The sequence below is a fragment of the Novosphingobium sp. fls2-241-R2A-195 genome (assembly GCF_030209485.1).
Classification (GTDB): domain Bacteria; phylum Pseudomonadota; class Alphaproteobacteria; order Sphingomonadales; family Sphingomonadaceae; genus Novosphingobium; species Novosphingobium resinovorum.
In genome coordinates this window covers 1-55,360 of sequence record NZ_JARVRY010000001.1, presented here as the reverse complement: position 1 = coordinate 55,360, position 55,360 = coordinate 1, and the positions used below count along the sequence as shown (strand labels likewise).

The 55,360-nt window shown below is 65.9% G+C and carries 57 protein-coding genes and 1 pseudogene (1 of these 58 cut by a window edge); 34 read left to right on the top strand and 24 right to left on the bottom strand.

What is annotated here, in order from left to right:
- From QRN25_RS00290 to QRN25_RS00280, 3 genes are all read right to left on the bottom strand, one after another.
- A protein-coding gene (locus QRN25_RS00290) for an NADPH-dependent FMN reductase (protein WP_285016682.1) crosses the window boundary here: on the bottom strand, positions 1-453 show its 5' portion. Its footprint begins 93 nt before the window's first position; the window shows 453 of its 546 coding nt (coding positions 1-453); it begins with the start codon at positions 451-453; the stop codon falls past the left edge of the window.
- Between the two features lie 77 nt (positions 454-530).
- Positions 531-836 carry an usg protein gene (locus QRN25_RS00285; protein WP_271180815.1) on the bottom strand — a complete coding sequence of 102 codons (306 nt, stop codon included), beginning with the start codon at positions 834-836 and terminating at the stop codon, positions 531-533.
- Between the two features lie 127 nt (positions 837-963).
- Complete coding sequence (locus QRN25_RS00280) at positions 964-1,599, bottom strand: YqaA family protein (RefSeq protein WP_285016677.1); 636 nt, start codon at positions 1,597-1,599, stop codon at positions 964-966.
- A gap of 343 nt (positions 1,600-1,942) precedes the next feature.
- Here QRN25_RS00280 and QRN25_RS00275 point away from each other — a divergent pair, with 343 nt between their 5' ends.
- The 9 genes and pseudogenes from QRN25_RS00275 to QRN25_RS00235 all read left to right on the top strand — a co-directional run bounded on the left by QRN25_RS00275 (position 1,943) and on the right by QRN25_RS00235 (position 8,745).
- The gene (locus QRN25_RS00275) at positions 1,943-2,452 is read left to right on the top strand and encodes a hypothetical protein (RefSeq protein ID WP_271180813.1); all 510 of its coding nucleotides are present in this window, start codon (positions 1,943-1,945) and stop codon (positions 2,450-2,452) included.
- Positions 2,445-3,755, top strand: coding sequence for a DNA-packaging protein (locus QRN25_RS00270; RefSeq protein WP_285016673.1), 1,311 nt, complete (start codon positions 2,445-2,447; stop codon positions 3,753-3,755). Before QRN25_RS00275 ends, QRN25_RS00270 begins: the two co-directional genes overlap by 8 nt.
- 217 nt (positions 3,756-3,972) lie before the next feature.
- On the top strand, positions 3,973-5,121 hold the full coding sequence (locus QRN25_RS00265) for a phage portal protein (RefSeq protein WP_285016670.1): 1,149 nt from the start codon (positions 3,973-3,975) through the stop codon (positions 5,119-5,121).
- Positions 5,118-5,426, top strand: a complete 309-nt coding sequence (locus QRN25_RS00260; RefSeq protein ID WP_285016668.1) for a DUF6127 family protein — start codon at positions 5,118-5,120, stop codon at positions 5,424-5,426. The genes QRN25_RS00265 and QRN25_RS00260 overlap by 4 nt, the downstream gene beginning before the upstream one ends.
- Positions 5,426-5,815, top strand: coding sequence for an HK97 family phage prohead protease (locus tag QRN25_RS00255; RefSeq protein ID WP_285016839.1), 390 nt, complete (start codon positions 5,426-5,428; stop codon positions 5,813-5,815). Before QRN25_RS00260 ends, QRN25_RS00255 begins: the two co-directional genes overlap by 1 nt.
- A gap of 34 nt (positions 5,816-5,849) precedes the next feature.
- Positions 5,850-6,290 (top strand): annotated as a pseudogene (locus QRN25_RS00250) (phage major capsid protein); the annotation flags it as partial.
- A 22-nt stretch (positions 6,291-6,312) separates the two neighbouring features.
- Positions 6,313-7,047 carry a GTA baseplate fiber-binding domain-containing protein gene (locus QRN25_RS00245; protein WP_285016665.1) on the top strand — a complete coding sequence of 245 codons (735 nt, stop codon included), beginning with the start codon at positions 6,313-6,315 and terminating at the stop codon, positions 7,045-7,047.
- A 36-nt stretch (positions 7,048-7,083) separates the two neighbouring features.
- Positions 7,084-7,542 carry a DUF2793 domain-containing protein gene (locus tag QRN25_RS00240; protein ID WP_285016662.1) on the top strand — a complete coding sequence of 153 codons (459 nt, stop codon included), beginning with the start codon at positions 7,084-7,086 and terminating at the stop codon, positions 7,540-7,542.
- Between the two features lie 189 nt (positions 7,543-7,731).
- A complete protein-coding gene (locus tag QRN25_RS00235) occupies positions 7,732-8,745 on the top strand; it encodes an OmpA family protein (RefSeq protein ID WP_271180803.1) in 1,014 nt (337 codons plus the stop codon).
- 142 nt (positions 8,746-8,887) lie between these two features.
- Here the strand turns inward: QRN25_RS00235 and queC are convergent, their stop codons facing one another.
- The 6 genes from queC to QRN25_RS00205 all read right to left on the bottom strand — a co-directional run bounded on the left by queC (position 8,888) and on the right by QRN25_RS00205 (position 14,167).
- Positions 8,888-9,595 carry a 7-cyano-7-deazaguanine synthase QueC gene (queC, locus tag QRN25_RS00230; RefSeq protein ID WP_285016658.1) on the bottom strand — a complete coding sequence of 236 codons (708 nt, stop codon included), beginning with the start codon at positions 9,593-9,595 and terminating at the stop codon, positions 8,888-8,890.
- A gap of 65 nt (positions 9,596-9,660) precedes the next feature.
- Positions 9,661-9,972, bottom strand: a complete 312-nt coding sequence (locus QRN25_RS00225; RefSeq protein ID WP_008829064.1) for a DUF3617 domain-containing protein — start codon at positions 9,970-9,972, stop codon at positions 9,661-9,663.
- Between the two features lie 196 nt (positions 9,973-10,168).
- Entirely contained in the window at positions 10,169-11,074 is a 906-nt protein-coding gene (gene hslO / locus QRN25_RS00220) for an Hsp33 family molecular chaperone HslO (protein ID WP_285016653.1), read from the bottom strand.
- A complete protein-coding gene (gene argF, locus QRN25_RS00215; protein ID WP_502910391.1) occupies positions 11,071-11,994 on the bottom strand; it encodes an ornithine carbamoyltransferase in 924 nt (307 codons plus the stop codon). The genes hslO and argF overlap by 4 nt, the downstream gene beginning before the upstream one ends.
- Positions 11,994-13,184 (bottom strand): aspartate aminotransferase family protein, encoded by a 1,191-nt coding sequence (locus tag QRN25_RS00210; RefSeq protein ID WP_036529922.1) that lies wholly within the window; start codon positions 13,182-13,184, stop codon positions 11,994-11,996. The genes argF and QRN25_RS00210 overlap by 1 nt, the downstream gene beginning before the upstream one ends.
- Positions 13,185-13,372: 188 nt before the next feature.
- Positions 13,373-14,167: a cold-shock protein gene (locus QRN25_RS00205; RefSeq protein ID WP_285016645.1), complete on the bottom strand. Its 795-nt coding sequence runs from the start codon at positions 14,165-14,167 to the stop codon at positions 13,373-13,375.
- 285 nt (positions 14,168-14,452) lie between these two features.
- Between QRN25_RS00205 and QRN25_RS00200 the strand changes: the two genes are divergently transcribed.
- On the top strand, positions 14,453-14,878 hold the full coding sequence (locus QRN25_RS00200; RefSeq protein ID WP_271180797.1) for a protein tyrosine phosphatase family protein: 426 nt from the start codon (positions 14,453-14,455) through the stop codon (positions 14,876-14,878).
- A gap of 48 nt (positions 14,879-14,926) precedes the next feature.
- Here QRN25_RS00200 and QRN25_RS00195 read toward each other — a convergent pair whose 3' ends face one another.
- The 5 genes from QRN25_RS00195 to QRN25_RS00175 all read right to left on the bottom strand — a co-directional run bounded on the left by QRN25_RS00195 (position 14,927) and on the right by QRN25_RS00175 (position 19,606).
- A complete protein-coding gene (locus QRN25_RS00195; protein ID WP_271180796.1) occupies positions 14,927-15,265 on the bottom strand; it encodes a P-II family nitrogen regulator in 339 nt (112 codons plus the stop codon).
- 178 nt (positions 15,266-15,443) lie between these two features.
- On the bottom strand, positions 15,444-16,742 hold the full coding sequence (locus QRN25_RS00190; RefSeq protein WP_271180795.1) for an ammonium transporter: 1,299 nt from the start codon (positions 16,740-16,742) through the stop codon (positions 15,444-15,446).
- Between the two features lie 14 nt (positions 16,743-16,756).
- Positions 16,757-17,095 (bottom strand): P-II family nitrogen regulator, encoded by a 339-nt coding sequence (locus QRN25_RS00185; RefSeq protein ID WP_008832047.1) that lies wholly within the window; start codon positions 17,093-17,095, stop codon positions 16,757-16,759.
- Between the two features lie 161 nt (positions 17,096-17,256).
- Positions 17,257-17,961, bottom strand: a complete 705-nt coding sequence (locus tag QRN25_RS00180; RefSeq protein ID WP_285016634.1) for an endonuclease/exonuclease/phosphatase family protein — start codon at positions 17,959-17,961, stop codon at positions 17,257-17,259.
- A 109-nt stretch (positions 17,962-18,070) separates the two neighbouring features.
- The gene (locus QRN25_RS00175) at positions 18,071-19,606 is read right to left on the bottom strand and encodes a peptide chain release factor 3 (protein ID WP_271180793.1); all 1,536 of its coding nucleotides are present in this window, start codon (positions 19,604-19,606) and stop codon (positions 18,071-18,073) included.
- Positions 19,607-19,758: 152 nt separating this feature from the next.
- Here QRN25_RS00175 and pgmG point away from each other — a divergent pair, with 152 nt between their 5' ends.
- Complete coding sequence (pgmG, locus tag QRN25_RS00170) at positions 19,759-21,177, top strand: phosphoglucomutase/phosphomannomutase PgmG (RefSeq protein ID WP_285016630.1); 1,419 nt, start codon at positions 19,759-19,761, stop codon at positions 21,175-21,177.
- A 57-nt stretch (positions 21,178-21,234) separates the two neighbouring features.
- Positions 21,235-23,712: a ligase-associated DNA damage response DEXH box helicase gene (locus tag QRN25_RS00165; RefSeq protein WP_285016628.1), complete on the top strand. Its 2,478-nt coding sequence runs from the start codon at positions 21,235-21,237 to the stop codon at positions 23,710-23,712.
- 73 nt (positions 23,713-23,785) lie between these two features.
- On the opposite strand, the gene QRN25_RS00160 is transcribed toward QRN25_RS00165, so the two are convergent.
- The 4 genes from QRN25_RS00160 to QRN25_RS00145 all read right to left on the bottom strand — a co-directional run bounded on the left by QRN25_RS00160 (position 23,786) and on the right by QRN25_RS00145 (position 26,416).
- Positions 23,786-24,220 (bottom strand): ExbD/TolR family protein, encoded by a 435-nt coding sequence (locus QRN25_RS00160; RefSeq protein WP_271180790.1) that lies wholly within the window; start codon positions 24,218-24,220, stop codon positions 23,786-23,788.
- A gap of 25 nt (positions 24,221-24,245) precedes the next feature.
- Positions 24,246-24,776 carry an ExbD/TolR family protein gene (locus QRN25_RS00155; RefSeq protein ID WP_008829624.1) on the bottom strand — a complete coding sequence of 177 codons (531 nt, stop codon included), beginning with the start codon at positions 24,774-24,776 and terminating at the stop codon, positions 24,246-24,248.
- A gap of 132 nt (positions 24,777-24,908) precedes the next feature.
- Positions 24,909-25,673: a MotA/TolQ/ExbB proton channel family protein gene (locus QRN25_RS00150; protein WP_271180789.1), complete on the bottom strand. Its 765-nt coding sequence runs from the start codon at positions 25,671-25,673 to the stop codon at positions 24,909-24,911.
- 80 nt (positions 25,674-25,753) lie between these two features.
- Entirely contained in the window at positions 25,754-26,416 is a 663-nt protein-coding gene (locus QRN25_RS00145; protein ID WP_008829622.1) for a TonB family protein, read from the bottom strand.
- A gap of 367 nt (positions 26,417-26,783) precedes the next feature.
- On the opposite strand from QRN25_RS00145, the gene QRN25_RS00140 reads away from it, so the two are divergent.
- Entirely contained in the window at positions 26,784-27,629 is an 846-nt protein-coding gene (locus tag QRN25_RS00140; protein ID WP_285016618.1) for a hypothetical protein, read from the top strand.
- 73 nt (positions 27,630-27,702) lie between these two features.
- The gene (locus tag QRN25_RS00135; protein WP_008829620.1) at positions 27,703-29,010 is read left to right on the top strand and encodes a homoserine dehydrogenase; all 1,308 of its coding nucleotides are present in this window, start codon (positions 27,703-27,705) and stop codon (positions 29,008-29,010) included.
- 91 nt (positions 29,011-29,101) lie between these two features.
- On the opposite strand, the gene QRN25_RS00130 is transcribed toward QRN25_RS00135, so the two are convergent.
- Positions 29,102-29,389, bottom strand: a complete 288-nt coding sequence (locus QRN25_RS00130; RefSeq protein ID WP_271180787.1) for a hypothetical protein — start codon at positions 29,387-29,389, stop codon at positions 29,102-29,104.
- Between the two features lie 231 nt (positions 29,390-29,620).
- On the opposite strand from QRN25_RS00130, the gene glpX reads away from it, so the two are divergent.
- Both glpX and QRN25_RS00120 read left to right on the top strand, forming a co-directional pair.
- Positions 29,621-30,601 carry a class II fructose-bisphosphatase gene (gene glpX / locus QRN25_RS00125; protein ID WP_285016612.1) on the top strand — a complete coding sequence of 327 codons (981 nt, stop codon included), beginning with the start codon at positions 29,621-29,623 and terminating at the stop codon, positions 30,599-30,601.
- Between the two features lie 569 nt (positions 30,602-31,170).
- Positions 31,171-32,106: a ribose-phosphate pyrophosphokinase gene (locus tag QRN25_RS00120; protein ID WP_008829617.1), complete on the top strand. Its 936-nt coding sequence runs from the start codon at positions 31,171-31,173 to the stop codon at positions 32,104-32,106.
- Positions 32,107-32,192: 86 nt separating this feature from the next.
- Here the strand turns inward: QRN25_RS00120 and QRN25_RS00115 are convergent, their stop codons facing one another.
- On the bottom strand, positions 32,193-33,137 hold the full coding sequence (locus QRN25_RS00115; RefSeq protein ID WP_271180785.1) for a helix-turn-helix domain-containing protein: 945 nt from the start codon (positions 33,135-33,137) through the stop codon (positions 32,193-32,195).
- A gap of 179 nt (positions 33,138-33,316) precedes the next feature.
- On the opposite strand from QRN25_RS00115, the gene QRN25_RS00110 reads away from it, so the two are divergent.
- From QRN25_RS00110 to QRN25_RS00070, 9 genes are all read left to right on the top strand, one after another.
- Complete coding sequence (locus QRN25_RS00110; protein ID WP_285016607.1) at positions 33,317-34,117, top strand: inositol monophosphatase family protein; 801 nt, start codon at positions 33,317-33,319, stop codon at positions 34,115-34,117.
- Between the two features lie 3 nt (positions 34,118-34,120).
- Positions 34,121-34,513: a gamma-glutamylcyclotransferase family protein gene (locus QRN25_RS00105; protein ID WP_271180783.1), complete on the top strand. Its 393-nt coding sequence runs from the start codon at positions 34,121-34,123 to the stop codon at positions 34,511-34,513.
- 149 nt (positions 34,514-34,662) lie between these two features.
- Positions 34,663-34,866 carry a 50S ribosomal protein L35 gene (gene rpmI / locus QRN25_RS00100; RefSeq protein ID WP_008829613.1) on the top strand — a complete coding sequence of 68 codons (204 nt, stop codon included), beginning with the start codon at positions 34,663-34,665 and terminating at the stop codon, positions 34,864-34,866.
- 13 nt (positions 34,867-34,879) lie between these two features.
- On the top strand, positions 34,880-35,245 hold the full coding sequence (rplT, locus tag QRN25_RS00095; RefSeq protein ID WP_008829612.1) for a 50S ribosomal protein L20: 366 nt from the start codon (positions 34,880-34,882) through the stop codon (positions 35,243-35,245).
- Positions 35,246-35,467: 222 nt separating this feature from the next.
- Complete coding sequence (locus tag QRN25_RS00090; RefSeq protein ID WP_036529909.1) at positions 35,468-35,800, top strand: GIY-YIG nuclease family protein; 333 nt, start codon at positions 35,468-35,470, stop codon at positions 35,798-35,800.
- 56 nt (positions 35,801-35,856) lie between these two features.
- Complete coding sequence (gene pheS, locus QRN25_RS00085) at positions 35,857-36,945, top strand: phenylalanine--tRNA ligase subunit alpha (protein ID WP_037518961.1); 1,089 nt, start codon at positions 35,857-35,859, stop codon at positions 36,943-36,945.
- Between the two features lie 19 nt (positions 36,946-36,964).
- Positions 36,965-39,355 (top strand): phenylalanine--tRNA ligase subunit beta, encoded by a 2,391-nt coding sequence (gene pheT / locus QRN25_RS00080; protein ID WP_285016595.1) that lies wholly within the window; start codon positions 36,965-36,967, stop codon positions 39,353-39,355.
- 133 nt (positions 39,356-39,488) lie between these two features.
- Positions 39,489-40,370 carry an aldose 1-epimerase family protein gene (locus QRN25_RS00075; protein ID WP_285016592.1) on the top strand — a complete coding sequence of 294 codons (882 nt, stop codon included), beginning with the start codon at positions 39,489-39,491 and terminating at the stop codon, positions 40,368-40,370.
- Between the two features lie 11 nt (positions 40,371-40,381).
- A complete protein-coding gene (locus QRN25_RS00070) occupies positions 40,382-41,131 on the top strand; it encodes an SDR family NAD(P)-dependent oxidoreductase (RefSeq protein WP_271180779.1) in 750 nt (249 codons plus the stop codon).
- Positions 41,132-41,275: 144 nt separating this feature from the next.
- Here the strand turns inward: QRN25_RS00070 and QRN25_RS00065 are convergent, their stop codons facing one another.
- Together QRN25_RS00065 and QRN25_RS00060 are read right to left on the bottom strand one after the other, a co-directional pair.
- Positions 41,276-41,560, bottom strand: a complete 285-nt coding sequence (locus tag QRN25_RS00065) for a J domain-containing protein (protein ID WP_036529901.1) — start codon at positions 41,558-41,560, stop codon at positions 41,276-41,278.
- Between the two features lie 11 nt (positions 41,561-41,571).
- Positions 41,572-42,384 (bottom strand): division plane positioning ATPase MipZ, encoded by an 813-nt coding sequence (locus QRN25_RS00060; RefSeq protein WP_008829605.1) that lies wholly within the window; start codon positions 42,382-42,384, stop codon positions 41,572-41,574.
- A gap of 131 nt (positions 42,385-42,515) precedes the next feature.
- Here QRN25_RS00060 and panC point away from each other — a divergent pair, with 131 nt between their 5' ends.
- The 5 genes from panC (at position 42,516) to QRN25_RS00035 (ending at position 46,804) form a co-directional block, all read left to right on the top strand.
- Entirely contained in the window at positions 42,516-43,373 is an 858-nt protein-coding gene (gene panC, locus QRN25_RS00055) for a pantoate--beta-alanine ligase (RefSeq protein ID WP_285016577.1), read from the top strand.
- A gap of 128 nt (positions 43,374-43,501) precedes the next feature.
- Positions 43,502-44,266 (top strand): CsgG/HfaB family protein, encoded by a 765-nt coding sequence (locus QRN25_RS00050; RefSeq protein WP_271180775.1) that lies wholly within the window; start codon positions 43,502-43,504, stop codon positions 44,264-44,266.
- A 112-nt stretch (positions 44,267-44,378) separates the two neighbouring features.
- Positions 44,379-44,516, top strand: coding sequence for a hypothetical protein (locus QRN25_RS00045; protein WP_271180774.1), 138 nt, complete (start codon positions 44,379-44,381; stop codon positions 44,514-44,516).
- Positions 44,517-44,706: 190 nt separating this feature from the next.
- Positions 44,707-45,393 carry a response regulator transcription factor gene (locus QRN25_RS00040; RefSeq protein WP_271180772.1) on the top strand — a complete coding sequence of 229 codons (687 nt, stop codon included), beginning with the start codon at positions 44,707-44,709 and terminating at the stop codon, positions 45,391-45,393.
- Positions 45,394-45,448: 55 nt separating this feature from the next.
- On the top strand, positions 45,449-46,804 hold the full coding sequence (locus tag QRN25_RS00035) for a sensor histidine kinase (protein ID WP_271180771.1): 1,356 nt from the start codon (positions 45,449-45,451) through the stop codon (positions 46,802-46,804).
- A 113-nt stretch (positions 46,805-46,917) separates the two neighbouring features.
- Here the strand turns inward: QRN25_RS00035 and QRN25_RS00030 are convergent, their stop codons facing one another.
- Entirely contained in the window at positions 46,918-48,438 is a 1,521-nt protein-coding gene (locus QRN25_RS00030) for a UxaA family hydrolase (RefSeq protein WP_285016573.1), read from the bottom strand.
- Between the two features lie 62 nt (positions 48,439-48,500).
- On the opposite strand from QRN25_RS00030, the gene uxaC reads away from it, so the two are divergent.
- Positions 48,501-49,943 carry a glucuronate isomerase gene (uxaC, locus tag QRN25_RS00025; protein ID WP_285016571.1) on the top strand — a complete coding sequence of 481 codons (1,443 nt, stop codon included), beginning with the start codon at positions 48,501-48,503 and terminating at the stop codon, positions 49,941-49,943.
- Positions 49,940-51,370, top strand: coding sequence for a mannitol dehydrogenase family protein (locus QRN25_RS00020; protein WP_285016570.1), 1,431 nt, complete (start codon positions 49,940-49,942; stop codon positions 51,368-51,370). The genes uxaC and QRN25_RS00020 overlap by 4 nt, the downstream gene beginning before the upstream one ends.
- Positions 51,371-51,508: 138 nt before the next feature.
- Here the strand turns inward: QRN25_RS00020 and QRN25_RS00015 are convergent, their stop codons facing one another.
- The gene (locus tag QRN25_RS00015) at positions 51,509-52,543 is read right to left on the bottom strand and encodes a LacI family DNA-binding transcriptional regulator (protein ID WP_285016569.1); all 1,035 of its coding nucleotides are present in this window, start codon (positions 52,541-52,543) and stop codon (positions 51,509-51,511) included.
- A gap of 113 nt (positions 52,544-52,656) precedes the next feature.
- Here QRN25_RS00015 and QRN25_RS00010 point away from each other — a divergent pair, with 113 nt between their 5' ends.
- Complete coding sequence (locus QRN25_RS00010) at positions 52,657-54,306, top strand: family 43 glycosylhydrolase (protein WP_285016568.1); 1,650 nt, start codon at positions 52,657-52,659, stop codon at positions 54,304-54,306.
- A gap of 156 nt (positions 54,307-54,462) precedes the next feature.
- Positions 54,463-55,360: fumarylacetoacetate hydrolase family protein (locus tag QRN25_RS00005; RefSeq protein WP_285016566.1), on the top strand; the 898-nt coding region annotated here is incomplete at its 3' end.

Sequence of the window (55,360 nt, the reverse complement as noted above, 5' to 3'; positions counted from 1 at the left end):
CAGCCCGTCCTTCCACTGCAGGAACGCCTCGGGCGCGCCGAGCGTCGGCATGTCGAGATAGGCCAGCACGTTGCGCAAGTGCTGCTGCGCCAGCGCCGTCCCGATCGCGCCCACCGACACGCCGATCACACCCGCAGGCTTGCCCGCCCAGGCGCTCTGCCCATAAGGCCGCGAGGCATTGTCGATCGCGTTCTTGAGTACGCCCGGCATCGAGCGGTTGTATTCGGGCGTCACGAACATCACCCCGTCCGAACCCGAAATCAGCGCCTTCAACGCCTTGACGCTTTCGGCCTGGTCATCGTCGTCGTCCTGATCGTAGAGCGGCAGCGCGCCAATGTCGGCGAAGGTGAAATCATGCCCCTCGGCGGCGGGCAGGCGGATCAGCGCCTCGGCCAGCTTGCGGTTGAACGATTCGGCGCGCAGGCTGCCGACGACGACGGCGATCTTGGACATGGCTGTCTCCTCTTGCGGATGCGCCGGGTATCCACCCGCAGCATGTCAGGAGCAAGACCCCGTCAGTGGCCTGTCGGTCAGTGGATCGAGATGATCCCGTCCACCGCGCGCCATTCCTGCGGCCCGATCAGATGATTGTGGGCGATCCGTACCGAATGAAGCGGCCCCTCGATCTCGCGCGTCCAATAGTCGAGGAAATCGCGCAGCACCGGAAAGCGCGGCGCCACGTCGTATTGCTGGAAAGCGAAGAGCTGCAGGAACCGGGGATGGTCGGGCAGGAAATAGTGGATCTCGACAGTCGTGAGGCCATAGCCCTCAAGCTGCCTGAGGAAATCCGCGGAAGCGCGGAAATCCGACGATGCTCCAACCGGTAGACCAGCCATAGCCCTCCTTCCGGCACCGCTACCTTGTGGTGCAGCACGGAGAGGATGACACAATGGTTACAGCCGTCAAGTCACTGCGAAGGGCGGAAAATTCCGGAGATGATGGGCCGCCGGCGACGTGTGCCTCTCAGACCGTCTGCGCCACCGCCGAAGCGCACTTCTCCGTCGTTTCCTTCGATCCGCCGCCGAGCAGCGAGACGGCGAGGAACCCGGCGATGATCAGCACCACGAAGCCCACCGTCACCTTGCCCAGATGCTTGTCGATCACCGCCTTGATCGGCGCACCGAACAGGCGGAACAGCACGCCCACGATCATGAAACTGATCGAGCGCGAGACGATCGAGGCACCCACGAACACCAGCAGGTTCATGCCGATGAAGCCCGCCGTGATCGTCAGCAGCTTGAACGGGATCGGCGTCGCGCCCTTCACGATGATGATCTCGGCGCCGTAATCGCGTAGATAGCAGGCGGCCTTGGGGAAGCTCTCCGACAAGTGCAGCGCGTGCAGCAGCGCTTCGCCGAAAGCGGCATAGGCGAAGTGGCCGATCGCATAGCCCAGCAATCCGCCCGCCACCGATGCCACCGTGGCGATCGCGGCATAGCGAATCGCCTTCTTCGGCTCGGCCAGGCACATCAGGCCCAGCAGCGGGTGCGGCGGGACAGGGAAAAAGCTCGCCTCCATGAAGGCGAAAGCGGCCAGCCACCAGCCGGCATGGCGGTGCGAGGCCTTGGCCATGGTCCATTCGTAGAGGCCGCGCAGCATTCGAGAATTCCCCCCGGGAGACAGTCGGCACCCTGATCAGGGCGCGATGATAGGATCCAACCACCCCTCGTCATTGCGAGCGAAGCGAAGCAATCAAGGGCAGTGCAGAACGCCCTTGATTGCTTCGCTTCGCTCGCAATGACGAGTTCGCGGTAAAGTTATCGTGATCTAGAAGCCGCGCTGCATCGCGGCAAGCATCAACACGAAAACCAATTTGGTTATTTTTGTTGACATTGTTCCACCATTTGGGTACATAACAGGAACAACGCAGACACCCCCGAGTCGTCCCGCCGCTCTCTCCGGTTCGCGGACGTGCCCGCCTCTCCAGTACAGGATCCCCCCCATGGTCGAGCCGAAGCAGGCTTCGCCCGGCGCGAAGACGCGCCGTCCGCGAACCAAGATCAGCGCCGCATTAATGGAAGAGGAAGAGGGCGACCTCAACAAGCACTGGCGCAAGTATTTCCTTGCCGCGCTGGCCGAAACCTCGAACGTCACCGCCGCGGCCGCCATCGCCGGTGCTCACCCCAGCCGTGCCTACAAGGTGCGCCGGCTGGACCCGGAGTTCGCCCGCAAGTGGCAGACCGCGCTGCTCGAAGGCTACCAGAACCTCGAACTCGAAGTGCTCTACCGCCTGCGCTTCGGCGAGGCCAAGGATGGCGCGGTCAAGTTCGACAACGCCAATGCCCTGCGCCTGCTCGGCCTCCACCGCGAGAACGTGGCGCGCGAAAGGGCAATGCGTGAAAACGAAGACGTCGCGGTCGTGCGCGCCGCCATCGACGCCAAGCTGGAACAGCTGCGCCGCCAGGTCGTCGCCCGCCGCAGCGCGGAGACGAAGGACGCCGCGAATGGCTGATTACGACTGGCTGCGCGAGGCGACCGAAGCCGAGATCGAGGCGCATATCGCCGCGCTCGATCCGGAGCATCGCCGCGAATGGACGTGGCACTGGAATGTCTGGGCGCGCCCTGAACAACGACCGCCCGCAAGCGACTGGCGCTTATGGCTGGTCATGGCCGGGCGCGGCTTCGGCAAGACCCGATGCGGCGCCGAATGGACCTCCTCGATCGCCGAGGCCGAGCCCACCGCGCGCATCGCCCTCGTCGCCGCAAACCTCACCGAAGCCCGCGCCGTCATGGTCGAGGGCGAGAGCGGGCTGCTCAATGTCGGTGCGCCGTGGCGGCGGCCGGTGTTCGAGCCCTCGCTGCGCCGCCTCACATGGCCGAACGGCGCGCAGGCCACGCTCTATTCCGCCGCCGAGCCCGAATCGCTGCGCGGCCCCCAGCACAGCCATGCGTGGTGCGACGAGATCGCCAAGTGGGACAACGCCTCCGCCCGCGCCACGAGCGCATGGGACAACCTGATGATGGGCCTGCGCCTCGGCACCGACTGCCGCGTGGTCGCCACCACCACGCCGCGCAGCGTACCGCTGGTGACACGGCTGATCGCGGCCGAGCGCGTCACGGTGACGCAGGGCAGCACGTTCGACAACGCCGCCAACCTGCCCGCGCAATTCCTCGACGCGATGCGCGGGACGTACGGCGGCACCCTGCTCGGAAGGCAGGAACTGGACGGCGAACTCATCGCCGACGTCGAAGGCGCGCTGTGGTCGCGCGCCTTGCTGGAAACCTGCCGCGTCGACGCCGCGCCCGAACTGATGCGTGTGGTCGTGGCCGTCGATCCCCCCGCTTCGGCCGGGGGAGACGCCTGCGGCATCGTCGTCGCCGGGCTTGCGGCGGACGGCACCGCGCACGTCCTCGCCGATGCCTCGGTCGAGAAAGCCGGGCCGGAACGCTGGGCCCGCACCGTGGCCGCCACCGCCGAAGCCTGGAACGCCGACCGCGTCGTCGCCGAAGCGAACCAGGGCGGCGCGATGGTCGCCTCGGTGCTGCGTGCGGCGCAAGTGTCGCTGCCGCTCAAGCTGGTGCACGCCAGCCGGGGCAAGGCGGCACGGGCCGAACCGGTCGCGGCCTTGTACGAAGCAGGCCGGGTCCGCCACACCGGGACTTTCGCGGCACTGGAAGACCAGATGTGCGGGCTGCTGGCAGGCGGCGGCTATCAGGGACCGGGGCGCTCTCCCGACCGGGCCGACGCTCTGGTCTGGGCCTTGAGCGAACTGATGCTCGGGAAGGTTTCAGATCCGAAAGTGCGAATTGCCTGAAGAAAAACGCAGGGGAGCATAGCCCCCCTGCACCCCCATTACCGTCGAGGTTCCGCGCGCCGCCTCGTCCCGCGCCCACCGTGAGCCGGGAGACATAGCCTGCGGCGCCATCTGGGCTGAGGCCGCTACGCGCACGACGACGACAGTTCCGGGGTCTGGGGCAATGGCCCCAGGACTTCCCTTCCCTGATTTCCCTCTTCGAAAGGAACCCTCTCCCGTGTCCTTCCTCGAATCGCTCGTCGCCGCTTTCAAAGGCGCAAGTGACCGACCTGTGCTCGCGCGCGGATCGGCATCGCCGTGGTTCTTCAACCAGTGTGGCGGCGAGCGTACTCCGTTCGACTACAATCACGCGGTACGCCGTGCCTATCTCGAAAACCCGGTCGCCCAGCGTGCTGTGCGGTTGGTGGCCGAGGGAATCGGCGGTGCTCCTTTGCTGAAGACCGATGCGGTGCTGGCCGCGCTCGTCACCGACACCAGCGCCGGGCAGTCGCTGCTGGAGACGCTCGCCTCGCAGCTGCTGCTTCATGGCAATGCCTATGTGCAGGTCATGAAGGACGCGCGCGGTCGCCCGGTCGAACTGTTCGCGCTGCGGCCCGAGCGGGTCAGCGTGGTCGCGGGCGAGGACGGCTGGCCTGCCGCCTATGCCTATGAAGTCGCGGGGCGGCGCCTGTCGATCCCGCTGCTGGACGAGGATGCCTCGCCCAACATGATCCACATCCGCCACTTTCATCCGGGCGACGATCACTACGGCGCCGGGTGCCTGTGCGCGGCGGACGAGGCGGTGGCCACGCACAACGCGGCCTCGGCGTGGAACCGGCAGTTGCTGGAGAACGCGGCGCGGCCCTCAGGCGCGCTGGTCTACGAAGGCCCGGACGGCGCCGCGTTGACGGCTGAGCAGTTCGACCGCCTCAAGGCCGAGCTCACCGCTGCCTATGCCGGGATGGCGAACGCCGGGCGGCCGATGCTGCTGGAGGGCGGACTCAGTTGGCAGGCGATGGCGATGACCCCCGCCGACATGGACTTCGCCACCCTCAAGGCCGCTGCTGCCCGGGATATCGCGCTCGCCTTCGGGGTGCCGCCGATGCTGCTCGGCCTGCCGGGCGATGCGACCTACAACAATTACCGCGAGGCCAACCGCGCCTTGTGGCGGCTTACCCTGCTGCCGCTGGCGTCAAAGATCTTCGCCGCGCTGGGCGAGGGCCTTGCCCCGTGGTTCCCCGGTGCTGCGCTCGCGATCGACCTCGACCGCGTCCCCGCGCTGGCCGAGGACCGCGAGCGGCTATGGTCGCAGGTGAGCGCCGCCGATTTCCTCGGCCCGTCCGAGAAGCGCCGCCTTCTGGGCCTTGAAGAAGGGAACAAATCATGAACTCCAACGATATGCTGGCCGGACTGCTTGCGCAGGCAGCCTCCGAGGGGAGCGACCTCGTCACCCTGCGCGCGGTGGTGGAGGAGGCGAGCGAACTGGGCGCGAAACGCATGCTCGCGCGCATCGGCCTGGGCGACGCCACCGCCCCGCAGGACGTCAGCGAACTGCGCGAACTGCTGCAGGCCTGGCGCGACGCCAAGTCGAGCGCGCGCCGCACGGTGCTCAGCTGGGTCATGCGCGGCGCCCTCGCCCTGCTGCTGCTGGGCCTGACCGTGCGGCTGGGTGCGACGGAGCTGCTGCGATGATGCGTTTCGCCGGTTACGCCGCCCTGTTCGGCCAGCCCGACGCCGGGCGCGACACCATCCGCGCGGGCGCCTTCGCCCGCTCGCTGGCCGAGCGCCGCGATCCGATCCCGCTCTACTGGCAGCACCGCCCGGATCTGCGCATCGGCTGGGTCGAAACCGCCGCCGAGGACGCGCGCGGCCTGCGCGTGGTCGCCGCTATCGACAACCCGGACGGCGCGGCGGGCCTTGCCCTCAAGCGCGGCTCGGTCACCGGCCTCTCGTTCGGCTACCGCGCCCGCGCCAGCCGCCGCTCCGATGCGGGCCGCGAACTGCTCGACGTGGAGCTGTTCGAGGTGAGCCTCGTCACCCACCCGATGCAGCACGGCGCGCGGGTGCATCTCATCGCCTGAATCAAGTTCCCCACTACAGAAAGGTGCCTACCCCATGGAATCCACTGCTCCCGTCGAGGCGATCGACGCCTCGTTCGACCTGGTCGCGCGCCAGGATGCCACCGACGCCGCCGTCACCGCGCTTCGCACCGACGTCGACGACGTGAAGGCTCGCCTCGACCGCGTCTCGCGCGCTGCCTCGCGGCCGCTGATCGAGGGCATGGGCGCCGCGCCCTCGCTGGAAGTGAAGAGCTTCGTGCAGGGCTACCTGCGCTCGGGCCGCGAGACGGAACTCAAGTCGCTCTCCGGCGCGGCCCTGGCCGACGGCGGCTATGCCGTCCCGCGTGAGATCGACGCGCTGATCTCGGCCCGCCTCAAGAACATCAGCCCGATCCGCGCGATCGCGCAGGTCGTGCAGACCAGCACGGCGGGCTACCGCAAGCTCATCACCACTGGCCCCGCCGCCTCGGGCTGGGTGAGCGAGACCGCGACGCGCCAGTGGCCGAACGCGAGCAGTCATGGGCGCGGCATTGTCGACCCTGCCCCCCTGCGATCCACTGCTCCTCGATCGCGGCAGCCAGCTTGAAGTCCAGCTCATCGATCCAGCTATGCAACTGGCGAGCATCGATACGTCCCTTCTCGGCGAGGGTGCGAACCTGGCGCTCGTCGGCGAGGAAATCGTCCAGTTCCTGTTCGCGACGCCGCTCGGCCAAGGGCGCTGGCGGCTCGAAGGCCTGCTGCGCGGCCGTGGCGGCACCGAACACGCCATCGCGTCCCATGCTGAAGGAGAGGCATTCGTAATGATGGTTTCCGGACTGGCTGCTGTCGATACAGGAATGCTCGGCTCCTCTCCAAACCGGCAGGTCTTTGCCCTCGGGCGCGAGGATGCCGAACCGGTGGCTTCCCCAGTCCATCTCGCAGGCATCACCCTGCGCCCGCTTTCACCCGCCCATGGCCGGCGTATCATCTCGACCGACGGTTCATGGACGTTCACGTGGGCGCGCCGGGCACGCGGCGGCTGGTCATGGCGGGATGGCGTGGACGTGCCACTCGTCGAAGAGGCCGAACGCTACCTCGTGACCCTCGGGCCGCTCGATGCTCCCATAGCTTTTTGGACGACCGAAACACCGGAAATCCGCATCGAGGCGGCAGTCCTCGCCCGTTATTCCTCCAAAGCCGGCGCGATGTTCCAAGTTCGTCAACAGGGTACGCATGCGCTCTCGCTTCCCCTTTCGCTCGCCCCCCTGGCCTGAACCGCTGCTCCCCGATCGACCTCACGGAGAACCTCCATGCCCGAACAGCTGAATTTCGCCGATGCCAGCCCGCGTTTCGCCCTCCCCCTGCTTCATGCCGGTCAGGCGCAGAAAGAGATCTTCGTCAACGAAGCTCTCATGCTGAGTGATGCATTGATGCACTGCCTGGTGCTCGGCGAAGCAGACGCTCCACCGGAAAACCCCGTAGAAAACGACGCCTGGATAGTTGCTCAGGACGCAATCGGCGCGTGGGCGGGCCAAGAAGACTCCGTTGCGTTGCGTCGCGGCGCAGGCTGGGCGTTCGTCACACCTCGCGACGGCTTACGCGTTTTCGATGCATCACGCGGCGCCGAGATGCTGTTTTTCGGTTTCTGGAGAAAAGCTTCGCTCCCCGTGGAACCACTTGGAGGGACGAGTGTTGATGGGGAGGCTCGGACCGCGATCAGCGATCTGGTCTCGGCTCTCCAAGCCTTGGGTATTCTACCTTCGGATTGACGGGTGCAAGGAAACAGGGGTTTCAGGGGTGTTGCAGATTCTGGATAGTGAGGGCGCAACCACCTCCCAAGCCCCCGCAAACGCGACAAATTTGCAACAGTCGCGTTTAATGTGCGCTTGCACACGTAAAGCCAAGGGGTTAGACACTCTCGCACTCGGTGGCTCCAAATCTCTTTGTAGGGGAAACGTATGAGGAAACTCGTCCTTGGACTGGCGCTGGCTTCGACCGCCTTCGCCACTCCCGCGCTGGCGCGCGACAAGTCGTGGTATCTTGAACTCGATTTCGGCGGCATGATCGTCGAAGACGCTGACACTGTCGTCGACGGTACCAGCACCACGATCGACTTCAAGAAGGGCTTCGACGGCGGCGGCGTGCTCGGTTACGACTTCGGTCCGTTCCGTCTCGAAACCGAAGCCAGCTATCGCCAGGCTGCGATCAAGAACTCCGGCGGTGCTGACGTCAGCAACCTGTCGTTCATGGTCAACGGCCTTCTGGACTTCGGTCCGGACGACGGCCTTCAGGGCTTCGTCGGCGGCGGTGCCGGTGTCGCTCGCGTCCACGCTGACGTGATCGACGATTCGGACAGCGGCTTCGCATGGCAGGCAATCGCGGGCATCCGTGCTCCGATCAGCTCGCACTGGGATGTGGGTCTGAAGTATCGCTTCATGAACGTGTCGAACGTCGACCTGGTCGGCCCGGCCGGCGAGAACATCAGCACCCGCTGGCGTTCGCACTCGCTGCTCGGCACCCTGGCGTACAACTTCGGCGAACCGGCTGCTCCGCCGCCGCCCCCGCCGCCCCCGCCGCCGCCCCCGCCGCCGCCGCCTCCGCCCCCGCCGCCGGCTCCGGTCTGCAACAAGGGTCCGTACATCGTGTTCTTCGACTGGGATAAGTCGGACATCACGCCGGAAGCTTCGACCATTCTCGACAGCGCCGTCAGCGCCTACGCGAACTGCGACAGCGTGCCGATCATGCTGGCCGGCTACACCGACCGTTCGGGTACGCCGAAGTACAACATGGGCCTGTCGGAGCGTCGTAACGCTTCGGTCCGTTCGTACCTGACCAGCCACGGCATCCCCGACGGCTCGATCTCGAGCCAGGCGTTCGGTGAAGCCAACCCGCGCGTTCCGACTGCGGACGGCGTGCGCGAGCTTCAGAACCGTCGCGTCGAAATCACTTACGGTCCGGGTTCGGGCATGTAAGCGACCGGCAACGGCACAAGATCGGGGGGTCGGAGCAATCCGGCCCCCTTTTCTTTTGCCCGCGTTACGCGAGCCGCCTTCCAGACACGAAAAAGCCCGGCAAGATCGCTCGCCGGGCTTTCTTTTGTACGGGGCTTGAAGATCAGGCCGCGTAAGGCGTCGGATCGGTGAGCCCGGCTTCCTCGAAGCCACCCTTGCGCAGGCGGCAACTGTCGCACAGACCACAAGCACGCCCGTCAGGCTGGGGGTCGTAGCACGACCAGCTCATGCCGGGATTGAGCCCCAGACGGTCCGTCTCCCGGGCGATGTCAGCCTTGCTCATGAACTGGAGCGGCGCATGGATGCGCAGCGTCTGCCCCTCATCCCCGGCCTTGGTCGCCAGCGTGGCGATGTTCTCGAATGCCGAGATGAATTCGGGGCGGCAATCGGGGTAGCCCGAGTAGTCCAGCGCGTTGACGCCGATGAAGATGTCGTTGGCGCCGATCGCCTCCGCCCAGGCCAGCGTCAGCGACAGGAACACGAGGTTGCGCGCGGGCACGTAAGTGACCGGAATGTCCTCGCCGACACCGTCCTTGGGCACGGCGATGTCGGCGGTCAGCGCCGAGCCGCCGAAGCGCCGCAGATCGAGCGGCAGCACGACATGGCGCTGCGCCCCGACGAAGCTGGCGATCTCGGCCGCCGCGTCCAGTTCGCGCCGGTGCCGCTGGTTGTAGTCGATGGTCAGCGCATTGACCGCAAAGCCGCGTTCACGCGCGATACCGGCACAGACCATGGAATCGAGGCCGCCGGAAAGCAGCACCACGGCTTGCGGAGCAGCCGAGCCCGGCTGCGGGGTTGTCTCTTCATGCATGACTGCCCCGCTACGCCCCTGACGCCGCGACGACAACGATCAAATGCGCAAGGTCTTCGGCAGACTCAGCTGCGGCAATCGCCGGTGCGCCGCCCTTCGGCGGAAAACGCGAAAGGCAGGCCGTTGACGATGCCCTGGCTATCTATCTGCACCAGGCCATCGGTCTCGCGCCGGATCTGAGTGCGGCCATAGCCCTGTCCGCGACAGGTGTACTGCACGGTGACCTGATCGGCCTTGTCCTCGACCACGACGGTGCTGCACGGCGCGCCCGGATGGCGCAGCTGGATCAGCCGACGTCCACTGTCGAGGCAGATGTTGCGCACCGGACCACCGCGCTCGCGCAGTTCCCAGCCTCCGTGCGCCAGTGCATCGAGCATGCCCAGAGACTGCTGCTGCGCATAAGCCGGCAGCGCAGCCGCAACGCAGGCCACTAGCCCAAAAACCACAAGAGAAGACTTCGAAAACATTCCGTCGCACCCTGAAAACGTCCCGCCGCTTACAACATCGGCAGGGGCGCCCCGGATTTCAAGTCACCCATAGGTGTGGCGAGAGTATGACGCTCGCTTGTGCTACTCAGGCCGGGACGCGCAGAACCTTGGAACAGAACGCGCAATCGACCGGGATGTGCCCATCGTCGTCGCGCATGTCCTCCAGCTGATCCTCGGGGAACTTGGACAGAATCGAGAGATAATGCTCGACAGTGCAACGGCAGCCACGGCTCAGCGGCAGCAGCGGCTCGACGCGCACTTCGCTTTCCTCGTGGAACAGGCGCCACGCCAGTTCCTCCAGCGTCAGCACCGGATCGACCAGTTCGGCGGCCTGCACCGTTCCCGACAGGATCGCGACATGCTCCCAGTCCGGATGGTCTTCCTTGACGTGCAGGCGTTCACGGCCTTCCTCGCCGTCGGGGAAGTGCTGCACGAGCATGCCGCCCGCCACGCAGCGCGGCCCGTTCGAGCGGACCGCGATACGGATCAGCGTCGGCAGCTGCTCCGACTGCGCGAAATAGCTCTCGCAGGCATGCGCCAGCGACGCGCCCTCCAGCGGTACGATGCCCTGATAGCGTTCACCGCTTGTCGCCAGATCGAAGGTGATCGCCAGGAAGCCCTTGCCAAACATCGTCTCGAGCGAGCAGTCCTCCTCCAGCGCCACGACCATCGCGGGATCGTGGCGCAAGTAGCCGCGCAGTTCCCCGTCGCGATAGTCGCAGACCAGCAGGTCCACCGCGCCGCCCTCGGCCTGCGCCTGGAACGTCAGCTGGGCGTTCTCGTCCTTGAGCAGCGAACCCATCAGCGCCGTCAGCACCAGCGCCTCGGCCAGCACATGCTTGACCACCTTGGGATAGTCGTGCGCCGAAAGCACCGTCTCAAGCACCGGGCCAAGCCGCACCATGCGCCCGCGCACGTGGCGCGCGGGCACAGTGAAGGCGAGCACCCGGTCGAAGCCGGTATCGTCGCGCAGCAGGTCGTCTTCGATCACAGCTTGCCCAGCGCCCAGAGCAGGACCGACTTCTGACCGTGGATGCGGTTCTCGGCTTCGTCCCACACCGCCGACTGCGGACCGTCCATGACCTCGTCGGTCACTTCCTCATTGCGGTGCGCGGGCAGGCAGTGGAGGAAGGTCGCCTCGGGGCGGGCGGCGGCCATCAACGCGGCATTGACCTGGTAGGGCTGCATCGCGGCGATATGCACGTCGCCGCCCGGCTGGCCCATCGAGACCCAGGTGTCGGTGACCACGACCTGCGCCCCAGCCACAGCCTTGCGCGGGTCGTTGGTGAGGATGACTTCGCCCCCGGCCTCGCGGCAGCGCGCGATGAAACCGGCGTCCGGCTCGTAGCCCGCCGGGCCGCCGATGCGGATGGTGAACTTCATCAGCCCCGCCGCCTCGATCAGCGAGTTGGCGACATTGTTGCCGTCGCCCAGCCACGCGAGCTGGAGGCCAGGCAGCGCATGGCCGTGCTCCACGATCGTCAGCAGGTCGGCGACGATCTGGCACGGGTGCGACAGGTCGGTCAGGCCGTTGATGACGGGGACGTCGGCGTAATGCGCCAGTTCCTCGATCTTGGCGTGGTCGTCGGTGCGAATCATGATCGCGTCGACCATGCGGCTGAGAACGCGGGCGGTGTCAGCGATCGATTCGCCGCGACCGATCTGCGTGGAACCTGCCTCCAGGATCAGCGCCGAGCCGCCAAGCTGGCGCATCGCCATGTCGAACGAGACGCGGGTGCGGGTGGAGTTCTTCTCGAAGATCATCGCGAGCGTGTGCCCGGCAAGCGGCGCATCGGCGTCGGCACGGCCCTTGGCCCAGCCCGCACGCGCCGCCTTCCGGTCGATCGCGTCGTTGATCATGGCGGCGAGAGTATCACCGCCCGCATCGGACAGACTCAGGAAATCCTTCATCACACGCTCGCTTCGATCTTGTAGTCCGCCGCTGCGGCGGAGAGCTTTTCCATGAACTCGTCGATGTGGCTGTCATCGATGACGAGCGGGGGCAGCACGCGCACCACGTTGTCGCCCGCCGAGACGGTGAGCAGCCCGTGATTGTCGCGCATGTGCGCCACGAAAGCGCGCGGCTCGACCTTCATCTTGAGGCCGATGAACAGGCCGCGCCCGCGCACCAGTTCGAAGAGATCGGGATAGTTGCCGATGAACTGTTCGAGGCGGGCCTTGATCCGCTCGCCCTTGGCGCGCACGTCCGCGAGGAAGGCCTCGTCCGGGATCACGTCGAGGATCGCGCCGATCGCCGCCATGGCGAAGGGGTTGCCGCCGTACGTCGAGCCATGCGTGCCCGCGACCATGCCGCGCGCCGCCTTCTCGGTGGCGAGGCAGGCGCCGACCGGGAAGCCGCCGCCGATGCCCTTGGCGGTCGCCATGATGTCCGGCTCGATGCCGTACTGCTCATAGGCGAAGAAAGTCCCGGCGCGGCCGACGCCGCTCTGCACTTCGTCGAGGATCAGCATGAGGTCATGCTCGTCGCACAGCGCGCGCAGGCCCTGCAGGAATTCGTCGGTGGCGATGCGGATGCCGCCTTCACCCTGGATCGGCTCGACCATGAAGCCCGCCGTGTTCGGACCGATCGCAGCCTTCGCAGCCTCCAGATCGTTGAATTCGACGTACTTGAAGCCGGGCAGCAGGGGCAGGAAGCCCTTGTGCATCTTCTCCTGGCTGGAAGCGCTGATCGTGGCCATCGTGCGGCCGTGGAAAGCCTGGTTGAAGGTGATCAGCTCGTACTTCTGGTCGTTGCCGACCGACTGGTGATAGGCGCGCGCGGTCTTCATCGCGCACTCTACCGCCTCGGCGCCCGAATTGGTGAAGAACACCGTGTCCGCGAACGTCAGGTCGACGAGACGCTTCGCCACGGCCTCACCCTGCGGACTGCCATAGAGGTTGGAGACGTGCATCAGCGTCTCGGCCTGCTTCTGGATCGCGCCGACGAGGCCGGGATGCGAATGGCCGAGCGCGTTCACCGCGATGCCGCTGGCGAAGTCGAGGAAACGGCGACCGTCCTCGCTGATGAGATGGCAGTGTTCGCCGCGAACGGGACGCACGCCGCACCGGGGATATACGGGCATCAGCGGGGTAATGGACATGTCGGCATTCCTTGCAGAATCGAGCCCCCAGAACGCGGGTCTTGGCGGGCCTTAGAGAAATCTCGCTTTGAAGATCGCAAACGACAAATGGCGGCCCTACCGGACCGCCATTTGCGCGCGTTTAGATGTTTGCAGCCTCCGGGTCAAACGTCCTTAAGGAGTTCTGGCCCGGAGGAGTGCAGGCAGGATCAACCCTGACGCGGCTGCAGGTTGACCGCCGAGTACTTGCCTCGTCGATCGACCTCGATGTCGAACTCAACCTGATCGCCTTCGTTGAGACCGGACATGCCCGAGCGCTCAACCGCACTGATGTGCACGAATGCGTCCGGCTGGCCGTCATCACGGGTGATGAAGCCGAAGCCCTTCATGGAGTTGAAGAACTTGACAGTGCCGGTGGCCTTCTCGCCGGTGAGCTGGCGCTGCGGCGCCGGCTCGCGCTTGGCGACGGGGATCACATCGCCAACGACCACGAGGTCGGTTGCCGATACCTTGCCACCGCGATCGACGAGCTGGAATTCGAGCTGCTGGCCTTCGGCCAGACCTTCGAGGCCGGCGCGCTCGACCGAGCTGATGTGCACGAACACATCGTCGCCGCCTTCGTCGCGCTGGATGAAGCCGAAGCCCTTGGCTGCGTTAAAGAACTTCACGACGCCCTTGCCCTGGCCGACGACCTGCGCGGGCATGCCGCCACCGCCGCCGCCGCCGCGACCAGCAAAGCCGCCGCCACCGCCGCCGCCAAAGCCGCCGCCACGGTTGCCACCGCCGAAGCCGCCACCGCCGCCGCCGAAGCCGCCGCGATCACCGCCGCCGAAGCCGCCACCACCGCCGAAACGGTCGCCGCCACCGAAGCCGCCGCCGCCGAAGCCGCCGCGATCACCGCCGCCGAAGCGATCTCCGCCACCAGCGTAGAACGGATCGAACTCGTCTTCTCCGCCCCGCTTATTGTCGCGTCCCCTTCCGCGACGACCTCTATCAAAACCCATGTCTACTAGCGTACCTTCGCTGCGCCCCAGAAGTATTCGTCAGGCGGGCGGACGATCCACGCCAAACGTCAGGCAAGCGGCCGGGCTAAGGCCCGACCCTCTCCTGCGAACATGACTCTTACACGACTCCAAACGCGATGGCGAACGGAAATGCGAGGTGTTTGCAGTGCTTCACGACGAATTAGCGGTTTTTAAGCGACGAATGGGCTTGCCTCAACGCTCCGAAGCGTCTTGAAGGCCGGTTTCCGGCACCGCCCGGCCGCTCCACTACGGGAGAATGCGCAGATGTTCCGTCAGATTACCGAGACCGTCTTCGCCAGCCCGCAGATCGACGCCGCCATGGTTGCGGAGGCCAAGGCGCTCGGAATCGTCCGCATCGTCAACAACCGCCCCGAAGGCGAGAGCGAGGACCAGACCCCCGGCGACGCCATCGAGGCCGCAGCCCGGGAAGCGGGTATCGACTACGTCGCGATTCCCGTGACTCATGCCGGGTTCAGCCAGGCACAGGTCGATGCGATGGAACAAGCGCTCGACATCGAGGGGCCGGTGCTCGCCTATTGCCGCTCGGGCACGCGGTCGACACTGCTGTGGGCGCTGGCCCGCGCCAAGGCCGGTGACAGCCCGGCGGTGATCGCCTCGAAGGCAGCCGGTGCGGGTTATGACGTGAGCCCGGTGCGCCAGTTGATCGAGATGCTGTCCGCCGGACGATAAGCCGAATACGTCCGCACGAACGGGCCATGATCAAGGCCCTACCAACAACTAGAGCGCGTCGTCACCCTGTTCGCCAGTGCGGATTCGCACGGCGCGGTCGAGCGGAAACACGAAGATCTTGCCATCGCCGATCTCGTCGTTGTTGGCGTGCGCGCGGATGATCTCGACGATGCGCGGCGCCATCTCGTCCGTCACCGCGATCTCAAGCCGCAGCTTGGGCAACATGCTCGAGGTATATTCGGCGCCGCGATAAACTTCGGTCTGCCCTTTCTGGCGGCCGTGCCCGCTGACTTCCGAAACCGTCAGGCCGGACACGCCGGAAGCAGCCAGCGCCTCCTTCACTTCGGTGAACTTGAACGGCTTGATGATGGCCGTGACGTACTTCATGCGCGTTCCCCCACTCGTCACCCCGCTGAAACAGCATCCCACAAGTCGCATGCATAAAAAAGGGGCCGGAGCGGCTGGCTCCGGCCCTTTGAAGGTTGTGTTCGCAGGAGGAACATCGGTTGGCGACGACGGGAGGGAGGAGAGGAGGAAGTTCCCGCCGCCGCCAAACTGGAGATTCTTAGTTGTAGGCGCGCTCGCCATGCTCGCCGATGTCGAGGCCGTCGGCTTCGACTTCGGGAGTGACGCGCAGGCCGGTGACTGCCTTGGCGATGAAGATCGCGATCACGGTGCCGACGGTCGCGAGGACCACGGTGGCGAGGACCGCCTCGATCTGGATCACCAGTTGCGTACCGATGGCGAAGTCCGCCTTGCCGGGGCCGCCAAGCGACGGGGCATAGACGATGCCGGTGCCGATGGCGCCGACGATGCCGCCGATGCCGTGGACGCCGAATGCGTCGAGCGCGTCGTCATAGCCGAGCATCGGCTTGAGCTTGCTGACCGCGAAGAAGCAGATGATCGAAGCCACGGCGCCCAGCACGATCGCGCCGAACGGGCCCGAGTTGCCGGCAGCCGGGGTGACCGCAACGAGACCGGCGACGACGCCCGAGCAGAAGCCCAGGGCCGAACCCTTGTGACCGGCCAGACGCTCTGCGAGCATCCAGAACAAACCGGCCGAAGCGGTGGCGACGAAGGTGTTGATCATGGCGAGCGAAGCCGCGCCGTTGGCCGAGAGCGCCGAACCGGCGTTGAAGCCGAACCAGCCCACCCACAGCAGGCCGGTGCCGACCATGGTGAGCGTCAGCGAGTGCGGCGGCATCGGCTCGGCCGGGAAGCCCTTGCGCTTGCCGAGGATGATCGCGGCGACCAGCGCCGAGACACCGGCGTTGATGTGCACGACGGTGCCGCCCGCATAGTCGAGCGCGCCGAGGCCGAAGAAGTAGCCGGTCGGTGCCCACACCATGTGCGCGATCGGGAAGTACACGATCGTCAGCCACACGGCAGCGAAGACCATGACCGCCGAGAACTTGATACGCTCGACCGTGGAACCCAGGACCAGCGCGACGGTGATCGCGGCGAAAGTCATCTGGAAGCAGGCGAAGACGTATTCGGGAATGGTGCCCGAGACCGAATCGGGGGTGACGCCCGCGAGGAACGCCTTGCCGAAGCCGGCGACGAAGGCGTTGCCGCCCTCACCGAAGGCCATCGAGTAACCGTACATGACCCAGATGAGCATGGCGAGCGAAGCCGCGGCGCCGATCTGCGTCATCGTGGAGAGCATGTTCTTCGAGCGGGTCAGGCCGCCGTAGAACAGCGCGAGGCCGGGGAGGATCATCAGGAAGACGAGGACGGTCGAGGTCATCATCCAGGCGGTGTCGCCCTTGTCGACAGTCGGCGTCGCGTCCTGTGCGAAGGCGGCGGTGGAGACGGCAAGCGACGTGAGTGTCGCACCAATTCCACCGAAAATCTTGCGGTTCATCATGAAAGCTCCCCTCAGAGCGCGGTGTCGCCAGCCTCGCCGGTGCGGATGCGCACGGCCGAAGCGAGGTCGAGGACGAAGATCTTGCCATCACCGATGGCCTCGGTGCTTGCGACCTGCTGGATCGTCTCGACGATCTTGGGCGCCAGATCGTCAGGCGCGGCGACCTCGATCTTCACCTTGGGCAGCATGTTGGTCGAATATTCGGCGCCGCGGTAGATCTCCGTCTGACCCTTCTGGCGGCCGAAGCCCTTCACTTCCGAGACGGTCATGCCCGCGACGCCGATACCCCCAAGGGCCTCGCGAACCTCGTCCAGCTTGAAGGGCTTGATGATGGCTATGATGAACTTCATGCCTATCCCCTGTTAGCAACCGGCCCCAGCGCCGGTTAACCGAGACTAAGCAAGGGGCATGCCAATTTACCAACTGGCAAGAATCGGTGCCGATTCAACAGGCGGATAAACCGCAGGTCGCGCAAGGAGCACGCCGCGCCGCTCGATTCATGGGCAGTTGCCTAAATTTTAGGCAACGCGAGCGAGGCAAAGACGGGCAGATGGTCAGACCCTATCGCCGACAACGGACTGTGGTGCACACGGGTTCCCAGGACTTCCCACTCGGTGGACACGATGATCCGGTCGAGCAACGCCATCGGTCGCCGCGATGGAAAGCTGCGGCCCGGCGCCAGCACCTGCCAGCCCGCACCGAACTCCCGAAGGCAGCCGCCCCGCTGCGCCCATTCATTGAGGTCGCCCATCATCACGGTGGGCACACGCTCGGCGCATTCGGCGCAGTGCGACAGCACCGAGCGGACCTGATGCCGCCGCCGGATGCCGGAAAGGTCGAGATGCATGCCCACCACCCGCAGGCGCCGGCCCTCCATCATGAGGTCGGCCCGCACCGCGCCGCGCGGCTCCAGCACCGGCAGCGGCACCGGCGCCGCCTCGACGAGATCGATGCCCTTGCGCACGAGGATCGCGTTGCCATGCCAGCCCAGACTGTCGGGCTTCATCGACATGGGGACGGCGACGTAATCGGTCGCGGCATGAATCGCCTCGAGCGGCAACACGGCCATGCGGCGGCCGTAGCGGCGATCGACTTCCTGCAGCGCGACTACGTCGGCGTCGATCTCCTTGAGCACGGTGAGGATGCGCTCGGGATCGCGCCGCCGGTCGAGGCCGACGGCCTTGTGGATGTTGTAGCTGGCGAAAGTGATCTGCAAGAAACGGCTCCGGCGGGTGGCCTGTGTAGCAATCCGCCGGAACGCCGTCAGGTTCCTTCACGCACCATTGTGGTGCGGTTAGGTGCCGTTGAGTGCCATTGTGTGCCTCTCAGCGTTCCTTGGTAGCGCTGAAAGTCAGTTCGGGGTTGCGCTCCTGCTGATAGCCGACATCCCAGGCCGAGCGAGCCATGAACACAGGATCGCCGTCCCGGTCCTTGGCGAGGTTCATCTTGTTGAAATCAGCGAAATCCCTGAGCGCCTTGTCATCGCCCTTCAGCCAGCGGGCGGTGTCGAACGGCGAGCCTTCCAAAACAGCCTCGACCTTGTACTCGGCCTCCAGACGGCTGATCAGCACGTCGAGCTGCAGCTGGCCGACGACGCCGACGATCCACTGCGAGCCGATCTCCGGGTAGAACACCTGAATGACGCCCTCTTCCGACAAGTCGTCGAGCGCCTTGCGCAACTGCTTGGTCTTGGTGGGGTCCTTGAGCGCAACGCGGCGCAGGATTTCCGGCGCGAAGTTGGGCAGGCCGACGAAGCGCACGTCGTTCTTCTCGGACAGCGTATCGCCCACGCGCAAGGTGCCGTGGTTGGGGATGCCGATGATGTCGCCGGGCTCCGCATTGTCCGCAATCTCGCGGTCCTGTGCGAAGAACAGGATCGGCGAGTGCACCGCGATCGGCTTGCCGAGGCCCGAGGGCGTCAGCTTCATGCCGCGCTTGAAGGTGCCCGAAACGAGCCGCATGAAGGCGATGCGGTCGCGGTGCATGGGGTCCATGTTGGCCTGCACCTTGAAGATGAAGCCGGTCACTTCCTTGTTGTCAGGCTCGATCGTGCCCTGGTCCGAGGGCTGCGGGCGCGGCGGAGGAGCATGGCGCGAGATCGCGTCGATCAGTTCCATGACGCCGAAATTCTTGAGCGCCGAGCCGAAGTACACCGGCGTCAGGTCGCCCGCGCGGTAGGCTTCGACGTTGAATTCCGGATAGCCGGCCTGCGCCAGTTCCAGTTCCTCTGCGACGGCCTCCGGCAGCGCCGCACCCTTGTCGATCTTGCCGAGAAATTCCTTGGAGGCGCCCTCGGGGCGGCTGATGCCGCCGCTGGCGAGGTCGAGGATGCCCTCGAACACGCCGCCCATGCCGACCGGCCAGGACATCGGGCACACGTCGAGCGCCAGCATGTCCGCCACTTCGTCGAGCAGGTCGAAGCAGGCGCGGCCTTCGCGGTCCACCTTGTTGATGAAGGTGATGATCGGCACCGAACGCAGGCGGCAGACCTCGAACAGCTTGCGGGTCTGCGGCTCGATACCCTTGGCCGCGTCGATCACCATGATCGCCGAATCGACCGCGGTGAGCGTGCGGTAGGTGTCTTCCGAGAAGTCCTCGTGACCCGGCGTATCGAGCAGGTTGAAGGTGATCCCGTCCCGCTCGAAGGTCATCACCGAACTGGTCACGGAAATCCCGCGCTGCTGCTCGATCTTCATCCAGTCCGAGCGTGCACGCCGCGCCGCGCCGCGCGCCTTGACCTGACCGGCGAGATGGATCGCGCCGCCCTGCAGCAGCAACTTCTCGGTCAGCGTGGTCTTGCCCGCGTCAGGGTGCGAGATGATCGCGAAAGTACGGCGGGACTGGTGGGGCGAAGTGCTCATCGGCGCGCTTTAGTTGCGTAGGGCCAAGAAGGAAAGTCCCGGCGCCAAAGCACCGACGGCAGACGGTCTCAATGACGGTTGGCCTGTCGCCTCTATCCGCTAAGGATAAACATGACTGCGGCGTGGCGGTCTGCACAAGGACAAGAGCGAGAATGACCAAGCCGACGCCAGCCCTCAATCATCGGTTCGATTCCAGCATTCTCCGCGAATACGACATTCGCGGTATCTTCGGCAAAACACTCTTCGAAGAGGACGCCTACGCACTTGGCCGCGCCTTCGGGTCAGTCATTGGGAACACCGGTGCGATTGCCGTGGGACGCGACGGACGCATAAGCTCGCCAGTTCTCGAGACCGCGCTGGTAGAAGGTCTCGCCGACGCGGGAGTGAATGTCATTCGCATCGGTCTTGGCCCGACACCGATGCTCTATTTCGCTGAAGCCTCAATTCCAAAGGTGAACGGCGGCATTCAAGTAACTGGCAGCCACAATCCCGCCGATCACAACGGCTTCAAGTTGGTACTTGCGGGAGCGCCTTTTTTCGGGGCGGATATTATCCGGATCGGAAGCATCCTCGCCACGGGCGGCTGCCCGCGCGCAGACATTCGAGGCCGCATCGAAAACCGTAATATCCTCCCAACCTACGTCAGCCGACTGCTCGAAGGACTGGCCGGATGCGATAGATGCTCGCTTGACCGGCTGCGGATCGGTTGGGATGCAGGCAACGGAGCGGCCGGACCGGCGCTGGAACGTCTGCTGTCGCAATTGCCGGGCGAACACCATCTGCTTTTCTCCGAGGTGGACGGGCGGTTTCCCAATCACCACCCTGATCCAACGATCGACGCCAATCTCGCAGACTTGCGGGAACTGGTCGTGGCGAAGAACCTCGACTTCGGACTAGCTTTCGATGGCGATGCTGACCGAATCGGTGTCGTGGACAGCTTGGGCCGGGTACTGGACGCGGATCGACTGCTGCTCATCTTTGCGCGTGACCTGTTGCTCCGCCACCCCGGCACAAGCGTGATTGCAGACGTCAAGGCATCGCGCACGGTCTTCGATGGCGTCCGTGCCATGGGCGGCCGCGTTGAGATGGCCCCGGCGGGTCACTCGCACATCAAGGCTCGAATGAAGCGAACCGGCGCCTTGCTGGGCGGCGAGACCAGCGGCCACTTCTTCTTCGCCGACGATTGGTTCGGCTTCGACGACGGGCTCTACGCGGCAATCCGTATCATCGCAGCTGCGGCCCGCCTCGGATCGAGCATAACCGCGCTCCACGACGCGACGCCCGCTCTGATCAGTACTCCGGAACTGCGCTTCCCGGCGGACGAGGCACACAAGTTCGCGGTCGTCGAGGACGTCGTACGAAGGCTCACGGAGGCGGGAGTACAAGTCGAGCTGATCGATGGCGCGCGTGTCGATACACCGGATGGCTGGTGGCTGCTGCGGGCATCGAACACTCAGGCAGCCCTGACCGCGCGAGCCGAAAGCGATACGCCTGAAGGCCTGCTGCGCCTGCTGGCGCAAATCGACGATCAGCTTGCTGCCTCAGGGCTTTCCCGGATGATGGTGGAATAGATCAACGGAGACCGTGAAACTGCATCCGCTGCGGTGCTTTTAACCCATAGTGCAGATATGCTTTTCCAGATGCGCGCAATAGCAACACCCGCCGGGCAGATACCTCCAGAGATCGCCGAATGGTTCGACTCGCGAGGATGGTGTGTACGCAGCCACCAACAGGCGATGCTTGCGGCCGCGGATCGAGGGAAGCATGCGCTGCTCGTTGCGGATACCGGTGCAGGCAAGACCCTCTCCGGGTTCCTGCCTACGCTGGCCGCATTCTGTCCCTCGCGGCTCGGCTCAGAAAAACCGGCTGACGGCCTGCACACGCTGTACGTGTCCCCGCTCAAGGCACTGGCCACCGACGTCCAGCGCAATCTACTCACGCCGGTCGAAGAGATGGGGCTGGCGATCCGCATCGAAACGCGCAGTGGCGACACGCCGTCGGACCGCAAGGCCCGGCAGCGCGCGCGGCCACCACATATCCTCCTGACTACACCCGAATCGCTATCGCTACTGCTTAGCTATCCGGAGGCGCCCAGCCTCTTCGCTAGGCTCCAACGCATCGTAGTCGACGAGGTCCATGCCTTCGCGACCGGCAAGCGCGGCGACCTCCTCGCATTGGCCCTCACGCGGCTGCAGGCGATAGCGCCGGGCCTCCGGCGTGCGGCGCTATCCGCCACTCTGGCCGATCCCGACGAGTATCGCGGCTGGTTGGCTCCATGGGGCGACATCGATAATGTCGAACTGGTCGAGGGCGAGCCAGGCGCCGAACCCCAGGTCGAAATCCTGCTCCCCCGCGAAGAGCGTATTCCGTGGAGCGGCCATGCCGCGACTTGGGCCATTCCGCAACTGATCGAACAGATCAAGGCGCACCGCACGACTCTCGTCTTCACCAACACGCGCTTCCTGGCAGAGTACATCTTCCAGGAATTGTGGGACGCTAACGAAGACAACCTGCCGATCGGCATCCACCACGGCTCGCTCTCACGCGAGGCACGCCGCAAGGTCGAGGCGGCCATGACTGACGGGAAACTGCGGGCACTGGTCTGCACTGCCAGCCTCGATCTGGGCATAGACTGGGGCGACATCGATCTCGTCGTGCAAATGGGAGCGCCCAAGGGATCTTCGCGTCTGCTGCAGCGAATTGGCCGTGCCAACCACCGGCTCGACAGTCCCAGCGAGGCAGTGCTGGTGCCTGGCAACCGCTTCGAATTCCTCGAGGCCTTTGCCGCACAACAGGCCGTGCGCGAAGGACAGCGCGACGGCGACGCCTTCCGTCCGGGCGGGCTCGACGTGCTTGCCCAGCATGTGATGGCAATGGCCTGCGCGGGACCGTTCCAAGAGGAAGCCCTGCTGCGCGAGGTTCGCTCCTCGCTCAGCTATGCCTGGGTGGACGAGACGATCTTCCACCGTGTGCTGGAATTCGTTGCGACTGGCGGCTACGCGCTGCGCTCGTACGACCGCTTCCGCCGCATCGTCCGCGAGAAGGACGGGATATGGCGGCTCACACATCCCGAGCACGCCGCCCGCCACCGCCTCAATGCCGGAATCATCGTCGATGCAGAGATGCTCGATGTGCGCTTCCGTAACGGGCGATCGCTGGGCAAAGTCGAGGAAGGTTTCGGGGCCAGCCTTGAGCCCGGCGACACCTTTCGCTTTGCAGGGATGGACCTTGAGGTCGAATCACTAAAGGAACTGGAACTGGTAGTCCGCGCAGCAAAGCGCTCGGCGACGATTCCCAGCTACATGGGCCAGCGCATGCCGATCTCGACGCACCTCGCCGATCGGGTGCGCGCGATGCTTTCTGATCGGGCGGGATGGGCGCGATTTCCGGACGACGTGCGCGAGTGGCTGGAAGTGCAGGACTGGCGATCGCATTTGCCCGCACCCGGTCGGCTGCTGGTCGAAAGCTTCCCCCACCGCAATCTCGCGTATACGAGCTATTATACATTCGAGGGCTGGAACGCGAACCAATCGCTCGGGATGCTGATCACCAGGCGCATGGAAGATCGCAGGCTAAACCCGCTGGGTTTCGTGGCTACGGACTACACTCTTGTGGTCTGGGGCCTGAAGGCGGTGGACGATCCTGCTTCGCTGCTTTCCCCCGACATCCTGACGCATGAGTTCGTCGACTGGGTGCAGCAATCCTACCTGCTCCGGCGCGCATTTCGCGAAGTGGCGTTGATCTCGGGCCTCGTCGAACGCCAGCAGCCCGGCAAGCGCAAGTCAGGCCGACAGGTCACTTTCTCCACCGACCTGATCTACGATGTACTCCGCAAATACGAGCCCGATCACCTGCTGATAGAGGCTGCGTGGGCCGACGCTCGCGCACGGATGACCGACGTGGCCCGCATTGCCGACGTACTCGACCGTGCGGCACGCGAAATCGATCACGTGGTGCTTGACCGGATCAGCCCGTTGTCAGTGCCGGCGCTCTCAATGATCGGTCGCGAAAGCCTGCCTTCGGGGGCAGCGGACGACGACTTGCTACTAGAGGCGGAAAGCCTGGCCTCGGTTGCGATGCGGATTGATTCGGGCAACGAGGATTGAGGGCAAACAAAAAGGGGCGGATTGCTCCGCCCCTTTGGGTGCCCCTTGCGGGACCAGTTTTTGAACGACCGGCTTACTTGCCGAAAGTCGCGAACTGTTCGTTGCCGACGAAGCCGAACTTCGTGACCTGCGAAGCCTTGATGACCTCAAGAACCTGTGCCGACAGCTCGTAGCTGGCTTGCGGCTCGGGCTGGAACTGAAGTTCCGGCTCGGGGGTCATGCGGGTCGTGGCTTCGAGCGTCTGGACCAGACGCCCCTGATCGATCTGGGTCCCGTTCCACATGACCTTGCTGTCCTGAGTCAGCACGATCTTGTTCTTGACGGGGTCGATCGGAGGCGGAGTGTCCGTCGGAGGGGTCGCGACGGGCAGATCGATATCGATCGAGTGCGTCGCAACCGGGATGGACATGATGAACATGATGAGGAGGCAGAGCATGACGTCGATCAACGGCGTCGTGTTCATCTCCATCATCGGCTCGCCATCAGACTTGCCTGCTGACATTGCCATGAGATGTTACTCCTGTTCCCGCGCGTCAGTTAGGATCGATCGGGTTGGTGATGAAGCCAACCGTCGGATAACCCGAAATCTGGACGTTGTAGATCGCACCGGCGACGCAACGCCAAGGCGATTCGACGTCACCACGAATGTGGACCTGCGGGATGAGATCCGGGTTTGCCATGAGGGCCTGCGGACCACCTTCGCGCTTCACGATCGCGTCAAGACGCTTGAAGGCCTGGTCGCGCAGTTCCTCGGAAGTCACCGGCGTCACGTTGTTGATGTAGATGCGGCATTCACCGCCGCGGTTCGCACCCTGGAAACCGGGTTCGCCCGCGCTCTTGCCCGAAGCGTCGGTGGTCGAAACGGTAAGGAGGAGATTCTCCACCTTGTCCTTCGACTCCTGCGCTACGATGACGGGAATGCGCAGCTTCTCGATCGTCTGGATCGCGACCGGAACCGCGATCAGGAAGATGATGAGCAGCACCAGCATGACGTCGACGAGCGGCGTCGTGTTGATGTCGGACATCGGTGTCTCTGCACCGCCTCCGCCCGTGGATATCGCCATAGTCTTATCCTAATCCTTGCGTTGCCTGGGGGTCGGCAGCGACTTCTCGCATGCTTCGAGCCGCCGCCTTCTTCTTGACCCCGACGGGGGCGGACCGGGCCAATGAGCCGATCCGCTTCGTTCCCCGTGCTCTTACGGCTTGGCGGGAGCGGCAGCCGGCTTGGCGGGAGCCGGAGCAGCCTTGGCCGCGACAGCGACGGTCGGCTTGATGGCACCCTTCGAGTTGATGTTCGCGAGAATGTCGTTCGAGAAGCCCGTCAGCAGTTCTGCAATGCGCTTGTTGCGCGACTGCAGGTAGTTGTAGGCAAGCACGGCGGGAACGGCGACGAGCAGACCGAGCGCGGTCATGATCAGCGCTTCACCGACCGGACCCGCGACCTTGTCGATCGAGGCCGAACCGGCGAGACCGATCGCGATCAGTGCGCGGTAGATGCCGACGACGGTACCGAACAGACCGATGAACGGCGAGGTCGCACCGACAGTGGCGAGGAAGGGCAGGCCGCCGGAGAGGCGAGCGTTGATGGTCGCTTCCGAACGCGACAGCGAGCCGTGCAGCCAGTCGTGGGCTTCGAGCGAGTCGGTCATCTTCGAGTGCTGGTCTTCAGCGGCGATGCCGTCTTCGACGAGCTGGCGCCATGCGCTGTTCTTCTCGAGCTTGGCAGCGCCTTCACGCAGGGTCGGAGCCTTCCAGAAGGTCGTGCGGATGGTGCCGAACTGGCGCAGGATCTTCGACTGCTCGAACCACTTGGTGAACAGGATATAGAACGAACCGAAGGACATGATGCCCAGGATGATCACGGTCGCGTAAGCGATGAAACCGCCCTGCTGAAGCGCTTCGGCGAAGCCGAACTTGTTCTGCGGCGCGCCCGCGGCGGCAAGGATGTCAACGATAAGCATGCGAGTTACCTCTCAAGAAGAATGCAGGATGTGATCGGAGCGGTCGAATTACCCAATGACCCGAACCGATCCCTTGGAGATTAGTTGAGCTTGTACACGATCGCGGTCGAGTACGACGACGAGATCGGGTTGCCGTCCGCATCGAGCGCCGGGTCGAAGCGCGCATAGCGCTGCATACCGTCGCAAGCGGCCTCATCCAGATCCGGGCTGCCGCTCGAAGCGGAAACGGAACAGGCCGAAACCTTACCGTCGCCACCGACAGTCACGCGAACACCGACGCGGCCTTCGCGCTCTTCACGAGCAGCGCGGGTCGGGTAGTTCGACTGAATGCGGGCGGCCCAGCTGCCCTGGCCCTTCGGCTTGACGCCACGAGCCTTCGACGGACCGGGCGGCGGCGGCGGCGGAGCCGGCGGCGGCGCTGCGGTCTGGATCACCACCGGCGGAGCCGGGGGTGGGGTGATCACAGTCTGCACCGGCGGCGGGGCCGGGGCGATGTTGATCGGCGGCGGCGGCGCCACGATAGGCGGCGGCGGCGTATCTTCCTTCGGAGGAGGCGGCGGTGGCTCTTCCTCCTTGGGCTTTTCCTCCTTGATATCCACGGTGGTCACCTTGTTGATGACCTTCTTCGCCGCCTCATAGGCCAAGCCGGTGACGAGCGCATAGCCGACGAAGACATGGATCAAGGCGACAATGACAAGAGCAACAACCTTGTTGGTGCTCATCTGCTGGTCAGCGTAAGCCATTCAGACGCATCACTCCATTACCAAGCCCCGGACAAAAATTCCCGGAAGAACATGCCCAAGGGCGCCCATGGACTCCCCCCCGGAAAGAGGGAACCCATGACGAAACTCCAAATTACCCACCCTGACGGCTAACAGTCTGCCCATCCGACGACAATACGAAACGGGAGGCGAACCGAGGAGCTTTTGCTGTTTTTGCCCCATTTTGCAGGCTTCTTAACGTTGAAGCCCACCCCGCGCAACGCCTTATCGGCCCAGCGGGGGTTAACGCACGATTCATGCCCGGTTAGCTCAAATTGATCCAGTCCAATTTTGAGTTGTCCGCACTCATTGACTATAAGCCATCGCATTTCCACGGAGATTATCGTCCATGCCACTGATTTCGCGCCCCCTTGCAGCGGCCCTGGCGGGTGCCTATTTCGCATTCGCGCCCCCTGCGGCGAGCGCTCAGGGGCCGCTCGAGACGCCCGGTGAAGTCACTTATGCCGACATCGCCGACCTAGCTGATTCGGCAGGTCTGGTGGTCCAGGCCCAGATCGTTAAAATGACCCGCATCGATAATGAACGGGCTCGCGGTCTCACTCCGGGACATGGACGCTTCTATATAGAGGCCCGCACCAGAGCTCTGCTGGTGGGCAAGGCGCCGCTCGGCGAATCGGTCACCTACCTCGTCGACCTCCCGCTCGACGGCAAGGGCAAGGCGCCCAAGCTGAAGAAGCAGGTCGTGTTCCTGTTCGCACGCGCCGTGCCGGGCCGTCCCGGCGAACTTCAACTCGTCTGGCCGACCGCACAGCAGATTTCCACGCCCGCGCGCGAGACACGGCTCCGTTCAATTCTCCAGGCCCTCGTCGCGCCCGATGCCCCCGCGAAGATCACCGGCGTGCGCGAGATGCTTTTCGTTCCCGGCAATCTCGCGGGACAGGGGGAGACCCAGATCTTCCTCAACACCCACGACAATTCGGCCGCCTCGATCACGGTGAAGCACGAACAAGGACAGGCCCCGGCCTGGGGTGTTTCGTTCTCCGAGCTTGTCGCCGACCTCGGGCACCCGCCGGAGCCGGACACGCTCGAGTGGTATCGTCTCGCCTGCTTCCTGCCCCGAACACCGCCTGCCGGCGCCAATGTCTCGGGCAGCTTCGCCGAACAGCAGCAGGCTCTTGCGGACTACCGCATGGTCCTGAGTCAGCTCGGCCCCTGCACGCGGACACTTAAGTGACACCGCGATAGGCGTTCGTGCTGGAATTTGACGCCCGCCTGCCTTAGTGCGCGCTCCCGAACAAGGAGCTAGCATGGCCGAACCGCTGAATATCGCGCTTGCCGGACTGGGAACCGTCGGCACCGGCGTCGTCCGTCTCATCGAGACCAATGCGGAGCTGATCGCCCGCCGCGCCCGCCGTCCGATCCGCATCGCCGCCGTCAGCGCGCGCGACCGCACCAAGGATCGCGGCGTCGACCTCTCGCGCTACGACTGGGTGGACGACACCGCCGCCCTCGCCGCGCGGGGCGACGTCGACGTGGTGGTGGAAATGGTCGGCGGCTCGGACGGCCCGGCCCTCGCCCTCGCCCGCAACTCGATTGCGGGCGGCAAGAGCCTCGTCACCGCCAACAAGGCGATGATCGCGCATCACGGGCTGGAACTGGCCGCCGCCGCAGAGGCGAAGGGCGTCGCCCTCAAGTTCGAGGCGGCCGTCGCGGGCGGCATCCCGGTCATCAAGGGCCTGTCCGAAGGCGCCGCCGCCAACGCCATCGAGCGCGTCTACGGCATCCTCAACGGCACCTGCAACTACATCCTCTCGACCATGGAGGACACCGGCGCGGACTTCGGCGACGTTCTCGCCGAAGCGCAGCGGCTTGGCTATGCCGAGGCCGATCCGACCTTCGACATTGAGGGCATCGACGCCGCGCACAAGCTGTCGATCCTCGCCGCCATCGCCTTCGGTTCGCAGCTTCGCTTCGACGCGGTGGAGACGATGGGCATCAGCCGCGTCAAGGCCGCCGACATCGAGCAGGCCCGCTCGCTCGGCTACGTCATCCGCCTGCTCGGCATGGCCGGTGTCGATCTTGCGAGCGGCACTCCCCGGCTGTTCCAGCGCGTGCGTCCGCACTTGGTGCCGATCGACCACCCGCTCGCCCATGTCGACGGGGCGACCAACGCGGTCGTGGCCGAAGGCAACTTCATGGGCCGCCTGCTGTTCCAGGGCGCAGGCGCCGGAGACGGCCCAACCGCTAGCGCGGTCGTTGCCGACATCATCGACATCGCGCGCGGTGAAAAGGGCGCGGCATTCTCGATGCCCGCGGGCGAACTGGAAGCGATGGAACCGGCGGAATCCGGGCACCGCGTCGGCAGTTCCTACATCCGCTTCACCGTGCCGGACCGCCCGGGCGTGCTGGCCGACATCACCGCCGCCATGCGCGATGCGGGCGTCTCGATCGAGAGCCTGATCCAGAAGGGCGATCCCGATCAGGACGGCGAGGTCATCCTGGCGGTCGTCACGCATCCGGGGCCGGAGAGCGCCGTCACCGAGGCGATGCGCATTCTCGACGGGTCGGACAGCCTGACCGCGAAGCCGCTGGTGATGCAGATCATCGGGGCCTGAGATGGCCCGGGGGGGATGCCTCTTCGGAGGCATTCTTCCTGTACGTTCTATTCCTGAGCACTCCCGGAGCCGCCACTCCGGGACGCCGCCTTCATGGCGCGCGCAGTTCGCCCTTGGCGATCTTGTCGGCGTCCGAACCCGCAGGAGCTTCCGGTATCGTCGACAAGTCGATGATATAGGGCTGCTCGGGCGGGCACGGCGGGATCATGCATAAGCCGCTCATCGTCGCCTTGCCCTTGAAGATGCCGTTGCCCGAAACGTCCGGCGTGCGCGGCCGCCCATCGTTGGCGCCCACGCCGGTCGGGTCGTCGTCTCCGGTGGAAGGGACGCGGTACTGATCCGGCGTCGGCGCGCAGACCACGATCTCGCCCTGTTTCATGGTTCGCAGACAGGCGTTGCGCGAAGTATCCTTCGTGATACGACCACCTGTTCCAAGCATTTTTTCGGCGATCGCACGGTCTTCGGCAGAAGCGCCGGAAGCGGCTTGAGCAATCGCCGGCGCGGGAGCGATTATTGCGATTGCGAAAGGGAAAATCCAGCTTCTCGACAATTCAAAATCCTCTGTCTAATCGGTGAAAATCTTGCCTCCCTGGATTAATCCGGAGTGAACATGTCCGAAAACACTACCCCCGCAAGTCATGTACTCGATCGCGTTCTGGTCCTCGAAATGGTGCGCGTCACCGAGGCTGCCGCCATCGCCGCGTCGACCCTCATCGGGCGCGGAGACGAGAAGGCAGCCGATCATGCCGCAGTCGAGGCAATGCGCAAGGCCTTTGACGGCCTCTACATCGACGGGACGGTCGTGATCGGCGAGGGGGAGCGCGACGAGGCGCCCATGCTCTTCATCGGCGAGAAGGTCGGCGGCGCTCCCGGCAAGGGTCCGAAGATCGACATCGCGCTAGATCCGCTCGAAGGCACCACCATCACCGCCAAGGCCGGACCGAACTCGCTGGCAGTGCTGGCGGCGGCGGAGGAAGGCGGCCTCCTCAACGCGCCCGACGTCTACATGGAGAAGATCGCGGTCGGCCCCGGCTATCCGGACGGCGTCATCGACCTCGACAAGACCCCGACCCAGAACGTCGAGGCGGTGGCGGCGGCCAAGGGCGTGAAGCCTTCGGACATCATCGTCTGCGTGCTCGATCGCCCCCGCCACGAGGCGCTGATCGCCGAACTGCGCGAGATCGGCTGCGGCGTCGTGCTGATCGGCGACGGAGACGTGGCAGGCGTCATCGCGGTGACCGACGAGGACACCACGATCGACCTCTACATGGGCTCGGGCGGCGCGCCGGAGGGCGTACTGGCTGCGGCGGCGCTGCGCTGCGTCGGCGGGCAGTTCAACGGCCGCCTGCTGTTCCGCAACGACGACGAGCGTTCGCGGGCGCGCAAGTGGGGCATCAAGGACCTCGACAAGATATACAAGCTGGAAGAGCTGGCCAAGGGCGACTGCATCTTCGCGGCGACCGGCGTTACCAGCGGCTCGCTGCTCGACGGGGTGAAGCGTCGCAAAGGCGGCATCATGACCACCGAAAGCGTGGTCATGCGCGCCAGTTCCGGCACCGTGCGCTGGATCAGGGGCGAGCATCGGATCTGATGTAAGGTGACAGGGTTTACACGGTTTACACGGTCCAGAGGGGAAAGGTGTCACCTTGGGCCGGAAAGTGTCACCTTGCGGGCCTAAGGTGACACATTTTGCGCTGGATGTGTCACCTTGTGAGGGTGAAGTGTCACCTTGTGGTGTAACCTTGTGGCGGAAGGTGAGCGGCGAACGGGGCATGAGCGCAATGTACCGGAGCGCGCCGCGTGTAGGAAAGCGGACCTTCGAAAAGCGCCCCATTGCGGACATTGCCTGATCCTCCCTGTCGCGCAGCGATGGGGAGGGGGACCGCCGACGCAGTCGGTGGTGGAGGGGGGAACCCCTCCGTCAGCCCTGCGGGCTGCCACCTCCCCATTCCTGCGGAACAGGGAGGATAAAACGGCCACTTCCTACCTAAAGTCTTCATTTAAACACCATCGTCATCCCAGCCCCCCTCACCCCGCAACCATGCCTCAAATCGGGCCGATGCGGTGACAATCGGTCGCCGACTATTGCAATCCCGCGACACCCGGCTACAGGGCCGGTCCCAACGACCGACCGCCAGGAACCGTCACGGGGATTCGCAAATGAAGATCATGTCCGGCAACAGCAACCTGCCGCTCGCACGCGCGATTGCAGGGTATCTCGAACTGCCGCTCACCGACGCCGCCGTCCGCCGCTTTGCGGATGAGGAAATCTTCGTGGAAATCCACGAGAACGTGCGCGGCGAGGACGTCTTCGTGGTGCAGCCAACCAGCTACCCCGTCAACGACAACCTGATGGAACTGCTGATCTGCATCGACGCGCTGCGCCGCGCCTCGGCCAAGCGCATCACCGCCGTCGTCCCCTACTTCGGATACGCCCGTCAGGACCGCAAGCCCGGCCCGCGCACGCCGATCTCGGCCAAGCTGGTCGCCAACCTGCTGACCGAAGCCGGCGCCGACCGCGTCCTCTCGGTCGATCTGCACGCAGGCCAGATCCAGGGCTTCTTCGACATCCCCACCGACAACCTGTTCGCAGCCCCCGTCATGGCGGCCGACATCCAGGCGCGCTACGGCGACCAGTCACTGATGGTGGTATCGCCCGACGTCGGCGGCGTGGTCCGCGCCCGTGCGTTGGCAAAGCGCCTCGACAACGCTCCGCTCTCGATCGTCGACAAGCGCCGCGACAAGCCCGGCCAGTCGGAAGTCATGAACATCATCGGTGATGTGAAGGGCCGCGCCTGCATCCTGATCGATGATATCATCGATTCGGGCGGCACCCTGTGCAACGCCGCGCAGGCGCTGATGGACGAAGGCGCCGCCAGCGTCACTGCCTACATCACCCACGGCGTCCTGTCGGGCGCAGCGGTGAGCCGCGTGACCAATTCCGCGCTCAAGGAACTGGTCATCACCGATTCGATCATGCCGACCGAAGCCGCCAAGGCCTCCGACAAGATTCGTATCCTGCCGATCGCCCCGCTGCTCGGCGAGGCGATCCGCCGCATCGCCGACGAAAGCTCGGTGTCGAGCCTGTTCGACTGATCGCAGCGAGCCATCGCTTTCGAAAACGAAGAACCCCGGGGTAGCAGGACGCGGCCCTGGGGTTCTTCGTTTTCGGGCTTTCACTGCTACTCCCAGGGGCGAGCCTGTCCCGGCTCGATCCGGCGCAGCGCTTCCAGACGCCGCGCCTGACGCGATTCGAGCGCCAGCGTCAGGATCGGCTGCGGGCGCGTGACGAACTGGCGCGGCGACATGCCGAACAGTTCGGTGAACTCATGGATAAGATGGCTCTCGTCGTAATAGCGCAGAGCGATCTCATCTCCCTCGCGCGAATCGGCTACGCCGCGCAGGTGGCTCGCCATGTCGAGCGCGCGGGCGCGGCGCAGCACCTGCTTGGGCGGCAAGCCGAAATCGCGGCTGACCACGCGCTCAAGCTTGCGGCGATCGACCCCACATTCGGCCGCCGCATCGCTTACCGAGATCCCCGGATCGCGCAGGCTGATCTCTTCGAACTGCGCGGTGACGGGGTCAGGCTCCGCCCCGCCCAGCCTTTCGACCTGCCGGCGAACCAGCCCCTCGATCGACTGCAGCCATTCCTCCGGCGTCGCACCGGGGTCCAGTACCTGCAGGAAGTCGTCCGAAGGCGCAGTCATCACGTCGGTAGGAACGACCCTGTCGAGAAACTCTCCCACGCGCGGCAATTTCAGCGAGGTGCCCGTCCCGGGACGGATGACATACCCAACGCTGACGAAGCTGCCCGTTACCGAAATCGGCATGCGCCGCGAATGAGGACCGAAATAGAATGCCCCGCGCCGGGTGGTAACAGGTCCTTCTGCGGTCTGCGCCGCCCAGTCCCCCGCCATTTGCACGCGCACGCAGGCGGTGTCGTTGAACAGTCCGCAGGACACCGTGTAATCCTTGGGCAGATCGACTTTCGTGACATAGAGGCGGCCCAGCCAGGGTGCCAGATCGGGCGCAGGCGCGCGGTTGTAGGACAGGGGTTGCCCGTCACGTGTGATGCCTTGCTGCGGCGCAATCGAGGGATCGACCGCAGGACGGTTCCTGCGTTGCATGGTTACCCTGTTTTAAAGATGCCCTTGAAAAGCGATAATTGCGCAATGGCTTGGGAGCAATGCGAGAAAATCTACAAGGGCTGTTAGATTCCTAGTATTTTCTTGCAGGTAATGCCCCCCGGATACCCCTGACCCAAGGACCTTGACCGGATCACCATCCGGAAGGCAGAGCAGGCGGCATGAAACTCGACCACGACATCGCCCTCGCGCTCCGCCTTGCCGATGCGGCGGGCGAAGCTATTCGCCCCCACTTCCGCACCGGCCTCGCCGCCGACCGCAAGTCCGACGCCTCGCCCGTCACCGTGGCCGACCGGGCGGCAGAAGAAGCCATGCGCCGCATCCTCAAGGCCGAAGTGCCGCGCGATTCGATCATCGGCGAGGAATTCGGCACCGAGGAAGGCGGCTCGAACCGCACCTGGGTGCTCGACCCGATCGACGGCACCATCTCGTTCATGGGCGGCCGCCCGACCTTCGGCACGCTGATCGCGCTGCTGGTCGACGGCTGGCCGGTGCTGGGGATCATCGACCAACCCATCCTGAACGAGCGCTGGGTCGGCGCCAGCGGCCACGCCACCACCTTCAATCGCAGCGAAGTGCGCACCCGTCCCTGCCGCGAACTCTCCGACATGATGCTGGCGACGACCGGCCCGCAGTACTTCGACGACCATCAGGGCGCCCACTTCATGGCGCTGGCGGCCAGGACCGACCACAAGCGCATGATGTTCGGCGGTGACTGCTACAACTACGGCCTGCTGGCGAGCGGCCACATCGACCTCGTCTGCGAGGCGGGGCTCAAGCTGCACGACTGGGCCGCGCTGGTCCCCATCGTCGAGGGCGCGGGCGGCATCATGTGCGACTGGAACGGCGAGCCCCTTCACGCTCAGTCCGGCGGCGAGGTGCTGGCGATCGGCGACCCCGCGCGGCTGGAGGACGTGATCGAGGCGATGGCCTGCCATCATCACGGCCATCACCACGACTGACCCTTGAGGCTGTTCTTCTACGGCACCCTTCGCCCAGATGCGGATACGCCGATGGCGCGGTGGATCGCAGCGCGGCTGGTCGTGGCCGAGCCGGGCGAGGTGCCGGGGCGGCTTTACGCGGTCCCGGACGCGCAAGGCTGGTATCCGGCGCTGATGCCGGGCACAGGCCGGGTGCGGGGCATGCTTTGCGAACTGCAGCTGCGACCCGGCGATCTGGCGCGGCTCGACCGGTACGAAGGGCGGGAGTACCGGCGGGTGGCGCTTCCGGTTCGTACCGGCGCAGGGCGGGTCAGCGCACAGGTCTATGTATGGCGCGGGCGATTGCCGCAGGGCCGGGCGATCGGGCCGGACTTCCCAGAATGGCTGCGCAGCGTTCGCGGCATGGCTTACTCGTGAACCGCGCGCTTGCCTTTCCTGCATCCAGCCACTAAGGGCGCGTCCTTCAATCGACACGGTCGAGTCTCCTTTCGGGGAGATTCGCGGGTTGGCCTGGCGAAAAGGGCTGCCAAGGCCAGCGGGACGTGTCCCGATCAAAGGAGACGAAAATGCCCAAGCTGAAGACCAAGAGCGGCGTGAAGAAGCGCTTCAAGCTCACCGCCACCGGCAAGGTGAAGCACGGCGTAGCCGGCAAGCGCCACCGCCTCATGAGCCATAACGGCAAGTACATCCGCCAGAACCGCGGCACCGAAGTCATTTCCGACGCCGATGCCAAGGTCATCAAGAAGTGGGCGCCCTACGGGCTCAACTGAGGAGTACTGACGAATGAGCCGTATCAAGAGGGGTGTCACCACCCGCGCAAAGCACAAGCGGATTCTGGACCAGGCCAAGGGCTATCGTGGTCGCCGCAAGAACACCATCCGCGTCGCACGCCAGGCCGTCGAAAAGGCCGGCCAGTACGCGTACCGCGACCGCAAGATCAAGAAGCGCACCTTCCGCGCTCTCTGGATCCAGCGCATCAACGCGGCCGTCCGCGCTGAAGGCCTGACCTACTCGCAGTTCATCCATGGCGTGAAGCTCGCCGGGATCGAACTGGACCGCAAGACGATGGCCGACCTCGCCATGAACGAAGGCGGCGTGTTCAGCACCGTCATCGCGCAGGCGAAGGCAGCTCTGCCGGCGGCGGCGTAAGCCACCGACGCGTAAAGCTCCTCAGCTTCATCGCGCGATTTCAAAGGGCGTGGATGGCATGTGCCGTCCGCGCCCTTTTCGCGTGTTGGGATAGCGCACCAGCTGGGTTCCTGCCTGCGCGGGAATGACGACAGGGTGTTAACTGCCGATTGAAGCGATTCCGCTGCATCACTCTTCCCAGTCATTCCCGCGAAGGCGGGAACCCAGCTGGTGGCCCCTCCGATGCGCGAAACCTTCGATCCATGCACGTACCTCCTCGCGTCACATCGCAACGGTACGCTCTATGTCGGAGTCACATCGAATCTGCTTCGTCGCCTCCATCAGCACCGCGAGGGCTTGATCGAAGGGTTCACGAGCGACTACGGCGTGCATCGACTGGTCTGGTTCGAGCGGCACGCGACGATTGAAAGCGCGATCCTGCGCGAGAAGCGGATCAAGACGTGGAACAGGGCGTGGAAACTCGCCCTGATCGAACAGGCCAATCCCGATTGGCGCGACCTTGCGGTGGATTTCGGCTTCGTGCCGCTGCCACCGCCCCGGATCGTCAGGGGATAGGGCATCAGATGGGTTCCCGCCTTCGCGGGAATGACGAGTTTTTGGGGTTTAGTATCGTGCTCGATTTTGATCAGGTGATCTCGGCGATCGAAGGTGCCGAAACGCTCGAGGCTCTCGAAGCGCTGCGCATTCAGTATCTGGGCAAGGCGGGCGAGATCACCGGGCTGATGAAGCGTCTGGGCGGCATGTCGCCCGAGGAGCGGCGCGAGATGGGGCCGCTGTTCAACGGCTACCAGCGCGACGCCAACGCCGCCATCACCGCCCGCAAGGACACCCTCGAAACCGCCGCGCTCGACGCGCGCCTTGCGGCCGAGACGATCGACCTCTCGCTCCCTGCGCCCGCCACCCCGCGCGGCGCGGTCCACCCGGTTTCGCAGGTGATGGACGAGCTGGCCGAAGTCTTCGCCGACCTCGGTTTCGCGGTCGCCACCGGGCCGGAGATCGAGGACGACTGGCACAACTTCACCGCGCTAAACATGCCCGAAAGCCACCCGGCGCGCGCGATGCATGACACCTTCTATTTCCCGGACCGCAACGACGACGGCCGCGAGATGTTGCTGCGCACGCATACCTCGCCGGTGCAGATTCGCTCGATGATCCAGCAGGGCGCGCCCATCCGCATCATCGCGCCGGGCCGCGTCTACCGCTCGGACAGCGACGCCACGCACACGCCGATGTTCCACCAGATCGAGGGCCTCGTCATCGACAAGGGCATCCACCTCGGCCACCTGAAGTGGACGCTGGAAGCCTTCCTCAAGGCCTTCTTCGAGCGGGACGACATCGTCCTGCGCCTGCGCCCCAGCTACTTCCCCTTCACCGAACCCTCGATCGAGGTGGACGTGGGCTATTCCAGCCAGGGCGGACGCCGCGTGGTCGGCGGTTCGGGCGATGCGCCGGGGCACGCCTGGATGGAAGTGCTGGGGTCAGGCATGGTCAACCGCCGCGTCATCGCGGCGGGCGGCATCGACCCTGACGAATGGCAGGGCTTCGCCTTCGGCATCGGCGTCGATCGCCTCGCCATGCTCAAGTACGGGATGGACGACCTGCGCGCCTTCTTCGACGGCGATGTGCGCTGGCTCTCCCACTACGGTTTCTCCGCCCTCGACGTGCCGACCCTTTCGGGCGGCGTCGGCACACCGGCCTAAGGCGGGAAGGATTTAAGACATGAAGTTCTCGCTCTCCTGGCTCAAGACCTACCTGGAAACCGAAGCGTCGATCGAGCAGATCGCCGCCACGCTCAACGCCATCGGCCTCGAAGTCGAAGGCATCGAAGACCCCGCCGCCAAGCTCGAAGGCTTCCGCGTGGCGAAGGTCCTCACGGCTGAAAAGCACCCTCAGGCGGACAAGCTGCAGGTCCTGACCGTCGATACCGGCGACAAGGTGCTCACCGTGGTCTGCGGTGCGCCCAATGCGCGCGCAGGGTTGGTCGGCGTGCTCGGCCTGCCGGGCGCGGTGGTGCCGGTGAACGGCATGGCGCTCAAGGTTGCGGCCGTGCGCGGCGTCGAATCGAACGGCATGATGTGCTCCACGCGCGAGCTGGAGCTGGGCGAAGACCACGACGGCATCATCGAATTGCCTGAGGACGCGCCGGTCGGCACGCCCTTCGCGCAGTATCACGGCGCCGATCCGGTCATCGACGTGTCGATCACCCCGAACCGCCCGGACTGCATGGGCGTCTACGGCATCGCCCGCGATCTCGCGGCAGCGGGCCTCGGCACGCTGAAGCCGATCGTCGCGCCCGAGGCCGCAGGCACCTTCCCCTGCCCGGTCGAGGTGCGCACCGATGATACCGAGGGCTGCCCGGCCTTCTACGGCCGCGTCATCAAGGGCGTGCGGAACGGCCCCTCGCCGCAGTGGCTGCAGGATGCGCTCAAGTCTGCGGGTCAGCGCCCGATCTCGGCGCTGGTCGATGCGACCAACTACGTGATGCTCACGTATGGCCGCCCGGCCCACGCCTATGACCTCGCCAAGCTGACCGGCGCCGTCGTCGCCCGCCGCGCGAAGGACGGCGAGACGGTCGAGGCGCTGAACGAGAAGACCTACACCCTCGACGCCGAAATGACCGTGATCGCCGACGGCAGTGGCGTCCACGACATCGCAGGCATCATGGGCGGCCAGCACTCGGGATGTGGCGATGCCACCACCGACGTCCTGCTCGAAATCGCCTACTTCGATCCCGAGCGTATCGCCAAGACGGGCCGCAAGCTCAACCTCACGTCAGACGCGCGCGGGCGGTTCGAGCGCGGGATCGACCCGCAGTTCCTCGACACCGGCCTTGCGCTGCTGACGAACCTGATCGTCGAGCTGTGCGGCGGCGAAGTGTCCGAGATCGTGCGCGCGGGCGCTGCTCCGGGCACGCCCAAGATCGTCCACTTCGCGCCCTCGCTGGTCGAGAAGCTGGGCGGCGTCACCGTCACGCCCGGCGAACAACAGCGCATCCTCGAAAGCCTCGGCTTCTCGGTGGTGGAAGCTGACGACTGGGCCGTCACGGTTCCCGGCTGGCGCCCCGACGTCGATGGCGCCCCCGACATCGTCGAGGAAATCGTGCGTATCCACGGCCTCGACAAGGTCGAGAGCGTGCCGCTGCCGCGTGCGGACGGCGTCGCCAAGCCCACCGCCACCCCGGCGCAGGCGCTGGAGCGCCGCGTCCGCCGTGCCGCTGCGGCGCGCGGGCTTCAGGAAGCCGTCACCTGGTCGTTCCTGCCCGAGCCCGCCGCCGAGGCTTTCGCCGAAGGTCCGCTGTGGGTGCTCGCCAATCCGATCAGCGAGGACATGAAGGCCATGCGCCCTTCGCTGCTGCCGGGCCTGCTGATGGCGGCCAAGCGCAACCTCGATCGCGGGGCGGCCTCGCTGCGCCTGTTCGAGATCGGCCGCCGCTATCTCCGCGGTAACGGCGGGGCGAGCGATGAACGGCTGACGCTGGGCGTCGTCCTTGCTGGCGAGAAGACCACGCGCGGCTGGGCGACCGGCAAGGCGACGGCGTTCGACGCCTACGATGCCAAGGCCGAAGTGCTGGCCCTGCTGGCCGAGGCTGGCGCTCCGGTCGACAAGCTGCAGGTCATGGGCGAAGCTGGTCCCCAGTTCCACCCCGGCCAGTCGGCGACGCTGCGCCTCGGCCCCAAGACGGTGCTGGCGCGCTTCGGCATGCTGCATCCGAAGACCGCGAAGCAGTTCGACGTCGATGGCCCGGTGGCGGTCGCCGAACTGTTCCTCGACGCCATTCCCGGCAAGAAGGGCACGCCCGGCTTCGCCCGCGTCTCCTACGCGCCCCCGGCGCTGCAGGCAGTGACGCGCGACTATGCGTTCCTCGTGCCTGCAGAGCTGCCCTCGGGCGATCTCGTGCGGCTGGTGCAGGGTGCGGACAAGGCCAACATCGTCGCCGTGCGCCTGTTCGACGACTTCCGCGGGAACGGCGTGCCCGAGGGGCAGAAGTCACTCGCGCTCGAAGTCACGCTCCAGCCGGTCGAGGCCAGCTACAAGGAAGCCGACCTCAAGGCGATCAGCGAAAAGGTGACCGCCGCCGCCGCCAAGCTGGGCGCGGTGCTGCGGGGGTGATCGTCGTCCCGGACTTGATCCGGGACCGCTGGCGGTCTTTAGGTGAGCGCTGGCCGTGAGCCGCCCCGCCGCAAGGTGGGTCGTTCACGGCCGGCGATCCCGGCTTTCGCCGGGATGACGATAGGGGACTGACGTGGACTTCGTGACCATCTCCTCCGGCGATCTCACCGCCCGGATCAACCCGCTCGGCGCCGAACTCTGGTCGCTGACCGACAGTTTCGGCCGCGAATACATGACCGATGCCGACCCGGCGTTCTGGAGCGGCCACGCGCCGCTGCTGTTCCCGATCGTCGGGGCCTTGAACGGCGACACCTACCGGCTGGACGGCGAGGAATACCGCCTGCCCCGGCACGGGTTCGCGCGCAAGTCGGTGTTCGAGGTCTTGGAAGCGGGCACCGATCGTGCGCTTTTCCGCCTGACCGACAGTCCTGAAACGCGCGCGGTCTATCCGTTCGCCTTCATGCTGGAGATGGCGTTCCGACTGGAAGGCACAGCCCTGTTCACCGAGGCGCGGGTGCTCAACGCCGGCGATGCCCCGTTGCCCTTCAGCCTGGGCTTCCACCCCGGCTTCGCATGGCCGCTGCCGGGAGGCGCCACCAAGGCCGACCACGTGGTCGCCTTCGAACAGCCCGAACCCCAGCCGATCCGCCGCATCGACGGTCCCACCGGACTCCTGTTGCCCGAGCCTGTGGCATCGCCGGTCGAAGGCCATATCCTGCCGCTGGACGCCGCGCTGTTCGAGGAGGACGCGGTGATCTGGGACCGCCTCTCCAGCCGCGCGCTGACGTACGGCGCACCGGGCGGGACACAGCTCGCCATCGCCTTCCCGGACACCCCGATGCTGGGCATCTGGCAGAAGCCCGGCGCGGCTTACTTGTGCATCGAACCGTGGCAGGGCCATGCCGACCCCCTTGGCTTTACCGGTGATTTCCGCGAAAAGCCGGGCGTGATCACGCTGGCGCCCGGAGAGGCGCGCAGCTTCCGTATGGACGTCACCGTCCTCTCCGCAGATTGAAGGAATCCCCCATGAAGACCGTACTTGTAACCGGCGCCACTTCCGGTATCGGCGAAGCCTGCGCGCGCGCTTTCGTGAAGGCCGGATGGCGCGTGATCGGCACCGGCCGCCGCGCCGAGCGGCTTCAGGCGCTGACGGACGAACTGGGTGCCGACCGCTTCCACGCCGCCGTCTTCGACGTGCGTGACGAAGCCGCCCGCGACGCCGCGCTCGATGCGCTTCCGGCCGATTTCGCCGCGATCGACTGCCTCGTGAACAACGCGGGTCTCGCGCTGGGCGCGGCGCCCGCGCAGGCAGCCGACCTCGCCAACTGGAAGACGATGATCGACACCAACGTCGTCAGCCTGGTCTCGCTGACGCACAAGCTGCTGCCGGGCCTGATCGCGCGCAAGGGTGGGATCGTGATGCTGTCCTCGGTCGCGGCGACGTATCCCTACACCGGCGGCAACGTGTACGGCGGCACCAAGGCCTTCGTGCGCCAGTTCGCGCTCGGCCTGCGCTCGGATCTGAGCGGCACCGGCGTGCGCGTGACCTCGATCGAGCCGGGCATGGTCGAGACCGAATTCACCGTGGTCCGCAATGGCGGCGACCAGGCCGCGTCAGACACGTTCTACGCAGGCGTCAACCCGATGACCGGCGAGGACATCGCCGAGACCGTGCTGTGGGTCGCCACCCTGCCCGCGCACGTCAACATCAACACGCTGGAACTGATGCCGGTGAACCAGTCGTTCGCGGGCTTCCAGATCGCGCGGGAAAATTAAAGCGTGCTCGCCTCGTAATTTTATCGCCGTCAGTCCCGCGAAGGCGGGAACCCATCTCCTGACGTGGCAGATTGAACCATCATCAGATGGGTCCCCGCCTTCGCGGGGATGACGAATGGTGTTTCAGCCAAAGACGATGGCATTCTAATCCGCAGGCAGCACCGCCAGCAGCAGGTCGCGCGCGGCATTCGCCTCGTGCACCTGCTCGGAGCTGCCGCCCTTGTCGGGGTGCACCAGCGCGATGCGGCGGCGGTGCGCCTCGACGATCTCGCGCCGGTCGGCGCCCGCGTCCACGCCCAGCAGCGCCCGCGCCTGCGCCGTCTCGAAGGACGGCCCCGCGACCTTGCGCTTCTTTTCCCAGGGCCAGCGGCCGATGAGCATCCGGCAGACGATGCAGCCGAGCGCGACCAGCCAAAGCAGCTTGATCATGGGCCTTCCCGTCAGCTCGCGGCGGCGAAGGCCGTTTCGGACTCCCGCCGTACCGGCACCGGCAGGTTGAGCCCGGCGACCAGCCCGCGCAGTTCCTGCCGCGCGACGAGGTGACTGGTGCCCAGATCGCCCAGAAATCCCTTGTCGAGCAGGGTCAGGCCCGAGGGGAACAGCTCGCGGAAGATGACGCGCTCGGACAGGCCCGCCGCGACGCGGAAGCCCGCGCGCTTGGACAGTTCCTGAAGCGCCCCGTCGATACGCCGCATATTGCGCGCCTCGACATGCTGGACGCGGTTGCGCACGACGACCCAGTCGAGTTCGCGGCGGCCTTCGTTGATCGTCTTGAGGCCGCGCTTCTTGCGCGCCTCCCACATGACTTCGGCATAGAACGAGAGGCGCTTGACCTTGAAGGTCTCGCTCTCGACCTGGCCGAGAAGATCGAAGTCGACGAAGCTGTCGTTGAGCGGGGTGACCAGCGTGTCCGCCGTGGTCGCCACGTGGCGGGCGAAGGGATCGTCGCGGCCGGGCGTGTCGAAGACGAGGAAGTCGTAGCCCTCCGCGATCTGCTCGGCGAGATCGTCGAGTTCGCCGATGTCGTCGCCATCGTAGACCGCGAAGCGCGCGCCGGGCAGCGCGATCTCGCGCTTGCGCTCGGTCTCGATGCGGTTCTCGAGGTAGCGGTAGAGCGTGCGCTGGCGGTGGTCGAGGTCGATGCAGGCGACATTCGCGCCCTGGTAGGCGAGCGCGATGGCGACATGGACGGCGGTGGTGGACTTGCCGGTGCCGCCCTTCTCGTTGGCGAAGACGATGCGATGCGCTGTCACGTGACCGTTATCCTGCTCGCGGGACCGGTCGCCCGGCCCGACGTTGAAATCATTGCCCCCGCAGGTGCGCCGGGGCTAAGGCCCAAACGCACCTTTCGGTCGCGCCCATCATACCGGAGCAGCCAAGCCCAATGCAAACCGTCCACGCCCTTGATCCACTGCGCAATGCCGTTGCCGAGCTTCGCAAGACCGGTCAGGTCGCGCTCGTGCCCACGATGGGCGCACTGCATGACGGCCATCTGACGCTCGTGCGCGAGGCGAAAAGCCGGGGCGCGGCCGTGGTCGCATCGATCTTCGTCAACCCGCTCCAGTTTGGTGCGAACGAGGATCTCGACGCCTATCCGCGCCAGCTTGCCCGCGACTCGGCGCTGCTGGAAGCCGAAGGGGTGGACCTGCTCTGGGCACCCACGGTCGAGGCGATGTACCCGGCCGGCTTCGCCTCCAACATCTCTGTCGCCGGGGTCAGCGAGGGCCTGTGCGGCGCGTCGCGGCCCGGCCACTTCGACGGCGTCGCCACCGTGGTGTGCAAGCTGTTCAACCAGGTCATGCCCGACATGGCCCTGTTCGGTGAGAAGGACTGGCAGCAGCTGGCCGTGGTCCGCCGCATGGCGCGCGACTTCGACCTCACCCGCCCCGCCGCCGACGCGATCCTCGGCGTGCCGACCGTGCGCGAGGCGGACGGGCTCGCTATGTCCTCGCGCAATGCCTACCTCTCTGCCGATGAGCGCCGGACGGCGGTGGCGCTGCCGACCGCGATGCGCACCGCCATCGCCGCGATAGAGAGCGGCGCGGACGTGCCCGCCACCCTCGCGGCGCTGGAGGCGGAGATCGTCGCCGGGGGCTTCCGTTCGGTGGACTATGCCGAACTGCGCGATGCGGATGATCTCGCCGTACTGAGCACCCGGTCAGACCGGCCGATGCGCCTCATAGTGGCGGCACGGATCGGCCCCGCGCGGCTGATCGACAACATGGCGGTAAATCCCTCCTGACGTTGTATTTGCGAAAGATTCTCACAGACATCGTCATTTGTTCGTGCAAGAGTGACGGCATAAGGAGTTCGTCGCCCTGGGGATTGGGCACATCGCGCGTCTGCGCGAGACAATAGGGAGCACTACTGATGAAGACGTTCGTTTGCGCGCTGGCCGCGCTCACCACCCTTGCGGCCACCCCCGCCCTCGCCGACCAGTCCTCGGGTCGAAAACTGCAGGAAAAGGGCCAGCAGTCGATCCCCGTCTGCCGCAAGAACCTGGGCACCGTCGCCATCATCGAGCCCGACACCCAGTGGTGGCGCGAACTGAGTCTGGGCAGCCCCGAGGCGATCCTGCGCGTCTTCGTGCAGAAGTCGGGCTGCTTCACCATGGTCAACCGCGGCCGCTCGCTGCAGAACAGCGCCATGGAGCGCGCGCTCGCCGAACAGGGTGAACTGCAGAAGGGCTCCAACATCGGCAAGGGCCAAATCAAGGCGGCGGACTATTTCCTGCAGCCGGACATCGTCTCGACCAACAACAATTCGGGCGGTAGCGGCATCGGCGGCGTGCTGGGCGGCGTCGGCGGCCTGTTCGGGCGCGGCGTGGGTGCGATCGCCGGTGGTCTCAACGTCAAGAAGGGCGAGGCGAACGTCACCCTCTCGATCGTGAATTCGCGCACCACCGTGGAAGAGGCGCTGACCGAGGGCTATGCCCGCAAGTCCGACGTCAGCTTCGGCGCGGGCGGCGGCGGCTTCTTCGGCGGCACTTTCGGTGCAGCAGGCGGCGGCGGCTACCAGAACACGCAGATCGGCCAGATCATCGTGCTCGCCTACCTTGACGCCTACACCAAGCTGGTCACCGAGCTTGGCGGCCTGCCTGTCGATGCCTCGGCGGCAGCGCCCAAGGCGCAATAACTATATTTAACTCGTGGAAGTGTTGACGCGCACTTGTCGCAACATATCCTGCAGACCTCGGAATAGCGCCTTTGCTTGATTCCGATATTGCCAGGGGCACAGGAGTTCATCGATGAAAAAGTTCGCGATCGCAGCAGTCAGTGCTGCCCTGGTTTTTTCGGCCACGGTAGCAAATGCGGCCATCGAAACGGTCCCCGGCAATCTGGACACCGGTACCGCGCGGAGCTTCTGGAGCTTCTTCTTCGGTTGAATTGCACCAGATGGAAAAACAAGAAAGGCGGGCAAAAAAGTGCCCGTCTTTCTGAAAAAGATGGACCAGGAAACGAGACGCAAGCCACCGACCCAATAATAACAAGCATTGTCAGGCGACGGTGGGCCACCACGCGCTTATTAATAGCTGCAATAGATAACGATAATCACTTGGCTGTGAAAGCGGCATGATGGTTGGAATGAATATCCTCTACATTGAGGACGATATGCGCGCAGCGTCCCAAGTAAAGGAGCTTGCAGTCGGGGCCGGGGACGCACTCACATGGTGCGCAACCGGCAACGAAGGCCTCAAACGCGCCGGCGCAGAGCGGTTCGACGTCATCATCCTCGACCGCATGCTTCCTGACTTGGACGGCATCACCATCCTGTCTCGCTTGCGCGAGAGCGGGGTCGGCACGCCGGTCCTGCTACTCTCGGCGCTCGGCCGCTCGACCGACCGCGCCGAAGGGCTGGACGCCGGGGCCGACGACTACCTCGCCAAGCCCTTCGAAGGTGAGGAACTGCTCGCCCGCCTGCGCGCGTTGCACCGCCGCTCTTCCGGCCGCGAGCATTCCGCCGTCATCCTCTACGGCGCCTTCGAGTGCCACGTGAAGGCCCGCACCGCCTTTCGCGACAATCGCCACCTTGCACTCAGCCCCAAGGAATTCGAGCTTTTCCGCCACTTCATGGAGAACGCAGGCGAAGTCCTGACGCGCGAGATGCTGCTACGCGACGTGTGGAAGATGAACTTCGATCCGCAGACCAACGTGGTGGACGTCAACATCGGCCGCCTGCGCCGCAAGCTCGAAGAAGGTTTCGACAAGCCCGCGCTCGAAACCATCTGGGGCTCCGGCTACAGGTTGCTGGACGGGCGGTGAGCGGGCCCTTCATAGCGTCATCGGTCCGCGATCCGCTGCCAAGCTACGTATGCCCATGAAGCGGCTGGCTTTCATCCGTAATTCGATTTTCGCTCAGATCGTCGTCTGGGCGATCGCCACGGCCGCGGTGATCACCTTCGGGCTGTGGCTGTTGACCAACGCCACGATCGAGCGCTCCAACCGGCAAGCGCTGGAACGGGCTGTCGACGTCGATCTTGCTGGCATGGTCGACATCTACGCCAGCGGCGATCGCGACGAACTCGGCAAGCGCATCAAGGACCGCCTCGCACTGCAACCGCGCAACGGCGATCCCGCGCACTACCTCCTCGCCGATGCGCAGGGGAAACCTATCGCCGGAGACCTGACCCAATGGCCGGGGCTGCATGCCGGCATCTCCGAGGCCGCCGACATCCGCATCGAGGGCGGCGAACTCGCCTTCGCCCGCGCCACCCAACTCGGCCCCAACCTCAAGCTGCTGGTCGCGCACGAGTATCGCGACCTTTCCATGCTGCTGCGGCAGGTGGCACTGGTATTCCTCACCGGCGGCGTGCTGGCGACCTTGGCGGTGGCGCTTGGCGGCTGGACTGCAGCGCATCGCCTGGCAGGAAGGCTGGAACGGATCAACGCCGCCTTCCGCCAGCCCGACGACGCAGCGCTGCAGGAACTGGCACGCGGCTCGGCCGGGCATGACGAGATCGACGAACTGGCCGCCCACTCGGGCAACGCCCTTGGCCGCCTGAAACGACTCGCCGCAGCCCACCGCGAAACGACCGACCATGTCGCGCACGAGATGCGCACGCCGCTGATGCATCTCGACAACAGGCTGGTGAAAGCACTCGCCGCCACGCCCGATGCCGAGACGGCCGCGCGTATCGCCGATGCTCGTACCGAGATCCGGGGTATCATCCGCATGCTCGAATCGCTGCTGGACATCGCTGCCAGCGAGGCGCGGCGCGGCGATCGCCATGGCCTCATCCCCGTGGACCTGAGTTCCCTGTCCGCCCGCCTCGGCGAACTCTACGCCGACAGCGCCGAGGAATCCGGCCACCGGCTAATCCTCGACATCGAGCCCGAAGTCTCGATCGCGGGCGAGGAAATGTCGCTTACCCGGCTGATCACCAACTTGCTGGATAACGCCTTCAAGTTCGTACCTCCCGGCGGTACGGTCCGCCTCACGCTGCGACGAGGGCCGTTGCTGATCGTCAGCGACGACGGGCCAGGCATTGCCGAAGACCAGCGCGACAGGATTTTCCAGAAATTCGCCCGCGGCGGTAGTTCGCTCGGCACCGAAGGAGCAGGCCTCGGCCTCGCACTATGCCGCGCGATAGCCGAACGGCATCATCTCGAAATCTCGCTCGCCCCCAGCGAAAGAGGCGCCTGCTTCACTATTGCACCGGAATTCAGACGATGATCGCTTCGGGCGGCGACGCAAGGTCGTGTGGCAGGCATCTAGCCCCTCTCTTCACTCGCGATGATGAGGGCATCGGGGGTTTATACGGCGTCCCGTCGGCACGGTGAGCACGCTTACAGCGTAACGCCGCGCTTCCAGATACCGATGGCGCGTTCGTCGTTACTCTCGTTGCGCGCCGGTTCCCCGCTCGCGACGGCGATGATGCGGTCGAGCAGCAGGGCCGCCGCGCCCGCCATGCCCTTTTCCAGCACCAGTCCGGCATCGAAGTCGATCCAGCCCGGCTTGCGCTCGGCCAATGAATGGTTCGAGGCGATCTTCATCGTCGGTACCGGGCTGCCGAGCGGCGTCCCGCGCCCTGTGGAGAACAGCGTGATCGTCGCCCCCGCTGCCGCCAGCGCGGTGGTGGAAACGGCATCGTTGCCGGGCGCTTCGAGCACCGTCAGTCCCGTCGTCGAAATCCGCTCGCCATAGCCGATCACGTCGCAGACCGGGGCAAGCCCGCCCTTCTGCACGGCGCCCAGGGACTTTTCCTCCAGCGTGGTGATGCCGCCCGCGATGTTGCCGGGGCTGGGGTTCTCCGAAACCGGCTCGCCGTTCTCGATGAAGTAGCGCTTGAAGGAATTGACGAGGCCCGAGAGCTTGTCGAACACCTCTTCGCTGGTGGCACGTTCGAGCAGCAGGTTCTCGGCGCCGAAGATTTCGGGAATTTCCGTCAGGATCGCGGCACCGCCCGCGTCGGTCACCGCATCGGCCATCAGACCGATCAGCGGATTGGCGGTCAGTCCGCTCATCGCGTCCGAGCCGCCGCATTTCACGCCCAGCCGCAGCTTCGAGAGCGGCACGTCCTCGCGCCGGTCCTCGGCCATCAGGCCCAGCAGTTCGTCGATCAGCGCTTCCCCGGCGGCGAACTCGTCGCTTTCCGACTGCGCGCGCAGCACACGCAAGCGATCGCGGCGGTCGTCGGGAATGCGCTTGAGCAGTTCTTCCAGCTGGTTCGATTCGCAGCCGAGACCCAGCAGCAGCACGCCGCCCGCGTTGGGGTTGAGCGCCAGCGAGGCGATCACCGCCGCCGTGCCATCGAGGTCCGCCCCCAGCTGCGAGCAGCCGAACGGGTGATTGAACGCATGAACGCCATCGACGTTCGCGGGCGACCGCAGGTTGCCCTTCGCCGCCAGCCGCTCGCCCAGGCGGCCGACGCAGCCGACCGTGGGCAGGATCCACAATTCGTTGCGGGTGCCGACGCTGCCGTCCGGCCGGACGTAGCCCCGAAAGGAGCGCGAAGACTGCGCCGCGTGCTCCTCGACCCGCGCGCCGGAGAAGGCATAGGCTTTCTCGCCCGAAAGCGCGGTGTGGACGTTGTGGACGTGGACATGCTCACCCACCGCGATGTCGCGCGTGGCAAGGCCGATCGGCGCGCGATAGCGACGAACCGGCGAACCCGCGGCAACAGGCATGACGGCGAACTTGTGGCCAGCCGGAATCGCATCACTGAGGCAGATCGTCTGACCGTCCACAACGACTTCCGCGCCTGCCTCAAGCGGCTCCAGGGCGACGGCGACGTGATCCTCGGCGGAAATCCGCATCACGGTGACAGGTTTGGAAAGCGTTTCGACCATGGCCCGCCGATACAGCATTGCCAGCGCTGGCACAACTCGGTAATCGAGCCGCAAACGCACTCTTCCGAGGAGTCCCAAGGATGCCCAAGCTCTCGCTGCACCCCGATCGCCTGCTGCCGGCCGACCCGACGACGCGCGCCATCGCCCGCGAACTCTATGCCGAAATCGCCGGCCTGCCGATCGTCAGCCCGCACGGCCACACCGACCCGGAATGGTTCGCCACCGACGCGGCCTGGACCAATGCGACCGAGCTGCTGCTGGCCCCGGACCACTACCTGTTCCGCATGCTCTATTCGCAAGGCATCGACCTCGACGCGCTGGCCGTCCCCCGCAAGGGCGGCGTGATGCCCGCCACCGACCCCCGCGAGGCATGGCGCCTGTTCGCGGCGAACTGGAAGCTGTTCCGCGGCACGCCATCCAGCATGTGGCTGCCCCACGTTTTCGGCGAAGTCTTCGGCATCGACGTGGCGCTGGATGAGAGCACTGCCGACTTCTACTACGACACCATCGGCGAGGCCCTCGCCTCCCCCGCATTCCGCCCGCGCGCGCTGTTCGAGCGATTCAACATCGAACTGCTCGCCACCACCGAGGGCGCGGGCGACGACCTGAAGCATCACAAGGCGATTCAGGCATCGGGCTGGCAGGGCAAGGTCGTCACCACCTATCGGCCGGACTCGGTGATCGACCCCGAGCATGACAGCTTCGCGCGCGACATCGTGCGCTTCGCCGACCTGTCCGGCGAAAACGTCGAGAGCTGGACCGGCTACCTCGCCGCGCACCGCAAGCGCCGCGCCGACTTCCGCGCGATGGGCGCGACGGCGACCGACCACGGCTTCGTCACCGCCCGCACCGCCAACCTCTCGACGGTGGAATGCGAGGCGCTGTTCGCCAAGGTCATGGGCGGGAAAGCCGACGCCGACGAGGCCGAGCTGTTCCGCGCACAGATGCTCACCGAAATGGCGCGCATGAGCGTGGAGGACGGTATGACCATGCAGATCCACCCCGGCTCCACCCGCAACCACAACGCCCGCCTCTTCGCCAGCCACGGCCGCGACAAGGGCGCCGATATTCCGCGCGCCACCGAATATGTCGAGGCGCTGCGCCCGATGCTCGACCTCTTCGGCAACGAGCCGGACCTCAAGGTCATCCTCTTCACCCTGGACGAGACGACCTATGCGCGCGAACTCGCGCCGCTGGCGGGGCACTATCCGTGCCTCAAGCTCGGCCCGGCATGGTGGTTCCACGACAGCCCCGAAGGCATGCGCCGCTTCCGCGAGATGACCACCGAGACGGCAGGCTTCTACAACACCGTGGGCTTCAACGACGACACCCGCGCCTTCCTCTCGATCCCGGCGCGCCACGACGTCGCGCGGCGGATCGACTGCGGCTTCCTCGCCCGCCTCGTCGCCGAGCATCGCATGGAGGACTGGGAGGCTGCCGAACTGGCCCACGAACTGACCGTCGGGCTGGTGCGAAAGGCCTACGGCCTCGAAGCTCCCGCGCGCGAGGTGGAACCGGCGTGATCCGTCTTTCGCAAAACAGCATCACCGCCCTCCCCGCAGGCGTGAGCCAACCGCAGTACGACCGCTCTGCCGTCAAGCGCGGCGTCGTCCACTTCGGGCCGGGCGCGTTCCACCGCGCGCATCAGGCCGCCGCCTTCGATACGTTGCTGGCGCAAGACCCGCGCTGGGGACTGACCGGCGTGAGCCTCAATTCGCGCGGGGTGGCCGACGCGCTGAACCCGCAGGACGGGCTCTATACGCTCGCCCTGCTGGACACCGAGGTCGCGTATCGCGTGATCGGCTCCATCGGTGGCGTTCTCACCAAGGACGATCCGGCCGCGATCCTCGGCGCGCTGACTCATGCGGACACTCGCATCGTCAGCTCCACCGTGACCGAGAAGGGCTACTGCCTCGGCGCGGACGGGGCGCTGGACTTCGCGAACGCGGCCATCAAGGCGGACCTCGATGCCTCTCGCGTCGCCAACTGGACGCCAGGTTCGTTCACCGGCTGGCTGGTGCGCGGACTGCAGGCACGCCGTCTTGCCGGGCTCCCCGGCGTGACCGTGCTGTGCTGCGACAACCTCACCGACAATGGCCGCAAGCTTGAGGCCGCGACGATCGCGCTGGCTGAGGCGATCGATCCCGACACCGCCCGCTGGATCGCCGACAATGTCGCTTTCCCGAACGCGATGGTCGATTCGATCACCCCCGCCACCGACGATGCCCTGCGCGCCCGCGTCGTGGCGGCCACCGGGCTGGAGGACGCCTGGCCAATCCAGCGCGAGCGTTTCACCCAGTGGGTGATCGAGGACCGCTTCGCAGGCGAACGTCCTGCGCTGGACGTGGCAGGCGTGACATTCGCCAGCGAAGTGCGCCCGTTCGAGAAGGCTAAGCTGCGCCTGCTCAACGGCGCGCATTCGTCGCTCGCCTACATCGGTCTTGGTCGTGGGTTGGAGACGGTCGGCGAGGCCATGGCCGACAGCGAACTCGCCGCTTTCGCCGAACGGCTGATGCGCGAGGACATCGCGCCGTCGATCGCGCCGCCCCCCGGGCTCGACCTCGCCGGCTACATCTCCGACGTGCTCGCCCGCTTCCGCAATCCCGAGATCCGGCATCTGCTGTCGCAGATCGCGTGGGACGGGTCGCAGAAGTTGCCCTACCGCCTGCTCGACACCACGCGCGAGGCGCTCGCGGCCGGGCGGCCGGTCGAGCGGCTGGCGCTGCCGATCGCGGCATGGCTGCGCTTCCTTGCAGGCGCGGCGCGGGACGGCCAAACGATCACCGACCCCCTCGCCGCTTCGCTGCTGGAGCGTGCGGGCGACTGGCGCAGCGTACTGGCGATGCACGAGGTGTTCGGCGATCTGGGTTCCGACGGACGGTTCGTCGGCGCGGTGGAAGCCGGGCTGGCGGCACTGGAGGCCGGACGGCTGGAGCCGGTGGCGGCGTAAGCACCTCCTCGACCCCACACACCTCGTCATTGCGAGCGCAGCGAAGCAATCCAAGGCAGTTCTAAGCCGCCCTGGATTGCTTCGCTGCGCTCGCAATGACGAATGAGGAGAGGATCATCACCCAAGTCTCAACGGCAATCAGACCGAAGGCGCAGGCCCCGTCGATTCCGCCGGAACCACGCGCAGTTCCACCTCGAACGGTTCCGGCGCCTCGCCGCCCTCGATCCGCGCGATGAGCCGCTCTGCCGCCGCTGCCGCCATGTCGCCGAAGGGCCGCAGCACCGAGGTCAGTGCCGGGCTCAGCATCCGCGTAAGCAGGCTACCGTCGAAGCCCACCACCGACAGCCCCCCCGGCACCGCGATCCCCCGCGCCGCCGCGACCTTGAGCACGCCCGCCGCCATGATGTCGTTCGCCGCGAAGATGCCCGTCGGCCGCTCGGCCAGCGCCAGAAGCTGTTCCGCCCCGGCCACGCCCGAGGCGAAATCGTAGTCGCCCGGCGCTTCGGCCACGCTGGCCCCGGCGCGCGTCGCCTCCTCGATGAAGCCCGCGCGGCGCTCCATGGCCGAAGCCGTATCGGCGGGACCGTTGACGATGCCCAGCCGCCGATGCCCCAGATCGAGCAGATGCCGCGCGACTTGCGCGCCTGCCGTCCGCTCCTCGCTGACGATGACGTCGGTAAAGCCAGCGATCGGCACCGAAGACAGCGCCGCGACCGGCACTTGCGCCTCGGCCAGAGCCTCGGCCAGACCCGGCACGCCCGAAACCGGCGGCAGGATCACCAGTCCGTCCACGCGCGACCGCTCGACGAAGCCCAGCACGTCGCGGATCGCCGCCTCGGCCTCCAGCGGGGTGGGGTGGACGATCACCTCGTAGCCGCGCGGCGCGGTCAGGGCGACGACGCCGCGCTGGATGGAATCGAGCACCAGCGCGTTGCGGTCGTTGTGGATCAGCCCGATCAGGAACGAGCGCCGCATCGCCAGCGCCCGCGCCCGCGGGCTCGGCCGGAAATTGAGCGCGGCGATCGCGGCCTCGATCCGCAGCCGCGTCTCGGCATTCACCTTGGGCGACTTGTTGAGCACGCGGGATACGGTGCGGATCGACACCCCGGCAGCGGCGGCCACGTCCTCGATGGTGGGGTCGCCGTCGCGCGCTCTTGCAGGGGTTTCGTGCATCCCTAGGCTTGTATGGCCTGCGCTGGCACGATCAAGCGTTCCTGCAATTTTCATTGACACCTGCCCCACAAATGATAGCGCTAGCATAAATCAAAGCAGAACCGGAGAGAGCCATGAAGTTCGACCGCCGAGAGGCCCTGTTTACAGCGGGTAGGGCCGCAGCGCTGGGCGCAGCAGGCGGCGCGGCATCGCTGACGGCGCTGGCAGGCAGCGCGAGCGCAGCCACGGCCGCCGCATCCTCGCCTGCAAAGCCCGCTTCGGGCGGCGCCTCGAAGTATCGGCGCGGCTTCGACGACCAGCGTATCCCGGATCAGGGCAACGGCACGTACCTCAACCCGCTGATGGCGGGCGACCATCCCGACCCGACGATCGTGCGGGACGGGAAGGACTATTACATGACCTTCTCGACCTTCGATTCCTATCCGGGTCTGGTCGTGTGGCACTCCGCCGACCTGATCAACTGGCGCCCCCTCACCGCCGCGCTGACGAAGAACCTCGGTTCGGTCTGGGCGCCGGACATCAGCAAGCATGGCGGCCGCTTCTTCATCTACTTCACCGTCAAGGCCACGCCCAACGCACAGTACGTGGTCTGGGCCGACAAGGCGGAAGGCCCGTGGAGCGAACCCGTCAGCCTCGGCCTGCCCGACCATATCGACCCCGGCCACGCGGTCGGAGAGGACGGTTCGCGCTGGCTGTTCCTTTCCGGCGGCGACCGCATCCGGCTTGCCGAGGACGGCCTCTCCACCGTCGGCGCGGTGGAACACGTCTACGACCCCTGGCACTACCCGGAGGACTGGGACGTAGAGGGATTCTCCCCCGAAGGCCCCAAGATCGTGCGGCGCGGTGAATACTTCTACCTCGTCACCGCCGTGGGCGGCACGGCCGGTCCGCCGACCGGGCACATGGTGATCGCCGCGCGCTCCAAGTCGATCCACGGCCCTTGGGAGAACTGCCCGCACAACCCGATCGTGCGCACCACCGACTTGTCGGAAGCCTGGTGGTCGCGCGGACACGCCACGCTGTTCGAGGGGCCTGCCGGGGACTGGTGGTCGGTCTATCACGGCTACGAGAAGGACTTCTGGACGCTCGGCCGCCAGACCCTGCTCGATCCCGTCAGCTGGACCGCCGACGGCTGGTTCCGCATGGAGGGCGGCGACCTGTCGAAGCCGATCCGCACACCCAGGGGCGGCCGCAAGGCGGGTCCGCACGGGATGCCGCTGTCGGACGATTTCTCGACGCTGGAGATCGGGCGGCGCTGGAACTTCTTCAAGCCCTCGCCGACCGAACGCGACCGCGCGCGGGTGGCGAACAACACTTTGCACCTGACCGCCAGCGGCAAGGCTCCGGTCGATTCCTCGCCGCTGCTGCTGATCGCGGGCGACCAGGCCTACGAATTCCAGTGCGAGATCGACATCGACCCCGGCGTCACTGCGGGCCTGCTGCTGTTCTACGACCAGCAGCTCTACTGCGGGCTGGGCTTCGACGCGGCCAAATTCGTGACGCACCAGTACGGCATGGAGCGCGGCCGCCCGGCCAACTACCACGGCCGCAAGATGCTGATGCGGGTGCGGAACGATCGCCACATCGTCGCCTTCCACACCAGCGGCGACGGCGGGAAAACGTGGAAGCGCTTCGACCGGGGCATGGAAGTCTCCGGCTATCACCACAATGTGCGCGGCGGCTTCCTGATGCTGCGGCCGGGTCTCTACTCGGCCGGACAGGGCGAGGCACGCTTTAGCAACTTCAAGTTCAAGGCTTTGTAAGTGATCGTCGTCCCGGACTCGATCCGGGACCGCTGGCCGTGACCAGCCCACACAGCTTCAGGGCGCCCGGCACGGCAGCGCCCGCCTAAAGACAGGCACCGGTCGCGGGTCGAGCCCGGGACGACGACGGCCCCAAAGACGAAAAGGACGAACGGCATGACCTCGCTCGATATGCTCCCCGCCGACTGGAAGGACGGCCTGTTCCTCGGCCGCCTCGACTTGGGTGAGGGTCCGACGCCGGTGCTGCTGAGCGGCGGCGCGGCCTACGACATGAGCCGCATCGCGCCGACCGTGGCCGACCTCGTCGATGCAGGCGCCTTCGATCCCGCGCAGGGCAAGGCCCTTGGCGCCGCCGAGGACGTTCTGGCCCGTGCCACCCTGCTCAGCCCGATCGACCTGCAGTGCGTGAAAGCGGCGGGCGTGACGTTCGCAGTCTCCGCACTGGAGCGCGTGATCGAGGAACGCGCGCGCGGCGATGCCGACAAGGCGCAGGCGGTGCGCAGCGGGCTCGAGGAGCGCATCGGCGGCTCGATCCGTTCAGTCGTGCCCGGCAGCCCCGAGGCGGCGGCGCTCAAGGCGGCGCTGATCGAGGACGGCATGTGGTCGCAGTACCTCGAGGTCGCGATCGGGCCGGATGCGGAAGTCTTCACCAAGTCGCCGGTGCTTTCCACCGTGGGTTCGGGCGCGGCGATCGGCGTGCGTTCGGATTCGGGCTGGAACAACCCCGAGCCGGAAGTAGTCATCCTTTCCGACGCACGCGGCAAGGCCGTGGGCGCGACGCTCGGCAACGACGTCAACTTGCGCGATTTCGAAGGCCGCTCGGCGCTGCTGCTGGGCAAGGCGAAGGACAACAACGCCAGCTGCGCGATCGGCCCGTTCGTGCGCCTGTTCGACGCGGGCTACACCGTGGCCGACGTCGAGAACGCGCGGGTGCTGCTGCGCATCGAGGGCACCGAGGGCTTCCTGCTCGAAGGCGAGAGCCGCATGTCGGAAATCAGCCGCCCGCCGCTCGACCTGCTGCGCCAGTGCTTTTCCGAGCATCAATACCCGGACG

Coding starts and splice junctions, on each gene's coding strand:
- QRN25_RS00285 (WP_271180815.1), bottom strand. CDS start 836: ATGGCTGGTCTACCGGTTGGAGCATCGTCGGATTTCCGCGCTTCCGCG.
- QRN25_RS00280 (WP_285016677.1), bottom strand. CDS start 1,599: ATGCTGCGCGGCCTCTACGAATGGACCATGGCCAAGGCCTCGCACCGC.
- QRN25_RS00275 (WP_271180813.1), top strand. CDS start 1,943: ATGGTCGAGCCGAAGCAGGCTTCGCCCGGCGCGAAGACGCGCCGTCCG.
- QRN25_RS00270 (WP_285016673.1), top strand. CDS start 2,445: ATGGCTGATTACGACTGGCTGCGCGAGGCGACCGAAGCCGAGATCGAG.
- QRN25_RS00260 (WP_285016668.1), top strand. CDS start 5,118: ATGAACTCCAACGATATGCTGGCCGGACTGCTTGCGCAGGCAGCCTCC.
- QRN25_RS00255 (WP_285016839.1), top strand. CDS start 5,426: ATGCGTTTCGCCGGTTACGCCGCCCTGTTCGGCCAGCCCGACGCCGGG.
- QRN25_RS00245 (WP_285016665.1), top strand. CDS start 6,313: ATGGGCGCGGCATTGTCGACCCTGCCCCCCTGCGATCCACTGCTCCTC.
- QRN25_RS00240 (WP_285016662.1), top strand. CDS start 7,084: ATGCCCGAACAGCTGAATTTCGCCGATGCCAGCCCGCGTTTCGCCCTC.
- QRN25_RS00235 (WP_271180803.1), top strand. CDS start 7,732: ATGAGGAAACTCGTCCTTGGACTGGCGCTGGCTTCGACCGCCTTCGCC.
- queC (WP_285016658.1), bottom strand. CDS start 9,595: ATGCATGAAGAGACAACCCCGCAGCCGGGCTCGGCTGCTCCGCAAGCC.
- QRN25_RS00225 (WP_008829064.1), bottom strand. CDS start 9,972: ATGCTCGATGCACTGGCGCACGGAGGCTGGGAACTGCGCGAGCGCGGT.
- argF (WP_502910391.1), bottom strand. CDS start 11,994: ATGAAGGATTTCCTGAGTCTGTCCGATGCGGGCGGTGATACTCTCGCC.
- QRN25_RS00210 (WP_036529922.1), bottom strand. CDS start 13,184: ATGTCCATTACCCCGCTGATGCCCGTATATCCCCGGTGCGGCGTGCGT.
- QRN25_RS00205 (WP_285016645.1), bottom strand. CDS start 14,167: ATGGGTTTTGATAGAGGTCGTCGCGGAAGGGGACGCGACAATAAGCGG.
- QRN25_RS00200 (WP_271180797.1), top strand. CDS start 14,453: ATGTTCCGTCAGATTACCGAGACCGTCTTCGCCAGCCCGCAGATCGAC.
- QRN25_RS00195 (WP_271180796.1), bottom strand. CDS start 15,265: ATGAAGTACGTCACGGCCATCATCAAGCCGTTCAAGTTCACCGAAGTG.
- QRN25_RS00190 (WP_271180795.1), bottom strand. CDS start 16,742: ATGAACCGCAAGATTTTCGGTGGAATTGGTGCGACACTCACGTCGCTT.
- QRN25_RS00185 (WP_008832047.1), bottom strand. CDS start 17,095: ATGAAGTTCATCATAGCCATCATCAAGCCCTTCAAGCTGGACGAGGTT.
- QRN25_RS00175 (WP_271180793.1), bottom strand. CDS start 19,606: ATGAGCACTTCGCCCCACCAGTCCCGCCGTACTTTCGCGATCATCTCG.
- pgmG (WP_285016630.1), top strand. CDS start 19,759: ATGACCAAGCCGACGCCAGCCCTCAATCATCGGTTCGATTCCAGCATT.
- QRN25_RS00165 (WP_285016628.1), top strand. CDS start 21,235: ATGCTTTTCCAGATGCGCGCAATAGCAACACCCGCCGGGCAGATACCT.
- QRN25_RS00160 (WP_271180790.1), bottom strand. CDS start 24,220: ATGGCAATGTCAGCAGGCAAGTCTGATGGCGAGCCGATGATGGAGATG.
- QRN25_RS00155 (WP_008829624.1), bottom strand. CDS start 24,776: ATGGCGATATCCACGGGCGGAGGCGGTGCAGAGACACCGATGTCCGAC.
- QRN25_RS00150 (WP_271180789.1), bottom strand. CDS start 25,673: ATGCTTATCGTTGACATCCTTGCCGCCGCGGGCGCGCCGCAGAACAAG.
- QRN25_RS00145 (WP_008829622.1), bottom strand. CDS start 26,416: ATGGCTTACGCTGACCAGCAGATGAGCACCAACAAGGTTGTTGCTCTT.
- QRN25_RS00140 (WP_285016618.1), top strand. CDS start 26,784: ATGCCACTGATTTCGCGCCCCCTTGCAGCGGCCCTGGCGGGTGCCTAT.
- QRN25_RS00135 (WP_008829620.1), top strand. CDS start 27,703: ATGGCCGAACCGCTGAATATCGCGCTTGCCGGACTGGGAACCGTCGGC.
- QRN25_RS00130 (WP_271180787.1), bottom strand. CDS start 29,389: ATGAAACAGGGCGAGATCGTGGTCTGCGCGCCGACGCCGGATCAGTAC.
- glpX (WP_285016612.1), top strand. CDS start 29,621: ATGTCCGAAAACACTACCCCCGCAAGTCATGTACTCGATCGCGTTCTG.
- QRN25_RS00120 (WP_008829617.1), top strand. CDS start 31,171: ATGAAGATCATGTCCGGCAACAGCAACCTGCCGCTCGCACGCGCGATT.
- QRN25_RS00115 (WP_271180785.1), bottom strand. CDS start 33,137: ATGCAACGCAGGAACCGTCCTGCGGTCGATCCCTCGATTGCGCCGCAG.
- QRN25_RS00110 (WP_285016607.1), top strand. CDS start 33,317: ATGAAACTCGACCACGACATCGCCCTCGCGCTCCGCCTTGCCGATGCG.
- rpmI (WP_008829613.1), top strand. CDS start 34,663: ATGCCCAAGCTGAAGACCAAGAGCGGCGTGAAGAAGCGCTTCAAGCTC.
- rplT (WP_008829612.1), top strand. CDS start 34,880: ATGAGCCGTATCAAGAGGGGTGTCACCACCCGCGCAAAGCACAAGCGG.
- QRN25_RS00090 (WP_036529909.1), top strand. CDS start 35,468: ATGCGCGAAACCTTCGATCCATGCACGTACCTCCTCGCGTCACATCGC.
- pheT (WP_285016595.1), top strand. CDS start 36,965: ATGAAGTTCTCGCTCTCCTGGCTCAAGACCTACCTGGAAACCGAAGCG.
- QRN25_RS00070 (WP_271180779.1), top strand. CDS start 40,382: ATGAAGACCGTACTTGTAACCGGCGCCACTTCCGGTATCGGCGAAGCC.
- QRN25_RS00065 (WP_036529901.1), bottom strand. CDS start 41,560: ATGATCAAGCTGCTTTGGCTGGTCGCGCTCGGCTGCATCGTCTGCCGG.
- panC (WP_285016577.1), top strand. CDS start 42,516: ATGCAAACCGTCCACGCCCTTGATCCACTGCGCAATGCCGTTGCCGAG.
- QRN25_RS00050 (WP_271180775.1), top strand. CDS start 43,502: ATGAAGACGTTCGTTTGCGCGCTGGCCGCGCTCACCACCCTTGCGGCC.
- QRN25_RS00045 (WP_271180774.1), top strand. CDS start 44,379: ATGAAAAAGTTCGCGATCGCAGCAGTCAGTGCTGCCCTGGTTTTTTCG.
- QRN25_RS00040 (WP_271180772.1), top strand. CDS start 44,707: ATGGTTGGAATGAATATCCTCTACATTGAGGACGATATGCGCGCAGCG.
- QRN25_RS00035 (WP_271180771.1), top strand. CDS start 45,449: ATGAAGCGGCTGGCTTTCATCCGTAATTCGATTTTCGCTCAGATCGTC.
- QRN25_RS00030 (WP_285016573.1), bottom strand. CDS start 48,438: ATGCTGTATCGGCGGGCCATGGTCGAAACGCTTTCCAAACCTGTCACC.
- uxaC (WP_285016571.1), top strand. CDS start 48,501: ATGCCCAAGCTCTCGCTGCACCCCGATCGCCTGCTGCCGGCCGACCCG.
- QRN25_RS00015 (WP_285016569.1), bottom strand. CDS start 52,543: ATGCACGAAACCCCTGCAAGAGCGCGCGACGGCGACCCCACCATCGAG.
- QRN25_RS00010 (WP_285016568.1), top strand. CDS start 52,657: ATGAAGTTCGACCGCCGAGAGGCCCTGTTTACAGCGGGTAGGGCCGCA.